This window comes from Onishia niordana, from assembly GCF_004798965.1.
GTDB classification, from domain to species: Bacteria; Pseudomonadota; Gammaproteobacteria; order Pseudomonadales; family Halomonadaceae; genus Onishia; species Onishia niordana.
The window spans coordinates 1-57,671 of record NZ_SDSD01000003.1 but is presented as its reverse complement, the minus strand read 5'-3'; the positions used below and the strand labels follow the sequence as shown (position 1 = coordinate 57,671).

Below are 57,671 nucleotides of genomic sequence, written 5' to 3'. Positions count from 1 at the left end.
CCAATGAATGCCGCGCCGGTGGTTGACCCCGCCACCCCAAGAACACCGCAGTTGAGTACCACCGTAAACCAGAAATTAAGTTGGAAAGGCCGCTTGCTTGATTTATGCCGAAACACCTGTTGCGCCAGTAGCGCACCAGGCCAGCCACCTAACAATGCACAGAAATGAAGTGTATTTTCAGACGTTCGCTGAGCCTCGCGTTTCGCGGCCCATTTATCAAGGCCATACAAGACGAACGTTACCGCGCTCATTCCAGCAAAAACCCACAATAGGAATGCCGGGAACTCGCCCGCTGCAACGAACCACCACAAAACCGGAATGGCTGAGAGCGCGACGACTGAAAGGAGCACTCGCTTCGATATCAACACCCCAGAGACGGCATCAAGACCAGCGGGGCGCACATTGACGGCGCGTGCCTTACCATCTGACGCCGTGGTTACGTCATAGGAGACGTTATCACCGACTGAGGGTCGAGATGCACCACGCACCATGCCGCTGACATGAAAGAATAGCCTTTCACCACCCGAGTCGGGGTTGATGAAGCCAAACCCTCTGTCATCTTTCCAAACCGCAATGCGTCCTCGCATCAATCCTTACCCCATCTGCGCCAGGTGTCCTTGTACATCGATAATTCACCGCCGCTGAAGCCCTTATGAACTGGCGCGGCATACCGCCAGCCCTTCTTCCCGTAGATAATCGCAAAAACGCTCGACATCTACATTGCTGAAACGGCCAGAAATAAACTCACCTGGAATCAGCCCCTCGTCCCAACGCTCCGTTACCAGAATATAATCCGCCTCCTTTTCATCGCCCGGAAAGATTTCCACTACGCCAGTGGTTTGATGGACGTAGAGGTCACGAAGCTCTTTGGTACAGCCAAGGATGGGGTATTCATCGTCTATTCTGCACTGATATCCCGCCTTGGCAAAAAATTCGCTTGCGGTGGAGAACAGGGCACTAGGCTCCAAGGGCGGAGGAGGTATTTGTTCAATGTTTCTGGTGATATCACTGGCCACATTGGTGCAACCGGAGACGAGCACTGACATCAAGATGAACAACAGGTATTGCTTCTTCATGGCGGTAGTAACTCTTCACAAGAGGGGGAGAAGCAGTAAAGTAACCGGCCACGCTACCGCCCCTACCTGGGCATGTGGCGATGGCGTCCTGCCATCCATGCAGTAGTCTCGGTGTTCCGGCGATGTTGGTATTCCGCCTGATCGTCTAGGCAATCTTGAGCAGTCAAGCGTATGCGAACGTACTTATAGATCCCACCCGTCGATTAATCACGGTCGTCGCTCGCCCTGGCGTATAGGGTCTTGGGTCCGCGAGCGTCGCAACTCTTCCATATCGGGTGTGGCATACGGTGAGAGGTGATGGCGCCGCTGCAAACGAAAAGCCCCCGAGCCAGTTTTATTGGCTCAGGGCTTTATATTAATGAACATGTATTTTCCCAGGGATTTGATGCCTGGCTCAGGTTAAAGCTTGGTGACACAAAGACCTGAGTAATCGCTAACAGGGTACCCGCTTGCCAAGTGCAAGTATTTACAACATCCTGCACGAGATGATCATCTAATAGATACAACCTACTGCCCGCTTGAGAGAGATCAGAAAAAACATGAATCATGACCTGGAAAGAGCAATAGAGAGCTCTCTTCACAAGATCAGTGGCCATTTAAAAACAAGAACAAAAGTAAACGGTATATTGCCTTTACGCACCAAGCAATGGCTATCACTTTCTGTTATATAACGATGACTGAGCGCGAGTCAGCCCACGAGAACAAGTGCCTTCCAACAAGACCTAAAAAAACTAGAAAGCATAAACAAAAAGAGAAAATATTATTTTAATTTAAATTCAACAGGGTTAATCACCCAAAGAAAGTCAAGCTTCACGAAACACTATCGAGCGCACACACCCCCTGCCATCGGCTTTGGCTGCATAGAGCTGCTGATCGGCAGCATTGACCAATGCATAAGCATCATCTCCATTGATCAGCTCTACAGTGGCAACCCCAACGCTGATCGTCACGACTGGCACCAGACCTGATTTAGCATGTGGAATAGCCAGCGATCTTACTGCCCACTCCAGCTTTTTAGCCTTATCTTCACTGCCGGCCAAGTCGGTTTCTGGCAACAAACAAACGAACTCTTCTCCCCCAATACGCGCGAGCAGGTCGCCGGGACGATTAACACATCCTTTAAGCGCGGCAGCTATCGATTTTAAACAAACATCACCGTAATTATGACCATAATAATCATTGTAACGCTTGAAAAAATCGATATCGACAAAAATCACCGATAACGGCAAACGGCTGCGTTTACAGCGCTGCCACTCTTTGTTGAGCACCTCGTCAAAATAACGTCGGTTTGCAACGCCGGTGAGCCCATCGGTAAGCGCCAGTTCATTCAACCGAGCCGTTTCCGCTTCACGCTGTTTGCGAACTGAAGCCGAAATCTGTAGCGCAGTGGAACGCAATAGCTCGGTACTGTCATCAAGCATGGATGGATGAAGTTGTGGCACCGTCTTGGTGCTTTGTGCGAATCGTAAAATGCAACCGCTGACACTCAGCTCTTGCGTGACTGACACCGTCTGACGGCTGTTGATGTATTCAAACGCATGGGGCTTTGAGCCACTGGCTGCCCATGACAGATCCAGCGCTCGCTCGGGTAGCAGGCAGGCGGCAAAAATATCCTGCGCGCTAATGCCCTGCACCAAGAGCGGTGCGGCATCGGCAAATTCTTCAGCAAAACCTGGCGTCCAGTCCACCAGGTATTGGTCTGCATCAAAAACCGCAAAACTCTGACTGAAAAGAGGCTGCTCACCCATCATGGCCCCCACGGTCAATATTCAGTTGTTTTGCCGCCATTGCTGTGCCCTGCACCCGGGCGCGAATTTTTGCAAAAGCCGTTTCACGCGACGTCGACATATCATCGCAAAATGGTGAGAAGCCGCAGTCATCGGTGGTGCCCAATTGTTCTATTGGAATATGCTGTGCTGCAGCGAGCACCCGGGAGCAAACCTCCTCGGCCGTTTCAATTTCAGGAGCATTGACATCAATCACCCCGATAAAAGCACGCTGCTCTGGCTTCAGGTATCGGGCGACAATTCTTAATGCACGATCAGGGTTTTTCTCAGCAGCCATCGCAATATAAAAGTTACTTACTTTTAACTCAAACAGGCTAGGTAGTAGCTCAGCATAATCAACATCAGCGCTGTGGGTAGAATCGTGATCAGCTCCTGGACAAGTATGGATGCCTATATTCTGCTGCTCAACCACGCTGAAGCGAGAAAAAACCCTATTATTTAAATCAATAAAAGAATTCAATAAACTGCCGCTTGGGTCAAGCTTTATGGCCAGCCGCCCTTCAGTGAAATCAATTTGCACCCTCTCCGCGCCGGCAGCGAAGCAACCTCGAATTTCTTTTTCCTGCTCATCCACCAAGTCATTTAAAAACTCTTCTCGACTATAACCGGGCAGATTCTCCAGGGGATAAAAGAGACTCAAGGCCGACACTGATATAATTGCCTGCTTTATTGGCATGTTCGTGAAGGCCTTGGCTATCGGCAAGGTCTCATATCCGTACGAAGTGAAGCGAAAAGGCCCAGAAGTTAAGCGCGGCAAGCGCCTTACATGCCCATCCTGAAAAGGAATCTCAAGACCATCAGGGGCAAAATTTTCGCCCCCCTCCACCGAGTAAGTCGCAAAGCTATGCGTTTTTCGCTGTTCACCATCGCTAATGATCGGCGACCCTGTCGCCTCAAGTTCTCGGATAGTTTCTTGAACTGCCTCGTCGTAACAGGCAGACATGGTTACTGAATCAAGCTCACCGCTATCAAATTGCTGCTGAGCCAGCATCAACTTCTCAGTTCTAGGAATGCTCCCAATAGCTTCTGTAGGTATAATATACATGCTGGTCAGCCTTTTTTCATTCGGGTGTTAAATTATTTTTACAGAACTTCATTTCAGGCATTCTATTTATAGATCATCATGCTTAACGACAAAAAACCTTTCACTAAATATTACTCGCCAAGCACGACTGGGCCCGCGCAGAGGACCTGCGGGTGATACATCAAAGTCCTCAGACCGATAAAACCTATGTCGACTCGATACACTGTCCTTTTGCTCCGTCAGAGCGGGCCACACCGCAAGCGGCACCTCTGCGTCCAGAACACGAACGATAGGCTCTCACTCGGCGGCACCCACGCTACCGCCCCTGCCGGTAATGGCATCCTGCCATCCATGCGGTAGTCTCTGAGCTCCTGAAGTGTAGTTATCCATGGGCCGCAAGCATCCTTGTGTAACCAACATATCCATTAGTGACTATGGATGCAAAAAGATGATGCAGCGCAAGAGTGGCTCGTCCCAGCGCCGGAATTTCAAACCCATCAAGCGACTCAACAGTACCCATACGACCCGCTAATGTTTGGACGATTGACGACCGGGGTCATTTGGCCGCCGACAAGGCCATCCAATCAGATGCGCATTGCGTCAATCACTTCCTGATAAGGCAATGGCCGAGAAAACAGATACCCTTGGGCCTGATCGCACCCGCGCTCCCTGAGCTTCTCTAATTGTTCGTCGGTTTCCACACCTTCGGCAATAACGTTCAACCCCAGACTATGCGCCATCACAATAATGGTGTTGACGATCACCTCACTGTCCGAATCTGTGTTAACTTCGGCGACAAAGGCCTTGTCGATCTTGAGGGTATGAATCGGAAAGCGCTTCAGGTAGCTCAAGCTTGAATAGCCGGTACCGAAGTCATCCAGGGAAATGTTCACTCCGAGATTGATCAACTGCGTCATCGTGGCGATGGCCGATTCCACATCGTAGATCAGTGTGCTTTCCGTGATCTCCAGTTCCAGGTTAGCCGGCAGCAAGCCGGTTTCCTCCAGGATCTGGTGGATCACGGCGACAAGGTTTTCTTGGTGGAACTGCCGGGCTGAAAGGTTCACTGCCATTTTAAGCCCAGGCGAGGCGGCACCTTTTCGGCATGCCTCACGCAGTACCCATTCGCCTATGGGCACAATCAGCCCTGTCCTCTCAGCCAGGGGTATGAAGTGATCTGGAGACACCATGCCATGTGTCGGATGATGCCAGCGCAGAAGAGCTTCCAGACCCACTACCTCGCGAGAGGCGATATCGATCTGAGGCTGGTAGTAAAGCTGAAACTGTTCCTGGCTTAAGGCATGCCGCAATGAGGTTTCAAACGCGAGACCGTCATAAGGCAGCCCTCTACTATCGGGCACAAAATGCCGATAGTCGTTGCCTCCATATTCCTTAATGCCGGTCATCGCGTCTCTGGCATTATTGATCAGTGAATCAGTGTCTCCGCCATCAGGCGAGTGCTCAGCAATGCCGATGCTGCACGAGACGAACAATTCCCGACCATCGTCAAGAACCATAAGCGAATGTAGTGCGGAAGTGATGGTATTAGCGACCTCGGCGGCATCAGCGATACTGTGTTCGGGGAGCAGGACGATGAATTCATCCCCCCCCCAGCGGGATACCGTGTCGGCCTTGGTCACACAGGACCTGATCCGCTGTGCTACCTGACGGAGTACATCGTCACCGCCAGTGTGACCGAGACTATCATTGACCTGTTTGAACCGGTCGATGTCCAGGTACAGAATGCTGACCATGCTTTGGTAACTGTCTGCCTGTAATATCGCCTGTTGAAGCCGGTCGGTCAGCAACAGACGATTCGGCAACGCTGTGACGTTATCAAAGTGCGTCAGATACTCGAGCTGCTGACTCCTGGCCAAGTTCTCGATCGCGAACGAGATGTCGCCAGCCACTTCCTGTAGCAGTGTCATTTCGGACTGATCGAAGGAAAACGGCTCGCGCCGATAAATCAAAAAAGCGGCTTCCAGACGGTGATCAAGCGAGGCCAGAGGAAAGGCTGCCAAAGCCCCTATTCCCACCTCGGCCAGATTCAGCGAATCGTCATTGGCTTTTTGGTCTGCAAGATCGTTGCGAACTACCGCGCTTTTTCGCTCCAGGCATTGTCTGAGGGCGTCTATTTCAACGTCAGACAAGTGCCGAGTATCAAGCCGGCTATCCATTGAGTAAGCATGCAGCGTCTCGTAACGACCCGACTCGCTGTCGTACTGCACGACTAACGCAGCGGGTAGCTCGCCTTCTTCGACCGTAATACGCGTGGCCTCATCGCACAGCAACTCACTTGTTTGGGCTCGCACGATCAGCGTATTGATACCACTCAACACTTTATGAATGCGGCTGAGGCGCATAATTTTTTGCTCTGACTCTACCCGCTCGGTGATATCCACGATCGCCGCCATGACATAGTTCGTATCGGCCGTTCTCACCGGATTCAAGGCAATTTCAGCCCGGAATTCGGTGCCATCATGTCGCATGGCAAAGAGCTCTCGCCCTGCCCCCATGATCCTCTGCTCAGGGTGGAACATGTACTCATTCCGATAGCCCGCATGATGTGAGCGGAATCTGCTGGGTATCAGGCGCTCCACCGGCAGCCCCACCAAGTGACCATCCGGGTAACGAAATACCGTGTTCGCGAGACGATTGGCCATACGGATGATGCCATCCTCATCGACCATGATCGTCGCCACAGGGCTGGAGTCTATGGTCGAGCGAAAACGTTCTTCTTCACGGTTAAGCGCATCGGCTCCTACCCAACCGACAAAACCCAATACCAAAATGCTGGAGAGGCTACTCAATACGAAACCAAAGGCCTCTGTATAGAGGCCAGCTGTTACGCCCTGCAGGCTCAGCCACCCTGTGACAACTGGCGTGATACAGATGAACGGTAGCCAGCGTCTCAAGGTACGGCCACCCACATACGGACTCGTGGCTGAGCGCATCAGCCCATCTTCAGGGTGCACCAACAGCATTCCCGCCCCACACAGCACGAACAGAGCCGCCGTATGTAGCGCCATGGTAGAAAAAATAAACAGACTGAAATGCTGGATACCGAAGACATAACCGATTAATGCCACGCAGCTGATCATGATCACGGCAAGGGCGAGGAGTTGCGTGGCCAGGATTGAGAGACGCCAAGATAACAAGCTCGCCAGCCAGCCGGCGCCGAGCATGATGAAGCACAATGCGGTACCAACCGACATTCGCCCTGGCCAATGACTCGCTAGCGTAGTCTCGTCTCTCACCACAAGATTATCGATACCGAGTCGCCATCCAAAGGCGTACTCGACAAGGGTTAGCCCCGATACCACGAGAACAAAGCACGCGAGCCCCCCTGAGATAGCAAGGCTAACCGGCGCCGTCACGAACGGCGATTTACACTTCAACATAAGGCCACAGGCAATAAAGCACAGGGCAGTGTTGAGCTTCATCGACTCGAAGTTAGGCAGTACACGCTTTCCTGACTCAAAATCAAAGAGCCAAGACAGCAAAACCAGAGCGCCGCTCACGATCACCACCCAGCCGATCTGATTGGCCATAGCGGTGTAACTTCTCTGCACATACTTCGCTACGCCAATGTGTCGAGCGCCTGCCTCCTGAAATGGCATCCTCTGCTCCCTCCCTGGGTTGAGTGGCATACGACTCAAAGGCTCTTATGATCATCGACCGATAGCCTTAAAGCTTTAAGATCCCCCTGCGCTGGCGGATCCAGGCTATGAGTGGAACAGCGTCAATCGATAGATGATGGACCTTCTTGATATTTTTGTTGACATCCCTCTGCTACAGACCATGAAGGCACAAGTAGATGATTCCGCCTATTTATTGGGTGAGCTTGCAGCCTAGCCATTTCACTCCACTGGACTTAGGTCATCCTTTTGCGTGCTCCAAGAAGCATCTGGTTGAGAGAAGACTTGACTATCCACGCTGAAGTCGCGCTAACGCTTTGGATCTTTGTCAAGATCCAATAGCCACTTGTGAGTTCCACATGGGGTCCGACGGCAGAAACGTTGCCCTTGGCGTGGATCGTGGCCGTGCTTTCGATGCTGATAGGAATGTGACATGAATACAATACATAACCTAAAAGATCAGATATTGCATCTCAAATTCTGTGTTCAGGCCTGAGCCCGCTCGCACTTGAGTGCGTCAACCGCACCAAAGAATGTAAGGATATGTAAGATAAATGAACGTTGTCCATCATTTCCCCGCCCGCTGCAAGACCTGCCTTAAGGTCTTGGCAAGGGCAACTGCCGTTTTTCTTAAATGAAAAAGCCCCCTCGCCAGGTAATGAACTGACCCCCAATAGTTGGACGGTTCATTTAGCCGGCAAGGGGGCTTTCCAGCGTGTGTTATAAAAAAGGGGCTAACGGCTCACTGCTGACCGGCCAGGGCCGCACGATGCGCGTGCAGCTTCTTGTAACTCTCGATCAGTCGGTGATGTTTTTCCAGCCCCTCGAGCTGCATGCTGGTCGGCGTCAGACCGTAGAACCGGACATCGCCATTCACCGAGTCGACCACCGCCTCCATCGTGGTCTCTCCAAACATGCGCGTGAAGTTATAGAGGTAGTCCTCAAGCTCAAGCTCATCGTCGAGCGCAATGTCGAGTACGGCATTCAGCGCCTGGAAGAACAGCCCACGCTCGACGGTGTTGTCGTTGAACTGAAGGAACATCTGGATCCGGTCCTGAGCATCTTCGAGCTGCCCAAGTGCCAGATTGATCAACAGCTTGAGCTCGAGGATGGTGAGCTGGCCCCAGACCGTATTCTCATCAAACTCGACACCGATCAGGGTAATGATGTCCTCCTGATCATCGATCTGGGTCTCTTCCAGACGCTCGAGCAGGTCAGCCAGTTGATCGTCATCCAGGCTGTGAATGTTGAGGATATCTTCACGGAACAACAGCGCCTTGTTGGTGTTGTCCCATACCAGATCCTCGACCGGATAGACCTCGGAATACCCCGGCACCAGGATTCGGCACACCGGTGCGCCCAGGTCTTGATGGACGGCCACGTAAACCTCTTTGCCCATTTCCTCGAGCATGCCGAACAGGCAGGCAGCCTCTTCCTCGGTTGTGCCCGAGAAATCCCACTCACAGAAATCGAGATCGGCCTTGGAGCTGAAGAAGCGCCAGGAAAGCAGCCCCGACGAGTCGATGAAGTGCTCGACGAAGTTATTCGGCTCGGTAACGGCCAGCGAGTTGAACGTCGGTGGCATGAAATCGTTCAGGCCTTCGAAGCTGCGGCCCTGCATCAGCTCGGTCAGGCTGCGTTCAAGCGCCACCTGGAAGCTCGGATGCGCGCCGAAGGAAGCGAAGACACCACCGGTTTTGGGGTTCATCAGCGTCACACAGGCCACGGGGAAGCGACCGCCCAGCGAAGCATCCTTGACCAGCACCGGGAAGCCCTGAGCCTCCAGCGCCTCGACCCCCTCCAGGATATCCGGGTATTTCTTCAGCACCTCCATCGGTACGTCCGGCAGCGTGATCTCCTGTTCAATGATCTCGCGCTTCACTGCCCGCTCGAAGATTTCCGACAGGCACTGCACTTCGGCTTCCTGCAGCGTATTGCCGGCACTCATGCCATTGCTGAGAAAGAGATTCTCGATCAGATTCGAGGGGAAGTAGATCGTCTCGCCATCCGACTGGCGCACAAAGGGCAGCGAGACGATGCCGCGTTCCACCTTGCCCGAGTTGGTATCGATCAGGTTGGAACCGCACAGCTCGTCATCCGGGTTATAGATTTCGAGGCAGTGCTCGTCGAGGATGCCGTCGGGTAGTTCGTCATTGGGCCCCGGCTGGAACCACTTCTCATTCGGATAATGCACAAATTCGCTGTTGGCGATCTCTTCACCGAAGAACTGATCGTTATAGAAGAAGTTGCAGCTCAAGCGCTCGATGAACTCACCAAGCGCCGAGGCCAGCGCGCTCTCCTTGGTGGCTCCCTTGCCGTTGGTGAAGCACGCCGGGGATGCTGCATCACGAATATGCAGCGACCAGACATGCGGTACGATATTGCGCCATGACGCGATCTCGACCTTCATGCCGAGGTTTTCGAAGAGGCGGGTCATGTTGGCGATGGTCTGCTCAAGTGGCAGGTCCTTGCCCTCGATCCAGGTGCTGACACCCTCTTTTGGCTCTGCCATCAACAGCGCCTGGGCATCCTCGTCCAGATTCTCGACCGTCTCGATCTGGAACTCGGGGCCGTTCTGGACCACTTTCTTTACCGTGCAGCGATCAATGGAGCGCAGGATCCCCTGACGATCCTTGTCGGAGAGATCGTCCGGTAACTCCACCTGAATCTTGAAGATATGGTTGTAGCGATCTTCCGGGTCGACGATGTTGTTCTGCGAGAGGCGAATATTCTCGGTGGGGATATTGCGCGCATTGCAGTACACCTTGACGAAATACGCCGCGCACATGGCCGAGGATGCCAGGAAGTAATCGAACGGGCCTGGCGCCGAGCCATCGCCCTTGTAGCGAATGGGCTGGTCCGAGATGACGGTAAAGTCGTCGAACTTGGCCTCCAGCCGGAGGTTATCGAGATAGTTGACCTTGATTTCCATGGAACGGGCACCGGACGTGGTTGCTTCAGCGAAGCAAAGGCAGAAAACCGGCCATTATCCAGCTTTTACCGCCGAGCGTCATTGAAGGGTGACAAAAAATCACCGGCTCGGCGCTGGCCAGCAGCAAACGGCGCTCTTGATGGCTCGTATCCCCAGGTAGCAAAGCCCCAAAAGCCGAGGGCCGCAGTCAGCGGATTTTCGATGCACATGATTCATGAGGGATAGACTCGCCGTCATTCTCAATATCATGATGCCGGCCGGCGCTTAAGGCTGATACGCCGCTCGTGATAAGCGATCGCCAAGCCGCTGGCGATGATGATCATGGTGCCGACATAGACCCATAGATCGGGCATCTCACCCCACAACCACCAGCCGAGTAGAACCGCCCAGACCATGCCGGTGTAGTCGAAGGGGGCGACCAGCGCCGCCGGGGCATGGCGAAAGGCCAGGGTAATACAGGCCATCGCACCGATACCGAAAACACCCGCCCCCATAAACCCTAACCAGTGCAGCGGCCAAGGTGTCTGCCAAACCCAGGGCAGCATGGCGCCGGTAACCAACAGCGGCACCAGCGTGACATAGAAGACCATCGCCCACAGGTATTCACGTACCCCGTAACGCCGTGCCGTGATCATCACCAGTGCGTAGAAAAGCGCGGCACCCACTACCACCAAAGCGCCAAGCTGGAATCCTGCCGTCCCCGGACGCACGACCACCAGCACCCCCAGGAAACCGACCACGGCGGCGATCAGCGGCAATCTTTCTACGCGCTCGCCCAGTAATGGCACCGAGAGGAGGGTCACAAACATGGGGGCGGCGAAGGCAATCGCCGTGGTTTCTGCCAGCGGCAGTACTGTCAGTCCAAACACGAAACACAGCATCGTGCCGGTCGCCAGCAGGCCGCGTACCAGGTGCACGCCGGGTCGCCTGGTCGAAAGCTTGCGCAGTCCACCATTGAAGTGCGCGATCAACGCAATCAGCGGTAGCGATATCAGTGTACGAAAGAAAATGATCTGGATCGGCGAATGCACCTCACCGAGCCATTTGGAAATCGCGTCGCCCACCGAGAGACAGAACACGCCGAGACACATCCACAGAATCCCTTTCTGTGATGATGACAGTAGCGATGACGACATGCCTTCCTCCCTTGAACCATCGGACTGCACTGGAAGAGTGCAGCGCAATGCCACCTAACATACCTAAGTCAAGGAAGAAGAGCGACATAGACATAAGAAACGCAGCAAAAGCAAAAAGGCCAAGGCAATAAGCCTCGGCCTTTAATCATTAAATCTTGATAACATACACACCCACACTGTATTTATTATCGATTAAACCTGCCCTACCCCTCCTTGCTTCTGGGCCTTCCTATCAAGTTGACTAAAAAGCCCCCTCTCATCATCAAAGGCGGCCTTCACGCCGACGCCACGCTTAACGCCACCAAGGACTGGCTTCTCTGACTTGTCGCGTCGGACTGCTGCGCATCACTTTCTTACTGATGACCTTTTTATGGAGTAACGCAGAACGCTCATTCAGGTAACGGGAATCTGACGCCAGCAGCATACCAGCCTCTTGAACTGGCTGGACGCCGGCATCACCGGCTGGTTTTGCCCGATCTGCGGCCAGCGCCAAAGATGAGCCCAGTATACAAAGCACCAACGACGTCTCAATAATCATGAGTTTCATGGCACACCTCAATATCATTGAAGAAAAACACCTCCCATAAATAACTCGCCTCTCCTTGACCACCTCATGGGTAAAACCTACCAATCACCATGTTCACTCAAGCCTTAAAGAGTAAGAGAAACATAAAAAAGATGAGACCGCCTAACAGGAGAGTCTTACTTTATCGGGTTAGTCTTATAGCCGCCTGAGCGGACAATACGTTGGCCTTAACAGTATAGTGGGTCGCGGTGATGACACGCATAGAAATGCTAGAAGAAAAAATGGCACACACATGCCCATTCGGTATTTTCAGTTTCTGATTGAGCTGTTTCACCCTTGGGCAGATGCCTTAACCCCTGAATTCAAGACCGAGAGAGCCGTCGCACTCCCTGGTCATGCTCGTTCTGACTGCAGGATCTCGCCGTTGCCATCCTGGGGCTGCGTCTTGCTCCTACCCAACCTGAGCGCACACATGGACAATACCGTCTATCGATTCAAGCACACCCTGGAATCTCGCCATGGACACTTGGCAATACATCGCCATTTTCTCAACGCTGGCTCTCGCCAGTTATGTACAGACGCTCACCGGCTTTGCCTTCGGCCTGATCGTCATGGGGTTACTCGCCGCCATCGAGGTCTTGCCCATCGAGAGTGCCGCACTCTTATGCACCCTGCTGAGCCTGTTCAACAACGCCATGGCACTCAGGGGGCGCTGGCAAGAGATCGACAGCACCATGATGCGACGCCTACTGCTGCTTGGCCTGGCCGCGCTGCCGGTGGGTTACTATCTGGCAATGTGGCTGGGCGAATCTCAAGCGCCCTTACTGGGCATGCTGCTGGGAATCGTCATCTTGATCGCCTGCATTGCGCTAATGCGCTCCCCCTCGCCTCGTCAGTCACCATCACCTGTCTGGCAGTTTCACCTCGCTGGGCTTTTCTCGGGGTTGATGGGTGGGCTTTTCTCCACCAATGGCCCGCCATTGGTGATGATGCTCTACCGCCAGCCAATGACGCTGCTCGCGATTCGCTGCACCCTTCTGGGTGCCTTCCTTGTCATGGGGCTGGCTCGCATGGGGTTGGCACTGCTCTCACCCGGACGCGCCGGCGAGCATCTCTCAGAGCTGATGGTTCTGGGTACCGTGGGAGCCTGTGTCGTGGCCGCCAGCACTGAACTCGCCAGACGTTTGCCACCCCCGTTAAGCGATCAGAATTTGCGTCGCGCCGCCTATGGCATTTTGCTGCTGGCGAGCCTCAACCTGATCGGCAAGGGACTCCTGGCCTAAACGCCCCTCTCGACAACCGACCACCACTGAAAGGACCAGCCAAGGGCAATCATGCGGTATCATCGGCGCCCCATGCACGAGCCAAGGGTCCTCCATGCCGATTCTTCAAAGCATCGTCCACACCATCGACAAGGCCGGCAGCGACACCCCGGCGACCCTCACGCCGACCACCGAAGCCATGAGTGACTCACCCACCATGAGCGAGTTGCTGGCCGGCCTCAACAAGGCCTTCCACGGCAAGGCCAAGACGTGGGGCCGCTTCACCGAGGGCGATGATGCCGGCGACTTCGCCCCGCGCCTTTCGTCCTTGATGGTAGGTGATCAGGACTTCGTGACGTTCTCCCGAGAGCTCGCCGAGCGCGTCAAGGCGCTGGTTGATGACCACCTGCCGCTGGGGGGACATTTGCTCATCGCCCATGAACGCCAGGGCGACACTGAATATCTCTCGCTTGCACTTTTGCATCAGCGCCAGGGCTTTGGCCTCGATGACGACCAGAACGTCGTAACCGTCAATCAACTCAACCTGACTCAGCCCTCGCTTGCCGCACGCATTAACCTGACCCAATGGCAGGAGGACTCACCGTCGCGCCAATACCTTTCCTTCCTGCGTGATCGCGGCGGCAAGAAGCTGGCCGACGACTTCGCAGCCCTGCTCGGGGCACAGGAAGGGGTCGACGCCTCAAGCGAGACGCGCACTCTCCTCAAGGCATTCAGCGACTATGTCGAGCAGGAAGACCTTTCCGAGGAACAGAGTCGCGAGAAGACGGATGCCGTCATCGACTATGCCAGCGACCAGGCGAGCCGTGGCGAGCCCATTACCCTGGATGAGCTCTCAGAACTGGTCGACGAACAGCAACCCAAGGCCTTCTATGAACACATCCGTCAGCAGGACTACGGCCTGTCACCGGAGATCCCGCCAGACAAACGCGCCCTCAATCAGTTTCGCCGCTTCACGGGGCGCGCTGGCGGGGTATCAATAAGTTTCGACTCGCACCTGCTGGGCTCAAGCGTCGAGTACGACGCCGAGCAGGACCGCTTGATCATCAAGAAGGTACCAACGGGGCTTCGCGACCAGCTCAAGAAGAGCTAGCTGCCTGCCCGTTGTCCCGCCCACTGTTGTGCAAAGGTACTGACGCTTGCCCATGACATCGCGCCCCAACCCCCGCATTCTGCTGCGCCTGCTATCGTTGCTGCGCCCTTACCGCACCCGCTTGCTCCTGGCGGCAGCCTCGCTACTGGTGGCCTCGGGTAGCGTGCTGATGATGGGGCAGGGACTCAGGATGGTGATCGATCAGGGGTTTATCGCCGAGGATGCCGCGCGCCTCAATCAGGCCCTGCTGGGGTTGCTGGTCATCGTGGCACTGCTTGCCGGGGCATCGGCGCTTCGCTATTACTTGGTCACCTGGATCGGCGAGCGACTAGCGGGAGACCTTCGCCGTCAAGTCTTTGATCATCTACTGACCCTGGAACCCGCCTTTTTTGAGCAGGGGTCAGTCACGGCCGGGGGGGACGAGCATGGTGGTGCAGGCGAGATCCAGTCGCGGCTGACGGCTGACACCAGCGTGCTGCAGAGCCTGTTCGGCTCATCGCTATCGGTTGCATTGCGCAACCTGCTGATGCTGATCGGGGCGATCGTGATGATGGTGGCGACCCAGCCCTGGTTGTCAGCACTGGTGCTGCTGGGAATCCCCGCAACGCTATTGCCGATCCTCTGGTATGGCCGCCGCGTGCGGCGCCTGTCGCGCTCAAGCCAGGATCGGGTCGCCGAGCTTGGCCGCTATGCCGGCGAGTCGCTAAACGGCATCCGCACCCTGCAGGCATTCGGTCACGAGCCCATCGACCGGTGCAACTATGGCATTCGCGTCGAAGGCGCCTTCGACACTGCCATCGACCGTACCCGGCAGCGAGCCTGGCTGACAGGTATTGCCATGCTGGTGGTGTTCACCGCCGTGGGGTTCATGCTTTGGCAAGGGGGTCATGCCGTACTGGCCGGCGATATGAGCGCCGGTGAGCTGTCGGCATTTGTCTTCTATGCGGTGCTGGCCGCCGGTGGCGTGGCCGCACTGGCCGAGGTCGCGGGCGACGTGCAGCGAGCTGCTGGTGCCGCTGAACGACTATTGGAACTGCTCGATGCTCGCCCCGCCATTACCGCACCGGCAACCCCGCGCGCCCTGCCCCCTGAGCTCAAAGGGGCCATCGGTATCGAAGGCGTCTGTTTTGCTTACCCGAACCGCCCCGACGTGCCGGCGCTCGACGGTATCGATCTGCACATCCGCCCTGGCGAGCGAATAGCACTGGTCGGCCCCTCCGGTGCCGGCAAGAGCACGTTGCTGCACCTGCTGCTGCGTTTCTACGATCCTCAGGCAGGCCGCCTGACGCTGGATGGCATCGACCTGCGCGAACTCGATCCGCGGGCACTGCGCGCTCAGCTCGGCCTGGTCTCTCAGGAGCCGGTGCTGTTCTCCGGCTCCGCCGCCGACAACATTCGCTACGGCAACCCAGAGGCAAGCCTTGATGAGGTGCGTGAAGCCGCCAGGGATGCCAACGCCCTTCCCTTCATCGAGGCCCTGCCCCAAGGGTTCGATACGCCTCTGGGGCCCGGCGGTGTACAACTCTCAGGCGGCCAGCGTCAGCGCCTGGCGATCGCTCGCGCCCTGCTGCGTGACCCGCGCGTGCTATTGCTCGATGAAGCCACCAGTGCACTGGATGCAGAAAGTGAACGCGTGGTTCAGGAAGCACTGGATCGCCTGATGCGCGGCCGGACGAGCCTGGTCATCGCTCACCGCCTAGCCACCGTCATCGCCGCCGACCGGCTGCTGGTCTTCGACCAGGGGAAAGTGGTGGCATCAGGCCGTCATGCCGACTTGCTGAAAGAAAGCGCGCTCTATCGTCAGTTGGCGAGTCTGCAGTTCACGCCGGATGTCACTTAATCTGCCCCTCGTTCATCAAAACCACCACACCTTATGCGAAAGCATGGCTAAAGGTATGAGTATCGATGCCGATCATTTATTCATGTCGGGGCTTCCCCCTCATCGACGTCGTCCCCATTTCCGGTCAAGGACAAGCCGACACTCATGCCTACCCTGCTATTCCTGCCCTTGGTGGCCGGTCTCATTTCGGTCATCACCTGGTGGTGGGTTGAGCGAATCTATCGTCGTCCACTTAAGCGGTTGATCTCACATCTGGATGACCTCTCCATATCGGGTCAAGGCGAGCGCACGGCGGATAGCCAGATCATCAAGGGAAGACTGACGGAGCGCCTGGCCGAGCGAATCGATCTTCTTAACGACACCAACCAACAGCTACAGGAACAAGCGATCAAGGATCCGCTTACCGGCCTTGGCAATCGGCGTCTACTCGAACAGCGCCTCGACATTGCCCTACCTCTGAGCCGCCGCTGGATGCATGCCGTTTCGGCTTTGATGATCGACGTTGATCACTTCAAGGACTACAACGACCTTTACGGTCACCAGGCAGGCGACGACTGTCTGGTCGAAATTGCTAACGTGCTGCGGGATACCTTTCGACGCGACACCGATATCGTGGTGCGTCTGGGCGGTGAGGAGTTCCTGGTGGTACTGCTCGATACCGGCGAAGATGAGGCCATGCGCCTCGCCGAGGCCATGCGCGGAATGCTGCAGGCGGTAGGCATTGAGCACCAGGCCTCGGGCACCGCCGATGTGGTTACCGTCAGCATCGGCGTCGCCATCACGCCGTCGGGCGTACCGGTCAGCCTCGACGACATCATTGCCACCGCCGATGCCGGCCTTTACGCCTGCAAGGAAGCGGGCCGTAACCAAGTCCTCAGCCGTGCCGTCAGCCGGACCGATACGCTTAAGAACAGTGCAATCGCCTGACCACACATATCGGGATAAACGTTGCCGCAGTGCGTCTTGTCCACTTCAGGCTATCATGATGGCGCAGCATCGATTGCCACCCTGCTGGCCTTCCTCGCGTGCAGTCGTGACGAAAGACGCTGAGCATCTCATAATCGCAGGCAATACTTCCCTCCGCTGAGCTGGGCCAATTCCTCATGGGCAGACTCGTCGTCATCCTGATACTAGCGCTGAGCCTTGGCGCCTGCGCGGGTCAAGCACTGGAACGGCGAGACGGCTATAGCGTCGATCATCGCCACACCGCGACATCCCATTCAAGCCGGGTGCGTCATCTGGTTATTCATTACACCGATGCCGGTGAGGCCGAATCGCTCAGGGCCTTAACCGGCCCAAGGGTCAGCAGCCATTACCTGATTCCCCAACCAGAGGCCGGCGGCCTACCGCCGGTCTATCAGCTCGTCAGTGAGTCACGACGCGCCTGGCATGCGGGCGCCAGCAGTTGGAACGGACGAGAGAATATCAATGACACCTCCATTGGTATCGAAATCGTCAATACGGGTCCGAATGGCCGCTTTGCCGACCTTCAGGCTGGTAAACATCTCGCATGGGCACCCTTTCCCAGCGACCAGATCACCACCTTGATCGCCCTGATCAAGGACATCGTATCCCGCCACGACATCGCCCCTACCGCCGTGGTCAGTCATGCCGAGATCGCTCCGACCCGCAAGATCGATCCAGGGCCGGTCTTTCCCTGGCAGCGCCTTCACCGGGCAGGTATCGGTCCCTGGCCGGACGTCGATCGCGTGGCCTGCTACCGCCAGCGATTCGAGACATCCCCACCGTCGAGAGCGCATCTGAAAAAAGCACTCGCCGCCTGGGGATTTGCCACCACATCGAGCGATATCATCGATGAGACCACTCGGAGTGCACTTCGCGCTTTTCAGATGCGCTATCGCCCTTCCCACTATCCGGGCGTGCCGGACACTGAAACTGCGGCCCGTCTGTGGGCTCTGCTTGAGGAATATCGCCCCGAGCGCTGGCCCTTGATATCGTCTGAAAACGTCATCACGTCGTCACCCAAATGCAACACTGCGTTTGGCGAAGCGTGACGGGCCTGCTAGGGTCGCATCTACCTCTTCGGCCGACGAGACGACGTCTTCCATGAACGATATCACCCTGACTACTTGCCAGGGGCAAAGCATCGCGCCCTACCTTGAAGATTTGGCCCGACTGCGCATACGGGTCTTCCGTGACTTCCCGTATCTTTATGATGGCGACTTCACGTACGAAGCCGAGTACCTGTCGCGCTATGCCGAGTGTCCGCAGAGCCTGTTCGTCCTGGCCTTCGACGGTGAAGCACTCGTCGGGGCCGCCACCGCCATGCCGCTCTCGGCCGAGATGGATGAATTCCGCGCGCCATTTATTGAATCTGACTATCCACTCGACAGCATCTTCTACTATGGCGAATCGGTGCTGCTTGCCGACTACCGTGGGATGGGGATCGGCAAGGCCTTCATGGAGGCTCGCGAAGATCACGCCTTGCGCCAGGGATTCACCACGGTCGCCTTCTGCGCTGTCGAGCGCGAGGCCAACCATCCGCTTCGGCCCGCCGACTATCGTCCACTGCATGAGTTCTGGCAGGGCCGGGGCTACCAGCGGATACCCTCGCTTGCCACCACCTTCGCCTGGAAAGATATCGACGCGGCCGAAGAAACCCACAAGACCCTGGTGTTCTGGGTGAAGGAACTAGCGGCATGAGCGCGGGTTCCGCCACGGTAAACGTCGCCAGCGCTCAGTATCCCATTGATGCGTTTCATGATTTGGCTGAATTCCGCGCCAAGGCTGGGCGCTGGGTACATGACGCGGCGAGCCGTGGGGCAGAGCTGATGGTGTTTCCTGAATATGGCGGCATGGAACTGACCTCGCTGCTACCCGAAGCGATGCGAGATGACCTGGATAGCCAGCTGCATGGTTTGCAACCTCTGCGTGAGGCGGCACTGAGCACCTGGCAGGGGCTGGCACAGAGTCACGGTGTGACCCTGCTTGCACCTTCCATGCCCTGGCAGTGCGACGATGGGCGATTCGTCAATCGTGCCTGGCTGATCGGTCCTGACGGCACCATGAGTTATCAGGACAAGATGATCATGACCCGGTTCGAGAATGACCAGTGGGGCGTGTCGCCGGGAGAAGGACTCAAGGTATTCGACACACCAGCCGGTCGCCTGGGGGTGCTGATTTGTTATGACAGCGAGTTCCCGCTACTCGCCCGCAGGCTGGTCGAGGCCGGTGCCGAGTTGCTGCTGGTGCCCAGCTGCACCGACACTCAGGCGGGATATCACCGGGTTCAGCTTTCCTCCCAGGCCCGTGCCATCGAACAGCAGGTCGCGGTATTGCATGCCCCGACCATAGGTGAGGCCCTATGGTCACCCGCCGTGGACATCAATATCGGGCGCGCCGCTGTCTATACGCCTTGTGATCATGGATTCCCCGCCGATGGCGTGCTGACAAAGGCCAACGACGCCACGCCAGGCTGGCAGTTCGCTCGGCTTGATATTGCACGCATCAACGCCCTGCGCGAATCCGGCCAGGTCAATAACCATGCTGACTGGGCCCTACAGTCCTGCCCACCCGCTGCCGCTATTGAAACCGTCACGCTAGGCTAAGCGACAAGGGCGACTGCCTTTTGCCGCCACCCGGGCTTCACCGTACAATGCGGCTATACCTGCCCGCCGGCTCAACGCCGGCCGGTGCCCAGACGTTCAAGACTCGAAGGATACGCCGGACCCATGCGCGCCAGCCAACTGTTGCTCTCCACGCTCAAGGAAACACCCGCCGACGCCGATGTCATCAGCCATCAGTTGATGCTGCGCGCGGGCATGATTCGCCGCCTGACCTCGGGACTCTACACCTGGCTGCCGATCGGCCTGCGCACGCTGCGCAAGGTCGAGCGAGTGGTCCGCGAAGAGATGGATCGTTCCGCTGCCCAGGAAGTGCTGATGCCGGCAGTACAGCCTGCTGAACTGTGGCAGGAGTCCGGACGCTGGGATCAGTACGGCCCGGAACTGCTGCGCATCAAGGATCGCCACGAACGTGATTACTGTGTGGGGCCAACCCATGAAGAAGTGATTACCGATCTGGTACGCAAGGAGATCGCAAGCTACAAGCAGCTGCCCGCCAACTTCTACCAGATCCAGACCAAGTTTCGCGACGAGATCCGCCCGCGCTTCGGTGTAATGCGCTCGCGGGAGTTCATCATGAAGGATGCGTACTCCTTCCATATCGATGAGGACTCCCTCAAGGAAACCTACCAGGCAATGTATGACGCCTATGTGCGCATCTTTACCCGTCTGGGCCTGGATTTCCGCCCGGTCATCGCCGATAACGGCTCCATTGGCGGCACCGGTTCTCACGAGTTCCACGTGCTGGCCGACTCCGGCGAAGACGACATCGTTTTCTCCACCGGCTCGGATTATGCGGCCAACATCGAGAAGGCCGAGGCCCTGGCAGCGCCGCTTGGCAGTGAGGCCAAAGCTCCTGCGCCGAGTGAAGAACTACGCTTGGTAGACACCCCGGAGACCAAGACCATTGCAGCCCTGGTCCAGAAACACGGGCTTGCCATCGAGAAGACCATCAAGACACTGATGGTTCAGGCAGAGGCCGGTGGCCTGATCGCCTTGCTGGTACGGGGCGATCACGAGCTCAACGAGGTGAAGGCCGAGAACCTGGCCGAGGTCAAGACACCGCTTACCATGGCAACCGAAGATGAGATCCGCGCCGTTGTCGGTGCAGGTCCCGGTTCGCTCGGCCCGCTCAATCTCGACATGCCGGTGATCATTGATCGCAGCGTGGCCCTGATGAGCGACTTCGGCGCCGGCGCCAACACCGACGACAAGCACTACTTCGGCATCAACTGGGAACGTGATCTGGCGCTGCCCAAGGTTGCCGACATCCGCAACGTGGTCGATGGCGACCCCTCGCCGGACGGTCAGGGAGAACTGGCCATCAAGCGTGGCATTGAAGTCGGTCATGTGTTCCAGCTGGGCACCAAGTACTCCGAGGCCATGAATGCCACCGTGCTGGGTGATGATGGCCGCGCTGTCAATCCCTGGATGGGCTGCTACGGCATCGGCGTAACGCGCGTGGTAGCCGCTGCTATCGAGCAGAATCATGACGATGCCGGTATCACCTGGCCGGATGCTCTGGCGCCCTTCGAGGTCACCATGGTGCCGATGAATGCGCACAAGTCCGAGCGCGTCCGCGAAACGGCCGAACGCCTCTACCATGAGCTCAAGGCTCAAGGCATCGACGTGCTGCTCGATGACCGGGATATCCGTCCGGGCGTCAAGTTCGCCGACCAGGAGTTGATCGGCATCCCGCATCGCCTGGTGATCGGTGATCGCAGCCTCGACAAGGGCGAGCTTGAGTACAAGGGACGCCGCGATGACGAGGCCACCATGGTTCCTGCCGACACCATTATCGATTTCCTGCGTGCCCGCATCGGCTAAGCCACGCCGCCAACGCATCAGGCGATGGGCAGTACTGCCGAGCATAATGCTCGTTGGCGCGATGCTGCTGCCCACTGCCACCATGGCCCGAACCTCGCTTGGTTCGGGCTATTCAGCCCCCCTTCACCAAACCCTTGAAGGCGTGCTCGATACGCCAAGAGCTGCCATCGATTTCTGGACAGATCGCCAGTGGCGATCTGCCATGGCAGCTCCACTATCCCGCTTCGTAGATGACCCCGAACGTCGCGCCCTGCTGCTGGACACCATCCAACAGGAGGCACGACTGGCAGGGCTTGCCCCAGGCATCGTGATGGCTGTCATCCAGGTCGAAAGCGCCTTTCAGACCCATGCCGTCTCCAGCGCCGGCGCTCGGGGCCTGATGCAGGTGATGCCTTTCTGGGTCGAGGCCCTTGGCCGACCCGATGATGATTTATTTGATCCCCTTCTCAACCTCCGCTACGGGTGTACCATTCTTGCTCACTACCTGGCGGTAGAGGATGGCGACCTGACCCGCGCTCTAGCCCGCTACAATGGCAGTCGCGGCGAGACATGGTACCCCGAGCGGGTCATGCGCACCTGGCGACAGCGTTGGTGGATAGCCCCTTGATATGCCCCGTCGTTCTCAGTATTAATGCAGGAGCGCTACTAGCTACTAAACGTATTGCCACTCAAGCTAATTCGCTCATTGCCGATGGTTCATGTAATGCAATGTTCTGACTAGCGCGTGAAGCCTGCGAAATAAGGATCTCTAGTGCCCCGCCTTTCTAATGTTTTGTTATCTTCGCTAGTAGTGGCTTCTGCTCTCTTGAACAGTCATGTTGCTCAGGCCGCGCTCGTTACCGTTACCAATGCGGCAACCGGCGCTCCATTGGCTGATGCTGTCGTCGAGGTCAACGTCGCTGACGGCGCGCAGCCCGACACCCCTTCATCGGTCGAGGTATTTCAACGCAATGCAGCCTTCCACCCCCATGTCAGCGCCGTACCGGTAGGCACCAGCGTCACGTTTCCCAATCGCGACACCTCCCGTCACCATGTCTATTCCTTCTCGTCCACCGGTGTCTTCGATCTAAACCTGTACCGACAAGACACCCCCCCACCCGTACACTTCAACAAAGCCGGCGTGGCAGTGATTGGATGTAATATCCACGACGACATGCAAGCCTTCATTGTCATCAGTAACGCAGAGTACCGGGGCGTCACCGACAAGAACGGTAAGGTTAACCTTGAACAACTACCGCCTGGCGAGCACCGCTTGAGGGTATGGCATCCCCGCCTGGAAGCCTCACATCAGCGGTGGTGGGACGTCCCTGACCCGATCAGCGCCGACGATCAAAGAACGGTCTCTCTGACACTAACAGTTCCCCCAAAGCCCGCTTCCCAACCGTCATCGTTGCAGCAGCGTTTCAATCGCGCCATGAGCGAGTGAGGAAAGCATGAGCTTTCGTTCCCGACTATTGATCACCATGCTGTCGGTGGTGATTCTCGCCCAGGTAGTCACGGCCGTGGCGACCCTGAGTGCGATCCGCTCCGATATCATGGCCTCAGGCGAGCGTGATCTGGATGTCGGCCTGAGTGTGCTTCACGAGGTACTTGATGCCCGCGGGCAGCGGCTGCGAGATACTGTCGAAATTCTGACCGACGACTTTGGCTTCAAGAGCGCCGTGGCGACCCAGGACACCGCCACACTGGAATCGGTGCTGATCAACCATGGCAGCCGCGCCGAGGCGGATATGGTGCTGCTTGCCGACCCCACTGGACGCCTGCTGGCCAGCAGCCACCATGAAACCGGCAGCCAACTGCCGTTCAAAGGGTTGTGGCACGATGCTCAGAACAACCAGGGCAGCGTGGAGGTCGTGCTTCAGGACAGCGTGCCCTATCAATTCGTCCTGCTACCGGTGCGGGCTCCCAACCTGATCGGCTGGGCAGGCATGGGCTTTCGCCTGGATGACCAGCTTGCCCAAGAAATCGACAACCTCACCCAGCTGCCTGTCACCTTCATTGGCCACCCACGGGACCAAGCCAATGCCGGCTATGTCGCCACCTCTCGTACTGACCTGCCATCAGGTGAGGTCACGCAACTCCTATCGACCCTCGGCAGTATGGGCAATGTCAAAGACCTAGATGCCAGTGCCGACCACTTGACGCGCGCTCGCTTGCTGCGTCGCACCAGTGAAGATGAAGCCTTCGCTCTTATTCAAGCTTCCCGCAAGAGCTTGCTGGCGCCTTATCGTGATATTCAGTGGCAACTGCTGATTCTGTTCGCCGCTACGCTAACCCTGACGGCCCTAGTCGCGGCCTTGAGTGCGAGAAGCATCAGCAGACCGCTTCACCGACTCGCCAAAGCCGCCAGACGCATCGGCCAGGGCGAGCGCATCCCGGATCTAGACATCCATCAAGGCGGTGAAATGCGCGTGCTGGCGGATACGCTGGTGACCATGCAAGAGGATATCGCGCAGCGCGAGGAGGTCCTCCTGCATCAATCCCGCCATGACCCCTTGACTGACCTGCCCAACCGCACCTCCGCACAGCACGATGTGCAGCGCGATATTGCCGAGGCTCGCGAATTCACACTACTGCGCCTGGCGATCGCTGACTTCCGACGCATCAATGACACCTTCGGCTATGCCCTTGGCGATCAAGTGTTAGTCACGCTTTCACGACGGCTGTTGCAGTTACCCGCGCCGGCCGCCCAGGTCTATCGCATGGGGGGCGACGAATTCATGATGCGCCTGAATGCCCCCGCCTGCCCCATCGACTGGCTCGACACCATTCAGCAGGCGCTATTGGAACCGATTGATCTGGATGGTTCACCGATCATCGTACGGTTGTCGTTTGGCGAGGTTCGTTATCCTGAAGATGGCGACACCTCGCATCTGCTGCTTCGCCGTGCTGATGTGGCGCTGGACATTGCCCGCCGCCATCATCATACCCATCAGCACTATATCGCGGGTCAGGACGAGCGACATCTTCGCCAGCTGACGCTAATTCGCGACCTGCATAACGCGGTCGAGCAAGACCAACTAGCGATGGTCTATCAGCCCAAGGTCATGGCCCAGGACGGCGCCATCGTCCAGTTCGAGGCGCTGATGCGCTGGCAGCATCCCACGCTCGGTTTCATTCCACCCGACGAGTTCATCGCACTGGCCGAACGATCCGGTAATATCCGCCTGCTCAGTGCCTGGATGATCGACACCGTCTGTGCCCAACTGCAGGAGTGGCAGTCTAAGGGGCAGGACATGCGTGTTGCCATCAACCTGTCTGCTGACGACGTCATGGACGAAACTCTGGCGACCCGACTGAAAACGAGTCTGGTAAAACATGATCTGGACCCCGACCAACTGGGGCTTGAAGTCACCGAAAGCGCGATCATCAAGGACCCGGAGCTCGCCACGCGGCACCTGGAAGAACTGCGCGTTGCCGGATTGACGCTGGCCATCGACGACTTCGGTACCGGCTATTCATCACTGGCTCAGCTCAAGCGGCTGCCTGTTCAGGAGCTAAAGATCGATAAGTCCTTCATTCTGCGGCTGGACACGTCTCCTGATGACGAAGTTATCGTGCGCTCGACCATTGAACTTGGTAAGAACCTTGGCCTAAAAGTCGTCGCCGAGGGCGTCGAGACCGAGGAAAGCCGCGCCATGTTGCAAGGCTTCGGCTGCCACTACCTCCAGGGCTACCTGATCGCTCGGCCTCTGCCAGCGGCCGAGGTTCTGGCCTGGGTCGAACGCTACCGTATTCAGCAAACACAGACACAAGGAGCTCAAGGATGAGACGAGCCCGCACTCAAGCACGCTCGCGACGCTTGCCAGCTAACCAGCGGCCGCGGGCAAAGCACAGACATTTAACGCTGTCTTGTATTCCGGCGAGCCTTACGGTTTTGGTCCTTGCAGCATTGCTTAGTGCCCCCGCGGCTCAAGCCGGCAGTCGCCTGCTCGCCACTGGCGGTGTCACACAAATTGAAGGGGCCGCCGGTGGCGGACTCTCCCCCTGGGCGGTGCTTGCCGGTACCGCAAGTGATGGCGAAATCTCAACGACTGCCAGCATCACCCAGGCACAGGTCGATGACTATTCCTTGGGAATGGCCGGCGTTGCGGGCAACTTTTATAATCGCCTGGAGGTGTCGCTAGCCCGTCAGCGCTTTGATCTGGACACCCTTGGCGGTCGGCTTGAGCAGGACATCTTCGGGGCCAAGCTTCGCCTCTACGGTGACCCGCTATATAACACCTGGGGCAGCTGGAGCCTTGGGGTTCAGCGCAAGCGTATGGTCGACGGTGACCTGGCCAACGCCCTTGGCGCCAGGGATACGCAAGGCACCGACATCTATCTTGCCACCAGCAAACTCTGGTTCGCGGCGATGGGTGGTCGCAACCTGCTGACTAACCTGACCCTTCGTTCGACTCGCGCTAATCAAGGAGGACTATTAGGGTTCGGCGGCGATGAAAAATCAGCCCGCTCGCTGGTCGTGGAGGGATCGCTGGGATTGATGCTCGCCCCCAGCTGGGTCGTCGGGGTCGAGTATCGTCAGAAGCCGGATAATCTGGGTGTCGCCGCCGAAAGCCACTGGCGTGATGTCTATGTCGCGCATTTCTTCAACAAGCACGTCTCACTGACCGGAGCCTGGCTTGATCTTGGCGACATTGCTGGCCTTGCCGACCAGCAAGGCGGCTATCTCTCCCTGCAGGTGGCGTTATGACCACATCTTCTCTCATTGCACTTGGCGCTTCTCGTTGCGCCGCCTTACGCCACGCTGTCTTGCGCGGCACCTCTTATCCCGTGACGAGCAAATCGCTCGCCTTGTACATCGCCCTTGCCCTCGGGTTTTCAGTGTTAGGCGGTTGTGCCCACACTCCCCCTCCCCCCGAGGGGGATGCAGGGCAAGAGCGCGCTATCACGGCGGAGGCTGAGACTGAAATACGCCGCGCTGACACAACACTTTATACGGCCCTGGGCGGAAAGCCCGTTATCGACGACGTGGTCAATGACTTTCTCTACCGGATTGCTGATGACGAACGTATCCGTCACTTCTTCGTCAATACGGACATCGATCACTTCCAAGTCACTTTTGCCACCCAGCTGTGCGATATCAGCAACGGCCCCTGTGACTACCAGGGCCCTTCCATGGCTCGCGCGCATCAGCATATGGGACTCACCGAGGTGCATTTCAATGCCATCGTCGAACACCTGCGCGCCGCCCTGATAGAAAAGGGCGTGTCGGCCGGTCCGCGCAACCAATTGCTCGGTCGTCTCGCCCGCCTGCATGATGCGGTCATGCTGCGCCAGCCGTAAGACGAAAAACGAGCAGGCACGCGTGCTTGCTCCCGTGCATTTATCAGCTGCATGTATCAAGTCCAGGCACAAAAAAGCCGGCCCAAAGGCCGGCTACTGGAGGCAATACCTCCTTCCCCTGACGACTCATGTCGCGGCGCCCGGATTCCCTTACCGGAATCCTTGCTTCAGTGCCGATGCTTGTTCTTGCGCCGATGATCGCGAATCACAAAACCGACCCAGCCGATCATGAAGACGATCATCAGCCCAACGGTCCCCAGTCCGAAAACGACTGTTTCATCCCAGTACATGGCCCTTCTCCTGCCGCGACGTGATGGTGTCACTCTAGCGAGCCAGGACAGACAGGGGGTTGACGTAGATCAACTTTCGCCCGGCGCTCTTATGTCGCGTCATCAAGGATTGATCTACATCAGATATCGCGTGCTCAAGAGCACCAGCCGGCCCCTCGAATACTGATGCACGTTGAGCAGAGCCAGGCGTCAAAGCACTTTGCGATCCTCGACCTTGGTATGATCGGTACCTTCTGGCAGAGGATGCCCCTTGGCGAGTTCCGCTCGCGTCGCATCACGCACCGACAGCACCTCCAGCTCATAGGTGAGGGTCTCACCGGCCAGCGGGTGGTTGGTATCGACGGTCACCTGGGTAGCGCCAACCTCGAGTACGCTAACCACCTGAGGTCCATCCTCGCCCGGGGTCTGAAAGCGCATCCCAGGGGCCAGCTCGGCTACCGGGAAGGAACCGCGGCCAACCTGTTGAACCTTGGCCTCGTCGCGCTGGCCATAGGCCTCATCCGGGCCAAGGGTCACCGTCAGCGTATCGCCAGCAGCATAACCCGCTAGGGCTTGCTCTAAGCCGGGCACGATATTGACATGGCCGTGCAGGTAGTCGAGAGGCGTTTCACGGGCACGGGAGTCATCGAGAACCGTGCCAGCGGCATCCAAAAGACGATAGTGGAGGCTAATGACCCGGAGAGGGGCGATTTGCATGGGAATACTCCTTGAACGAGATGCGCCGCCCAAGCTTATTGGGGGCGACGCAGCTGGGAAATGGGGATTTCCAGGCGCTGCTGCTTGTGCAACATGTTGAGCAGCACGATGGCTCGCTCCTCGCCTTTCTGAGATTCAAAGACGGCCTTGAGATCCTGAAAGGGTCCTTCGATGATTTCTACGTTATCGCCGCCGCGAAAGTAGACATTGGCCGTTCCCTCCTCGGACGACACACTGGCATTCTGCCGCAGGATGTCGATCAGGCTATCGGCCACCGCCACCGGCTCGTCACCGAACGTCAGCAGCTTCAGCACCCCCCGGGTCGAGCGGATCGGCCGCCAGTTGCTGGCGATGCGGTCCAGACGAATGAACAGGTAATAGGGAAATAGCGGTTCGGCGACCCAGGTAAGCTTGCCGCGGCGTTTCTTCTGCACCTCGAGCACGGGATGAAAGACATCAAACGCCTGGTTGGCGAGATGTTCGGCAGCACGGAATGACTCCCCTCCCTTGCACTGGATCACATACCAGCGAGCAATGGCATCGGCTTCAGGCCCCTGCTCTTCAATGGCATCACTCATAAGCCTCCCTTCTCCTTGCACGCATCCTTGGCAGCGACTGTCGCACTTGTCACACTTGCCTGGCTCATCGCTCTCGTCACACTGGCATCCTGAGTCTGATGGACCGAGATATCGTACCCAATGGCATGATATCGCCGTCCATAGACAACGATAAGTATTTGATTTTCCATAGTGTCATACGACGTGGTTCGAGCTCATTCTAGCATCGACCTCCGACCGCGTGTACGGCCCCCCCTGATTCGGAGTGTTTCGATGCCCACGTTATCCCCACGCCGTAGCTGGCGCGACGCCTTGACGGTTTACCTGCGCGCGCCGGTCATCACCATGCTGTTCCTGGGGTTTTCCGCCGGCCTGCCATTCCTACTGGTGTTTTCTACACTGTCGGCCTGGATGCGCAGCGACGGCGTCGAGGTGGCGGCCATCGGCTTTTTCGCCTGGATCGGCATCCTCTATTCGATCAAGTTCTTCTGGGCGCCGGTGGTCGATCGTCTGGCGCTGCCGGGCCTGACCCGTTGGCTCGGCCAGCGACGCGGCTGGATGCTGCTGGCCCAGGCGATGATCGCCGCGGGGCTGGTGGGCCTTTCAAGCCTGGCCCCGCAGGAGGATCTGGTCCTGGTGGCGGCCTTCGCCCTGCTGGTGGCGTTTGGCTCGGCCACCCAGGACATCGCCATCGACGCCTTTCGCATCGAATCCGCCCCCGAGGACGTGCAGGCCGCCATGGCCTCGACCTATATCATCGGCTATCGGGGCGGGCTGATTGCCGCGGGTGCAGGCGCCCTTTACGTCGCTTCGCTCATGTCCTGGCAGATGGCCTACCTCGCCATGGCCGCACTGGTCGGTGTCGGCATGCTGACCGTGCTGGTTCGCCCGGAGCCAGAACGGTCGTCACTTTCCGTTCAACTGATCCACGAGCCGCGGGTACGGGCTTTTCTGAGGGTGACCCGCGGTCGTCCCCGTATCCTGCGCCGGCTGGGTGCCTGGGTTATCGGTGCGGTGGTCTGCCCCTTCACCGACTTCTTCTCCCGCCATGGGCGTCAGGCCCTGTGGCTGCTGGTGTTCGTCGGGGTCTTTCGGATCAGCGATCTGGCCATGGCCTCGATGGCCAATCCGCTCTACATCGATCTGGGCTTCTCTCTGGCCACCATTGCCAACGTCACCAACGTTTTCGGCATTGCGATGAGCATCGGCGGCGGGATTCTCGGTGGGCTCCTGGTGGTACGCTACGGCATCGGGCCGATCCTGGTGCTGGGCGCCGTAGCGGCGGCCGTGACCAATCTGCTGTTCGCCTCGCTGGCCCTGGCCGGTGACAGCCTGGCGATGCTGGTGGCCACCATCACCGCCGACAACCTGGCCAATGGCCTGGCCAGCGCCGTCTTCATCGCCTTCCTGTCGAGCCTGACCTCACGGGCCTACACCGCCACCCAATACGCGCTTTTCTCGTCGCTGATGACCCTGCCCGGCAAGTTTCTAAGCGGCTTCGGCGGCATGGTAGTCGCCACCGAGGGCTATCCGACCTTCTTCGTGGTGGCATCGATCCTGGGCCTTCCGGCGATCCTGCTGGCCCTGTGGATCTACCGTCGGTCATCACTGTTCACGCAGCCGATACCCAGCGGTCACTGATGCGCATCGGGCCGCGATAGGAATCGCGGCCCGATGCAGGATCAAATATGGCTAAAGACCTGTCTTGCAGACAAGGGCGCTGTGGCCCAAAGGGTCAGGCGACCAAGGGCCAGCCAAAAGACGCTGGCCTCATGACTTGCCCTCCTGCCACTGTGCCTCGAGCCATTCCAGCGCCCCTTGTGTGTTTGACCATTGGTCGCGCATCAGGGTGCGATATTGCCAGGCCTCGGCGCGACTACCCGGCTCGGGAGCATCTGCCTGGCGTCCGCGCACTTCGCGACCTTGAGGATCACAGAGCATCGCCAGCACGTGGGAATTGAGCTCGCGCACTTCCTTCAACGCCTCACTTGCCTCATCAAAGCGCTCGAGACGGTAAAGCGCCAGCACCCGGCCCATCAGCACACCCAGCAAAGGCGGCGTCTCGTTTGCCTGCAGGCTGACCTCCAGGGCCCGTTTGTTGCGGTTCTCGCGTAGCAGCTGATCAAGCACGAGCTCACGCAATCCCAGAGAATCCTGGGCGTCAAGCGTTAGTAGCCGCTCAGCGAGCTCACGGGACCGCTCACGGGCACCGCGCTCCATCCCTACCACCAGGGCGAGACCGGTACGCAACAGCACCGCATTATCGGCGGCGTCCCATTCGAAGTCGCCCTCTCCTTCGCTCTCGAGCTGGGTCAACCAGCGCTCGAGACGAACCGCCAATGGCTCGAAGAGACTCGGCGCCATCCAGGGCAGGCTGCCAAAGCGGCTGGTCAGCGCCAGGGTCAGCGACTGCACGACCTGCGGGGAATCTAGCCACTCGGGGTGCGCGCACAACTCACCAAGCCATTCACTGGCATAGGGCCAGGGGTCATCCACGAATCCCAGTGCAGCCTCTTCATCGACCAACACTTGGAAGTACTGCTGCCAGGCAGCGAACAGCGTGTCTTGACGAGCCGTTGTATGAAACTCGAGGCCGTTCTCGTTGGTCCGCTTGAACTCGAGGAGCGGGGCTGTCGGCAGCGACTCCAGCAACGCCTGAAGAGATGCCAGCGGGTCAGCCAGGTCTTCCTCGGAATTGACCATCTGCTCGGCAAGGGTAGCGCCAGGATTGTCCGCCAGATCCCCAAGGAACTCGAGCTGTTCGACATCCAGATCGCCTCGACGCGACAGACGGCGGAACCAGAAACGCGCCCGTTCGGCGGCTTCCTCCACATTACCTTCATGAAGCAGCAGCATGGCTTCGATATAGGCCAGGGTCGGCGAATCAGGAAGCGCCTGCTGAGCCCGCACGAAGGCTTCCCGAGCGCTTGCCAGGTCATCATCATCGAGATACATCAGGCATAATCGCTCAAGCGCCACGCCGCGAAGAAAGAGCGGGCCTCGGTCGAGCACGTCATCCAAGAGCGCCGTGCGCTTGCGGTGGAAACCCCGCTCCTGATAGAGATCGATCAGTAATTCAAATGCCGGTTCGGCTTGCTCAGGCAGCCGTTCCCAATCGGCCGTCTTGAACAGTGCCTCGAGAATCTGCTGCGCACGCCCTCGCTGACCACCCTCGGCGGCAATCAATCCGGCCTCAAGCAATGCCTGGGCCGGCGCACGACCTCCGTCCAGCGCCGCCTTCAGGGTGTCGCCCTTCCATTCGCGAAGCGACAACATCCACATCAGGTGATTCGGCACCGGCCCGGGAAAGCTCACGGCCCCACAGCACTGCTTGGTCTTGAGCCCAGAGTCGCACCAGCAGGGTTCATTGCGCCCCGGACGCGCCAAGGGTTCACAGGCAAAATCCAGCCGCTCCAGCGGGGTCTGCGACCACAGTTCAGGGCCTAGCGCCTGGGCCAGGGAGAGTTTGCCGCCGACCAGGGCCGGACCATCTTCGCGCACCCAGGCCATGAAGGACGGGTAATGTTCGTTGTTGCGAATCGCCGTCAGTGCGCCGGAAGCGAAGCCCAGCAATTGTTCCACCCATACCGCCAGCATGTCTTCTCCCTTCACCGAGGCTTTGCGCAGGATAGACCCGCGCTGAGAGCCAGCATGCTATCACGCCGTCCCTGGCCCCTCATCATTGTCGATCCGGCGCGCCTTTCCTGGCGCCACCCAACCGTCGCTCACGGCCCATGTTGTGTGTTTGGTTCAGAGCCGTGTCAGCGTATGCCCACGCTCGACAAGGGCATCGGCGAGACGCGCGATATGCGAAGGCCCCACCTCACAGCAGCCGCCGATGATGTCGATGCCAGCGTCGACCCAGCGAGTCGCTGTGACGGTAAAGGCATGTGGATCGAGGTCGCGGCGTGCCTCGAGAGAGCTGACGGTCCCCCCGGGGGCCAGCCCTTCGATGGAGGTGAAACCATTGGGATAGGCACCAGTCATCCCGGAGAACCCCGTGAGGACATCGAGACTGGCTTCGATGGTCTCGGGTTTGCTGCAGTTGATCAGCAGTGCCTGCACGCCGAGCGTCTCTGCAAGCGCTACCGCTTCTGACAGCGGCTCCTGGCTACGCAACCGGTCAGGCTGCGCATCGTCGAGTGTTACAGCGACCCACACCGGCAGCCCCGTCTCCGAGGCGGCCGTGGCCGCCGTGCGCATCTCATCCAATGAGGCCATCGCCTCGCAGAGCCACAGATCGACGCCCTCACCCGCCGCCACGATGCGGCGATAGCTTGCCAGTGCCGCCTCGCCTGTCGGGGACTGATCGGGACGGTAGCTGGCCACCAGCGGCGGCAAACAACCGGCAATCGCGACATCTTCACCGCAGACCGTCACGGCCTGTTGGGCGAGTTCGAGAGCCCGCCGGTGCAGCATCTCAAGCGACGATGGCTGACCGTCACGGGTCAGGCGTTCCGGCGTTGCGGTATACGTTGCAAGCGTAATCACCCGAGAACCCGCGCGGATAAAATCCTCGTGCAAGCCCTGCACCACATCGGGGAACTCGCTGAGTATATGGGTGGACCAAAGCGGGGTGGGCGGCTCGCCGGCACGACGTACGAGTTCCTGGCCCATGCCGCCGTCCAGCAACACGATCGATGACATACATTGACTCCTGACTCGCAGCTCTATTCGTATCACCTCGCGCCGCCATCCTCGGCGACAGGTCTCAGCAGCCTTTACCGCACTATCGAGGCGACAATCCTGAGCCTGGCGACGCACCAACCAGCGATAAATGGGGGAAGATGCTAACACGCTCATAGCAGGACTGTTGCGCTTGAATGCGGAGTGCTACTGTGTCGTCCGCTGACTCCCCCCGACCTTCTCGTTTGATGCCCACGAGGGCTGCCGTGTTCGTACCCATCCCCTTTCGCCGACGTCGCAAGGACACCTCGCACGAGACCTCTCAGGTCCGCCTCGAGCGCGAGGGCCGAGACGATATCGAGCGCATCACACGTGCCGTGGAGAAGGTTCCCTGGTCGGTCAGCCTGTTGCAGATCCTGTGGACTGCGGGCCCGGTCACGCTGCTCGGCGCCTGGGGCGGCTATCTGCTCGGCTACGGGCGAGCGCCTACCGCCGATAACTATATTTTCTTCATCAGCTACACGGTGATCACCGGCGCAACCGGCATCATCGCCAACCTGGTACATCAATTCACCGGGGCGCGGCGTGCCGAAAAGACGACGGCCAAGATCGAACGCGTCATCAAGGCCTTGCCGGATCTGCTGTTGACTACCCGCGACCTGATTGTCGAACGTCTCGAAGGCGATGCCCGGCGTCGCGAGGCCGCCGCCATGTTGCTGCGCAAGCAGGACCTTTCGCCGGAGGGAGTCGAATTGGCGGCCCTGGAGCTGCTGGATGATCGCGATAGTGCCCGCATCATCAGCCAGATCGACATCTATCGCCGGGTCGGCATGCATGCGCGAATACGCGACATGGTGGCGCTATATGGTGAAACGCTGGAACCGCAGTTCCAGGAACTTGCCTCGCTGGCCCCCGAGGCCACCGACCTGTTACGCGACCGCTTCACCGGCCAGGCGCCAGCGCTGAAGTACGGGGTCTCACGCGATGAGAATTTTATTGAACGCGTGCTGGCAGCCATTGAGCAGGACGATGAGCTCTTGATGACGCTGCAGGATGTCGAGGAGATGCTGATCCTGGCCTTCGAGCTGATCAGCGGTCGCCAGATTCCCATGCTGACCTTCGAGTACAAGGGGCGCTGGAGACTGGCCCAGGCCTTTGATGCCTTGGAGCAGGCCCGCGCTCGCTACCGCATCGCCCAGGCCACTGGCCATTCGCGCCTCAAGGCACTGTCCGCCTATCTCGCCGAGCAGTCGGGCACGCTAGTCGAAGATTCGGCGTCCGGGTTACGCGCCGAGGTGCTGGTCGAACGCTCGCGCCACGCAATGGATGCGCTCGCCGGGGAGGTTCAGCACTTGGCCAAGGCGGTACGCAGCGGTCAGAGCCAGCACCGTCGCGTCCTGGATCATAAGGCCGAGATGCTGGCCAATGCCATACGCCTACTCAAACGGGTATCGGAAGCCTATGAGCAGGTCGGACGCCAGCATGCTCAGTTACTCAAGATGGTCGACCGCTGGGAGCAGATCAGCCATGCCAAGGACAGCGCTGGGGCACGCCTGCAACTGGGCCCGGGGCGGCGTGGCCTGCGCATCCGTGAGCATGTCATCGAACTCGATGACGAAGCCAAGGCCAAGGTCTGCAAGCGGCTCGTCAAGCACCTGGGCAGCAACGAATTCGACCAGCATCGGCGTGCGCCCCACGGTATCGAACGAGAGCGGCGCTTGTCCGTCGGTGTCGAGGTTTCTAAGCGCCTGGCAGTCGAGATCGCACTCGCCCTGGAGCCGCATATCCATTTGTCGCGCCCGGCGGTTCAGCGCGCCATCAACAGCACCAATGCGGCGGATTTCGGCCAGCTTGAACCCAATTTCTCGGCGGCATCCAAGGCCGCGATGGGCGCGGCCATGGTCAAGGAGATAGAAGTCGATCTGTCACGTCCCGCCGAGCAACTGGCGCTGGCATTGGTGCGCCACTATCACGTCGAACTTGAGCCCGAGGCCATCACCTTTCTGGTCGAGCAATATGGGGCTCGGGAGGCCACACTGAACATGCTGTCCAACTACCATGCCAATCACGGCGGCACGGATACGCCGAATGTCAGCTACCTGAGCCAGCGCCCGCCCATCGTCGGCAAGCCCGACCGGGATTGGTACCGCGCCCTGGTGAAAGCACGCCGAGCGCTGGGCATGAAAGGCGGTGAACGACGCTGAGGTAAGCGTCTTTCTATACCAAGCCTCTGTTCTTCGCCCCTAGTCTAGCCCCCTGCTCTAAGACCCCTATGCCACGACATAGGTCAGCCGTGGCGCGCCCACTTAAGCAGCGGGCGAGCTCGCTCGGCCATATTCAGCCGAGCCTGGAGCCGCACCAGATTCCAGTAATGGCCGTTAAGGGTGCGCGACAGCAACAACGTATCCGCCGGCGGCTGCAGGCGATCCATCGCCGCCCACACCCGCGGACTCAGCTCGCGCAGGCGCCGGTGCACCCGCACGTCGCCCAGGTCCTGTTCGCCTGGTGCAAACAAGGGGGCCACGGCCGCGGCGCTATCGCGATACAGGCTCAGCGGGGCCCCTTCGCCCTGGCGGCCTCCCATCGCCAGTAGTGCCGCATCCATGGCCATCGGATCCTCCTCCAGAGTGGCCTCGAGCAGCTTGAGCATCTGCCGCTGCCGCGCCTCAGGCACAGGGATCACCGCCCCCAGGTCATAGATGATCAAACGACCCTCGTCGTCTGCAGCGAAATTGCCGGCGTGAGGGTCGGCATGCAACTCGCCGAAGGTGAAGAGCTCTTCGGTGATCCAATCGGCTAAACGCACCGCCAATGCCTGGCGCCGGGCATCCTCCGCCTGATCCATTTCGCGTAATGGCGTGCCCGGCACGTAGTCCATGGCCAACACTCGGGAGGTGCATAGGGCCTCGATCGGTGCCGGAATGACAATGCCATCGTCATCCGCATAGCGCTTGCGGTAGCGCGCCAGGGACGCCGCCTCGGCTCGGTAGTCGAGCTCGCCTCGCAGACTCTCGGCCAGTTCCTCGAAGAGCGCATCCAGGCGCGCCTGGGGCACCTTGAACCAGCGGCCCAGCCGCATCAGTCTGCGTACCTGGGCCAGGTCACTTTCCAGCACATCGGCGAGGCCCGGATACTGGATCTTGAGTACGACGGTATTGCCGTCATGCGTGGTCGCCCGATGCACCTGGCCCATCGAGGCACTGGCGAAGGGGCGTTCCTCGATCTGTGAAAACGTCGCCTTAAGATCACCATATTCGTCTTCAAGCGTGGTGCGGATCTTCTCCCAGGGCATCGGCTCGGCCTGGCGCTGCAGCCGAGCCAGTTCATCGGCCAGATCCGCAGGAAGCAGGTCGTCCCACTGAGACACAACCTGAGCAAGCTTCATCGCCGGCCCCTTGAGCTCGGAAAGGCCTTCAAAGAGCGCTTCGCCGAGCGAGCGCCAGTCGGTTTCACCACCTAGACGCGTCTTGAGCATCGCGCCCCCGGTTCGAGCGCCGAGGCCAAGAAGACGTCGTGTTCTGCCACGCTCACGCATAATGATACAAACCTTGTACGAATTTCGTGTCAGGTTACACCTAGCGGGCGAGACTGGATACTGGAAGAATGTCCATTACTTTGGCAGTGCGACACGGTGCCATTACCTCCATTCGCCACGCTCACGAGACCCCTATGCGCCTGATCATCGCGGAGAAACCCAGCCTAGCCCGCGCCATCGCCGAGGCCCTGCCCGGCTCGGCTCGGCGCAGCGATGGCGCCCTGACGGTCGGTGATACCACGGTGACCTGGTGTCTGGGGCACCTGCTCGAGCAGGCGCCACCGGATGCCTATGACCCGGCCCTCAAGCAATGGCGACTCGATCACCTGCCCATCCTTCCCGACCCCTGGCGTCTGATGCCCCGCCCCAAGGCGCGTGGCCAACTCGCGGTGGTTCGCCGGCTGCTCAAGGAGGCCGATAGCGTGGTGCATGCGGGCGACCCGGACCGCGAAGGACAGCTGTTGGTCCAGGAGGTACTCGACTATTTGAAATGGCGGGGACCGGTATCACGGCTCTTGGTCAACGACCTCAACCGCCCGGCGGTGGTCAAAGCACTCGAACAACTCGCCGACAACGCCGACTTCCAGGCCCTCTACAGGGCCGCCGAGACCCGTTCGCGAGCCGACTGGCTTTACGGTATCAACCTGACCCGCGCCTGGACCCTGACCGGGCGCCAGGCGGGCCACGATGGCGTGCTGTCGGTGGGGCGGGTACAAACGCCGGTGCTGGGGCTGGTGGTTCGCCGCGACGCCGAGATCGCCGCTTTCACACCGCGGCCTTTCCATGTGCTGTGGGTCGACCTAGCCGTCGAGCACGGCAATCTGCGGGCCTGGTGGCAACCAGGCGAGCATCACCCGCTGGATGATCAGGGACGCCTGCTCGAGCGCCCCCCCGCCGAGGCACTGGCGGCGCGTCTGCCCGACAGCCAGGGCACGCTCACCTCGCTGACGGCCAAGAAGAGCCGCCAGGCCGCCCCGCTGCCCTACTCCCTGTCGGCGCTGCAGGTCGACGCGGCGCGTCGCTACAAGCTCTCGGCCAAGGCGGTGCTCGATACCTGCCAGAGCCTATACGAGCGCCATAAGCTGATCACCTACCCGCGCTCGGACTGCCGCTACCTGCCCGCCGCGCACCATGGCCCATCGCGACAGTCGCTGACCAGCGCCTGTCAGGGCGATGCCACCCTGGGGCCCTGGCTCGCCGGCGCCGATTTTTCCCTGCGCTCCAAGGCCTACAACGACGCCAAGGTCAGCGCCCATCACGCCCTGGCACCCACCGGCACCCGCCCCGACTTCTCGCGGCTATCCGCGACCGAAGCCAACGTCTTTCGGCTGATCGCCCGCAACGTGCTGGCGCAGTTCTATCCGCCGCTCGAAACCCGTGAGGTCAAGGCCGAGTTCACCATCCTCGAGGAGCGCTTTCGCGCCCAGGGCCGGGAGATCCTCGCCCCGGGCTGGAAGCCGCTGTTCACCACTCGCGACGAGGCACCGCCGCTGCCGCCCTTGCGGGAAGGCGAGTCAGCCCGGGTACAGGAGGTCGGCGTCGAGGATCGTGAGACTCGCCCACCCGAGCCCTTCAACGATGCCAGCCTGATCAAGGCGATGATGAACATCGCCCGCTACGTCGAGGACCCGGCGGTCAAGCGCACCCTGCGCGACTCCGATGGCCTGGGCACCGAGGCGACGCGCGCCGGCATTATCGAGACCCTGCTCGATCGTGGCTATCTGGTGCGAAAGCAACAGGCCTTGCGCGCCACCCAGACGGGGCATGCTTTGATCAACGCGCTGCCCGAAGCGGTCAGCCGCGCTGAGCGAACTGCCCTCTGGGAACAGCGTCTGACCGATATCGCCGAGGCCGGAAGCGATCCATCACCGTTTCTCGCCGGTCTGGTCGAAGACCTGCGCGGGCTGCTCGGTGCGGCCGATGCCGGGCGTATGCGCCAGGCCCTGAGTGACTCACGCGGCGTGGCCCCCGCCGCACCGAGCGCGACCACGTCGCGGCGCAAGCCACGCGGGCAAGGCGCGAGCAAAGGCTCCACCACCAAGCGCGCCTCGGCCAAGCGCACATCGGCCAAGGGCGCATCAACCAGAAGCGCCTCCAGCAAGCCGACCGGCAGCACTGGCGCCGCGAGCAAGACCAGCCGCTCGACGCGACGCGGCAAGAAGACGGACGACGCATGAGCCCGATAACGCAAAACCCCTCTCACCAGCGCCTCGCCCACGCGCCAGGACGGCCAGCGCACGGTCACTGGATCCTCGGCCCGGGTGCCGTGGGTCGACTCTTGGCCATGCGACTGGCAGATTCGGTGCCGGTGACCCTGATCGGGCGACGCCCGCCGCCGGTTCGTCTGACCCTGACCACCCCCGAAGGCGAACGCGAGACCCGGGAGCTGCCGGGCGCCACCCTCGAGAGCCTGCCACCGACACCGCCCACGATGCTCCACCTGACCACCAAGGCATACGGCGTCGAGGCGGCCATCGCAGCACTGGCCGACCGGCTGCCGGCCGAGACGCCACTGGTGCTGTGGCAAAACGGCTTCAGCGTTCAGGAGGCCCTGACTCGAACCTGGCCTGGGCCGGTGCTCTGTGCCAGCACCACCGAGGGCGCCTTCGTGGACGATACGCCGGCAGATGCTGGCGATAGGGCTGGAGATAGGGTTGGTGATAGGGATCAGGGCATCATCCACGCCGGCCACGGCCGTACCGTTATCGGTCACCTCGAAGGCGCCTACCCGGCGCTTGCCACGACGCTGGCCGGCATTCTGAGTGCGGCGGAACTGCCCTGCGAGGCGGTCGAGGACATCCGCGTCAGGCTGTGGCACAAGCTTGCGGTCAATGCCGCCATCAATCCGCTGGTAGCACGCTTTCGGATCCGCAACGGCCAGCTCAGGGATCGTCCCTTCCAACCGATGGTCGAGGCGCTGGTGGCGGAGCTTGCCGCGATCATGGCCGCCGAGAACATCCCCTCGCCCGCCGGCGGCTGGTCGGATCGGGTATGGGACGTGGTGGAAAACACTGCCAACAATCGCGCCTCGATGTTGCAAGACGTGCTCGCAGGGCGACCCACCGAGATTGATGCCATCCTCGGGCCGTTGATCGAGGCTGCTCGACGGCATGGGCTGGCCGTCCCGGCCCTGGCGTCGAACTATCGCGCCATGTGCCCTCCCGCCTCATGAGCGGTGACAACAGGCGGTGAGGGAAGCGCACGTCTCACTTCAGGCCCAGCGCCACCCCAAGCAATGCCAGCGTGCAAAGCAGGGCCGCCACATTGACGCCCAGCACCCTGGAAAGAGTCGCTGAGTCACCAAGGGCTGCAGGCAATCGCCTCGCCACCCATAAGGCGGCAGGCAACGGCAGCATCGCCAGCCAGGCGCTACCAGGCAACCAGCTCATCAGGACGCCCAGTGCCAGCAGCATATAGGCGCCTACCAGCAACCCAGCCACCCACTGGGCCGCCGCGGCAAGCCCCAGCGCGATAGGCAGATGGCGGCGCCCGACCCGGCGGTCCGCCTCCACATCGGGCAACTGGTTAATCAAAAGCAGTTCACTGACCAGCAGCAAGACAATGGTCGCCGCCACCAGCGCCGTCGCATCCACGACGCCGCCCAGCGCCAGCAAGGACCCCAGCACCATCAGCGGCCCAAAACCGAGCCCCGGTGCCAGCAGGCACCACCAGGGAAAACGAGTAATCCAGCGGGTATAGCCGATCACCAGCGACAGCCCGGCCACACCGATGACCAGGATCGGCCAGCCCCTTTGCCACAGGAAGTAGGTCCCGATCATCACCATCCCGAACAAGGCGACCATGGCCCACCAAGCCACCAGAGGCGCCGCACCGGGCTCAGCCGGCAGCGCCCCGCTACCACCCGAGAACGGCGTGCGGGTGGTGATCAGGTCGAGGCCTGAGCGGAAATCGTCGAATTCGTTGAGCAAGTTTACCCCTGCATGAGCCAGCAGGCCCCCGAGCACCACTAGGCCAACCTCATGACGCTGCACTCCCCCTTGTTGCTGCCAAGCCATGGCAATGCCCAGCAGGACGCACAAGGGGGCTAGTACCAGGAAGTTAGGCCGTGAGGCACGGATAATGGCACGGCTGAACGACATCTACCCTCTCCAGTTGGAATCGATGGTTACGCAGGGCCGCGGCGCCATGTTTTATTCGCGCCGGGCCCTGAATGTCACTTGCCCTGCCCCAGTTTCGCCGACAATCCCGGGTATTCGCATGCCATTTCAGGCCGAGCCAGTAAATTCCCCCTCTCTTCTTGCGCTGGATCAAAGCCAGTTTCTCCGATCGCATCTAGCCTTCCGTCATCAAGGTCAACGACATACGGGGCAGGAGACATGGGCCACAGGACGATTTCCTCTGCAGCTGTCGGCAGGTGGCGTGGGAGTCGCTGGCATGGATCGCCCAGGGCAACGGTACGATCGGGAATAAACCATAACGCAACAACGTCATGTCAGATGAGTTGATCATGACTGACAGAACGGCGATGTGGCCCCCAGCCATATTATTTAACTTGACCCTTGGGTAAGACATCGGCATTACGCTATTAGGACTAACCAAGTGAATCAGCGAGAAGGGCTATCGCCCTGGTTATGAACAACCGCCCCATCACCCCGAGAGGCCATGTCGCCATGCAAGCTCAAGTGAAAGTACTTTATCTCGCCGGCAGCCTTCTGCTGGGCGCTAGCACAGCGCACGCCGCCCTGCCGGATAGCGCCCGACTCTTCAAGAACCCGTCCTGTGGTTGCTGTGAAGCCTACGCCCGTCATCTAGAGGCAAGCGGCATCGATGTCGAGATCATCGACGACGAGCCCATGGGTGAGATCAAGCATGCAGCTGGCATTCCCTACGGCCAGGGATCCTGTCATACCGTCATGATCGAAGGTTACGTCATCGAAGGGCATGTTCCCGTCGCGGCACTCGAGAGGCTCTTCGAGCAACGTCCCGATATCGACGGCATAGGGCTTGCCGGCATGCCCCAGGGCACACCGGGCATGCCGGGGCCGCAGCGTGCACCCTATGAGGTGTATCAATTCACTGACGGGCAGGCTACGCCGTTTATGACCCTTTAACCGGACTCACCGTGAGTACGACGTAAACCAGCCCACCCCACCGGCGGGACAATTTCACAGTCTCGTCCCGCCAGGCCGCCTTCAGCATCCCCTCGTCGACACGCCTTGCCTTCCGGCATCACCGGCTCATGCCCATCTTTTGACTCAGGGCTTTCTTGCTAAAGAAGCCTTGAAGCGTGACGGCCGTCGTCCAACGGGCAGAGCACAAGGCCGGGACGTCCAACTCCGCCGAGAGTCAAGATTGACAGCGGGGCTTAAGAAAGCCTTAAGATAGTTATTGTAAGCTAGCTAACTTAATAGCCCCGTTGCTCATTGCCTTGAGCACCGATTTCAAAGAAAGGAGCGCCCTCATGCCGGATATGTCGCACCCAACACTGTCGCTTGAGTCTCTCGCCGGTGACCTACCGATTGCCGATCCCGCGGTGCCACTGTCGCACCTGACAATAGATAGTCCAGCCAGCTCACTGCTCACCGACTTCACCCAAGTTCGGGCACGCACGATCGGCACGGAGACACCCGCCGAAGAGGCCCGCCTGATCATGCAGGCTAGCGGCGTGCGCCTACTGCTAGTGGCCGATGCCGATGGACGCTGCCAAGGGATCGTCACTGCCAAGGAACTGCTCGGCGGACGCCGGACGACCCAGGCCATGCAGACTCACCAGATTGCCCGCGCCGACGTAACCGTGGGCATGGTGCAGTCTTCCTGCTCGACGCTTCATGCGCTGCCGCTGTCACGCCTGTCACATTTGACTATCGGCAAGCTAGTCCAGGCATTGCAGGCTCATGGCGACCAGCACTTGCTGATCGTCGACCATGACGAACAGCAGCAACCCCGCCTGCGCGGCCTGATCTCGGCCTCAGACGCTGGACGTGCCTTAGGCATCGAACTGGGACAACTGCTCAGAGAACCGCATAGTTTCGCCGATATCTGTCGCGTCATGCTCGGTCATGAGCTGTAAAGCGCCAACACTGAAGGGGTTCATAGCCTGATAGACCGTGATAGCCTAATGGACATTGACACATTCCGGCCCCGAGCCGGAAAGGCCACACCACACAAGGCGCTTCATGGCACACGATCATGCTCATGGCCATCACCATGGTCATCATCACAGCGATAGCGATAGCGAATCCAGGCTCCTATGGGCGCTAGTGTTGACCGGCACTTTCATGATCGCCGAAGTGATCGGCGGAGTACTCTCGGGTTCGCTGGCACTGTTGGCGGATGCTGCCCATATGCTGACCGACAGTGCCGCTTTGGGGCTGGCATGGTTTGCCTCCCGATTGAGCAAACGTCCCTCTGACAGACGCCGCACCTTTGGCTACCATCGCGTGCAGGTGCTTGCTGCCTTCGTCAACGGCCTGGCGCTGATTGGTCTAGTGATCTGGATCGGGGTTGAGGCTGTCGGCCGACTAGTCAACCCGATGGATATTCAGGCCAATACCATGATGGTGGTCGCAGCCCTCGGCTTGGCGGTCAATTTGGTGGTATTCGCCATCCTCCATCTTGGTGATCGCGACAATCTCAATGTCCGTGGGGCGGCCCTACATGTGCTAGGGGATCTGCTCGGCTCCGTGGCCGCCATCATCGCCGGCGCCGTGATCATGGCCACCGGATGGATGCCGATAGATCCCCTGCTGTCTGTGTTGATTGCGGCACTGATACTTCGCAGCGCCTGGACACTAACGCGAGAATCCGCTCATATACTGCTCGAAGGCACGCCGGAAGGCCTAGACGTGGATCAGCTCGAGCAGGATATCCCGCATCAGGTCATGGCGATCTCCGAGGTACACCATGTACATGCCTGGTCGCTCACCCCGGCCAGACCGATGGTCTCGCTGCACGCCACCCTGGTTGACGGCATGGATAGACAAACGGCCCTGATTGCCATCAAGGCGCGGCTGCATGAGCACTTCGGTATCAGCCATGCCACCATACAACTTGAGGCACCAGACCACTGCCTGGACGCGCAGGGTAATGACGGCTGCGGGGAAGCGGAAACATCGGCGCATCAACAGCCAGCCCGTTGCCATGCGGACCCACACACGCACGAATAACGCAGGCCTGGCGTCACAGCGATGCAACTCAACCGAGCCTCTTAAAACAGTGCACAAGGATTACCATGTGGCTCTCGATTCTCGCCGTTAGCGGCGGAGCGGTACTGGGCGCCAACGCCCGCTGGCTGCTGGGATTATGGCTTAATCATTATTACCCGGCCCTTCCGCTGGGCACCCTGGCGGCCAACACGCTCGGCGGCTACCTGATTGGCCTCTTCGTGGCGTTATTCAGCGAACATCCCCAGCTTTCACCGGAGTGGCGACTCTTTCTCGTCACCGGCCTGTTCGGAGCCCTGACCACCTTTTCTTCCTTTACCGCAGAAATACTGGCCAACCTTCAGGCGGGTCGTCAGGGCCTGGCACTGGCTGGCATCGCCCTTCATCTCGGTGGCTCGCTGATTTTCGCCTGGCTAGGCATGTTGAGCGTCACCCTGGCGCGCAACCTGATAGGGGCCATGCCCTGACGGGAAACGGGAGCCATCAGATCCTCCGCTCCGGCCTGTCGCTTGATTGCGACTCCCGGCACACGGTTGTGGCTGGTAGGATTGAGCCTTGCTCCAACTGAACCGGTCCCTTTATGAGCTCCGAACGGCCCTCAATGGAGAAGCCTGCTACTGAGGCTTCTTCCGAGCCGAATACAGCAGAACCATCAGCGCAAATACCGCATGCCGAGGCCCACGCGCCAGCCCAACAGCACACGGCAAGCTCACGGCTGGTTGACGGTCAAGCGCGTATCACGGCCCTCAGCCAACGCCTGAGGCCCTATGTCTGGCTCTGGCCGCCCATTGCGTTCAGTGCCGGTGTCGCCAGTTTCTTCCTGGTGGACCGCCAGCAATGGCTAGGCGCTGCATTGGCGCTGGCGATGCTGATGGCCTGGCTACTGCTGCTTTCGGAAAGCCTGATACAGAGACGATTGGCCAACCACGGTTATCCTCATCTTCCGCGGGGCGTGACTACCTTCATCGCTCAGATGATTCACCAGGAGACGCTGTTCTTTAGCCTGCCATTCCTGTTGGCGACAACCGTCTGGTCCAGCGGACAGGCCGTATTCACGGTGCTCTTCATGGCGCTTGCCCTGCTATCGGTGCTTGACCCACTTTACTTCCGTCTCGCGGAACGGCACCGCTGGTTATATTTCGCCTTCCACGCACTGTGTGTGTTCGTGGTGATGTTGGTCACCTTGCCGATAATGCTGCACCTGACGACCGGCGAGAGCCTGGCTATCGCACTGGCCGTGATGGTGATATTCGCTGTGCCGAGCCTGGTGAATCTATTACGCCCGAAGCGAGTCAGCAGCTGGATGGCGATGATCGGCCTAGCGATGCTGCTGGCGGGTGCCGGCTGGGCCGTGCGGGGCTGGATTCCCCCGGCCAACCTCTGGTTGAGCGGCTACGCCCTTTCACCCGGGTTCGTGGTATCAAGCCGGAGCCCCAGCGGCGAGATGGCCTTGACCAACGAGGCAGTGACATCACGCGGGCTCTACGCCTATACCGCCATTCGCGCGCCACGCGGCCTGAGTGAGACGGTCTATCACGAATGGCGACATGACGGCGAGCTGATCGACCGAATTCCGCTGGAGATACGAGGCGGACGTGCCCAGGGGTATCGAGCCTGGACACATAAACAGAATTTTCCAGAAAATCCCGCAGGCCACTGGCGGGTAGATGTCATGACGCCATCCGGTCAACGGATTGGTATCGTGCGTTTCACTGTGGGCGAAGCACCTGATGATGTGCAGGTAGTCGATGGTACTATTCACATACCGCGAGGGTTGCCCGGCCTCGACTGGCGCCAACTGATCCCCGACCAGAAAAGCGAGACTGATGGCTCCCTGCTCGAAGACAAGTGATCAATTTTTCACCAGCCAAGGGGTTGCATTGCCCAGAACAAGCTCGGACAATGAAACTATTAGCTGGCGAACATAGGGCTACAATGGAAAAAAATATTGGATTCAAGCTGGCACGCCTACCAAGACTCTGGCGAGCCATACTCGACCAGCGACTGGCGCCACTTGGGCTAACACAGACCCGCTGGGTCACTCTTTATCACCTTTGGCGGCTGGGCGATGGACAGCCGCAATGCGACCTCGCACGGGCAATTGGCGTAGAAGCCCCCTCGTTGGTGCGCACCCTGGATCAGCTTGCCCAACAAGGCCTGATTGAGCGCTGCCCCTGTGATCATGATCGCCGCGCCAAACGTATTTTCCTGACGAAAGATGCCGCCCCTCTCCTCGAGGAGATCGACAGCGTCGTGGAAAAGGCACGGGTCGAGATGCTTGACGGGTTGAGTCATGAGGACATCGAACAATTCGATGCCCTACTGTCGCGCATCGAAGATAACGGGCTGAGGATTCAGTCTCGGGATGAAGTCACGGCCTAAGCCAGATCTGCCCTCTGAATGATAGCGTCATCGACGCGCCTGATCTCGCATTTCACGAACGCCAAGCTTGCGGGGCGCCGGTTCATCCGGTCGCCCGGCAAGGTGCTGTTGAAGGCTCGACAGATTTTCGCGGTGGTGCTCGAAGGCATCTGCACCGAGCGACTCCCCCCACCACAAGGTCAGCGCATCGCGGCTCGACTCCACGACTTGAGCATCCACCGGCAATTCGCCAAGGGCTAGCTCAAGCATTGCCAAGGCTTCACCAGGCAGAGGCCGAAGCGGCTCGATGCGCCAGCGCCAGCCATGCATGAAAGGCTTGAGGGCATCGCTTGCCACCGCTTCACGCACCAGCACGAAGCGTGGCCCAGGGTACTCGCCGGGATACATCCAGCGATAGCTCGCCATCCGCCCACCCTCGTGCAGCGGCGAATCGCCCAGCTTCACCTTGACCCCGGCGTTGGTCACCGCCTGCCGCAAGCGGCCCATGCGTTTCTGCTGGGAACTAGGTCGCAACCACATCATTGGTGACAGCATCAGCCCTATCACCAGGGCAATAATCAACCACACCATGTCTACCTCTATCTATGCAGGAAGCGACCAAGCCCGAACGACGAAACGCCGAGCGATGAGATGAAATAACCACCAAAGGAGCATCTCGATCGACCCAAATTGATTCACTTAAATGTGCTAAAAGATTGATATAAATCGTTGTATCGAGCCAGAGCCACGCCTAGAGTTGGGGTAGGCCCATCTACTTTCCACCGGGAGGCTCACATGAGCAACGAGTATCGTCATATCCTGGTCGCCGTTGATCTGACCAAAGATTCTCACAAGGTACTGGAACGAGCGCTGCCAATTGCTGATCGCAACAAGGCCAAGCTGTCTATCATGCATACCCTAGAGCCGCTGGGCTTCGCTTACGGCGGTGATATTCCGATGGACCTGACCAGTATTCAGGACCAGCTAGACGAACACGCCAAACAGCGCCTGGCCGAAATTGCCGATCCGAAAGAGGTCGCCAAGGAGGACCAGCACGTGGTGGTCGGCATGCCCGACACTGAAATTCATCGCTTTGCCGAGGAGCATGATGTCGACCTGATCGTTGTAGGCTCACACGGTCGACATGGCTTCGCGCTTCTGCTGGGCTCAACGTCCACTGGCGTTCTGCACGGTGCAAAATGTGATGTGCTGGCAGTGCGCGTTGGCGAAGATGACAGCAAGGAATAACGCTTCAGTGCCGCGTGACTGACAGCTCACATTCCTTAGATCCAAACGCAATAGCGGCGCCTAATTAGGCGCCGCTATTGCGTCGGCCTATGCTCAGGCCTCGCCAGCCGCCATCGCCTCGAGTTCCATCCAGCGCTCCATGGCCTCATCAAGCTCACGCTGCTTGGTGGAAAGCGCGTCCAGTGTCGTGGTGACCTGCGCCGCGTCCTGCTGATAGAAGCTCGGATCGCCGGTTCTGGCTTCGAATTCCGCGACCTCACTCTCCAGGCGTTCGATCAATGCCGGCAGTTGATCCAGCTCTCGCTGCAACTTATAGGAGAGCTTGACCCGCTTGGTATCGGCGGGTTTAGTGTTCGCCTCATTGGCAGAAGGTGCCGGCTCGCCACGCGCTGCCTTGGCCTCGCTGGGCGATTCGACCTTCGCCCGGCCTGCTGCATTGGCCGCATCAAAGTCCCATGGCGCGGGGGGAAGTTTACCGCCCTGGCGTACCCAGTCGCTGTAGCCGCCAACGTACTCGCGCACGATGCCGTCACCTTCGAACGCCAACACGCCGGTGACGACGTTATCCATGAAGGCCCTGTCGTGAGACACGAGCAACAGGGTGCCATCGAAGTCGAGCAATAATTCTTCGAGCAGCTCCAGGGTCTCGACATCCAGGTCGTTGGTCGGCTCATCGAGTACCAGTACGTTAGCAGGCTGAGTGAACAGCTTGGCAAGCAACAGGCGGTTCGATTCGCCGCCCGATAGGGCCTTGACCGGCTGGCGGGCACGCTCCGGGGTAAATAGGAAGTCCTGGAGATAGCTGATCACGTGACGATCCTTGCCACCTACAGAGACCCTATCGCTGCCCTGAGCCACGTTGTCGTAGACGGTCTTTTCCAGCTCGAGACCGGCACGCAACTGGTCAAAGTAGGCCACCTGCATCTTGGTGCCCAACTTGACCTTGCCTTCCTGGGGCTCAAGCTCACCCAGCAAAATCTTGAGCAGCGTGGTCTTGCCTGCACCGTTACGACCAATCAAGCCAATCCGGTCGCCGCGCTGGATCTCGAGGCTCAGGTCGCGAACCACGTAGTCACTGCCGAAGGCCTGACTAACGCCCTTGAGCTCCACCACCTGCTTACCACTGCGCTCGCCGGTGTCGACCGAGAGATTCGCCTTGCCCTGACGCTCGCGGCGCTGGCCGCGTTCGCGACGCATCTGTTCAAGCGCTCTGACACGCCCCTCGTTGCGCGTACGACGTGCCTTGATGCCCTGGCGGATCCAGGACTCTTCCTGGGCAAGCTTCTTGTCGAATTCGGCGTTTTCGCGAGCTTCGACTTCCAGCTCATGCGTCTTCTGTTCCTGATACTTGGCGTAGTCTCCCGGGTAACGCCCCAGGCGCCCACGATCCAGCTCGAGAATATTGGTGGCCAGGCGCGACAGGAAGGCGCGGTCATGGGTAATGAACAGCACGGCGCCGTTGAAGGAAGCGAGCTGCTCCTCAAGCCAGGCGATGGTGTCCAGGTCCAGGTGGTTGGTGGGCTCGTCGAGCAGCAAGAGATCTGGCTCGGCAACCAGTGCCCGGGCCAGGGCGACACGCCGCCGCCAGCCGCCGGAGAGTGCCTCCATGGCGTCGTCGGCCGGCAGACCCAAGCGAGTCAGCACGGTATCGATCCGCTGATGGAAGGACCAGCCGTCGATCGACTCAATCTGGGTCTGCAGACGCTCCATGCGCGTCATATCGGGGTCCGCATCCATGATCAGGTGATGATACTCGGCGAGCAGCGAGCCGGCTTCTGGCAGGCCCTGGGCGACGACATCGAAGATGGTCTCGCCCGACGCATTCGGCAGGTCCTGCTCAAGCACGCCGATCTTCAGTCCCGGCGCTCGCCAAAGGCTGCCGCCGTCGGCCAATACCTCGCCCGAGATCAGCTTGAGCAGCGTCGACTTGCCGGTGCCGTTACGGCCCACCAACGCCAGACGCTCACCGCGCTCCAGCACCAGATCGGCGCCATTGAGAAGGACCTGAGGCCCGTAGGCCAGTTGCAGCTGTTCTAGACGTAGCAGGGTCACGCACTTACCTCTTGGTGTTCGTCATTCGGCATGCCGCGTAAGCACGCACTAGTATCCCTAGTGTACCGCGGACGGTACCCATTCGTCGGCCCTTGCATCGCCCCTTGCATCGCCCCTGCCATGAGACTCACCGGCATCGCGTGTCATACGTGACCATGTTGGCACCGGGCGGGTACAATGCTTGCCCATTTTTCGATAGGAAATACCCCTTGGCCGACTCCACCGCCACCTTCGACGACGTATTGCCCGAGGCACTGCGCTTTCGCTCCCCGGCCCCGCTAGTGGACATCGGCGCCAACCTCACTCATGAAAGCTTCGGTCGCGACCTCGACGCGGTGATTCATCGCGCGCGAGCCGCCCATGTCGACACCCTGATTCTCACCGGCACTGACCGCGAGCATGCCGAGCAAGCCGTGGCACTTGCCCGCCAGTATCCGGGACTCTATGCCACCGCCGGCATCCATCCGCACGATGCCAGTAGCTGGAGTCCCGAGCTTGCGCGCGCCATGGCAGCGCTGCACCAAGAGCCAGAGGTGGTCGCGGTCGGCGAATGCGGCCTCGACTTCAACCGCAACTTCTCCACTCCTGCTGATCAGGAGCGCGCCTTCGAGGCGCAACTGGGGCTCGCTGCCCAATCCGGCTTGCCGCTTTTCGTCCACGAGCGCGATGCCGGCCGGCGCATGCAGGAGATACTTCATGCCTGGCGCGATGATCTCAGCCAAATAGTGGTGCACTGCTTCACCGGCGAGCGCGAGACACTCTATGGCTATCGCGACCTGGATCTTCACATCGGCCTCACGGGCTGGCTATGCGATGAGCGGCGTGGCCATCACCTGCGCGATTTGGTACGCGAGATTCCGCTCGATCGACTGATGGTCGAGACCGACTGCCCCTATCTCGTGCCGCGCAATCTACCGGCCAAGCTCAAGGGGCGTCGTCACGAGCCGGCCCTGCTGCCGTGGATTGTGCGCGAGATTGCCCACTGGCGCGGCATCGATGAACAAACACTGGCCGAGGCAACGACCGCCACGGCCCGCACCTTCTTCCGACTACCTGCTGACAAGGATTCCTGACATGGCCGATGTTCCGGGCTTTATTGCCGTCGAGACCGGCGAAGAAGGCGGTCTGCCGCTGGCGATCGCGTGGTCACTGAGCGACGGACGTATCAAACACACCCTGATCCAGCCCGATAGCGACTGGCTTGATGACGACATGGTCGCGCTTGGCGACTATAGCCAGGAAGAGCTTGAGAGCCTGGGGGTCAGTGCACTTGATGTGATCCGCGAGCTTGAAACCGATCATTTCAATGCCACGCTCTATACAGCAGGTGTCAGCGATGACGAAGCGGCGCTGTCGCGGTTATTCGAGACCTTCGGCCTAGATCCCTTCGTCGAAATGGCACCCGCCGAGTCGCTCTACCCAGACCTTTCGCCCGGCGAATGGTCACGTACCCGTGGAGAGCTATTCGCCCAACTGGGCCTGGAGCCAATGAGGCCTGAGCAGGAAGTCGAAGTCATGTTGATGCTGCATCGCCGGCTTGTACTGGGTGAAGACACTGAATTCGGCCATGACGGCAGTCACGACATCGACCTGGAAGATTAGCCGGAGGCACAAGAGCCTGAATAGCCAACAACCCCAAACAGCAATAGGCCGAGGGGGCATTCAGGCCGTGTCGTGCTCACACAGCTTCGCGAGCCTGCGGCGTCCAAGGGTGATCGCCGCGGGCAGTGACTGGCCTTCCAGATAGAAGGCTTGCAGAGCGTCACGAAACGCCCGAGCGCGCTCAGGCAGCCCTTGGGCATCGACTCGGGTCGCCCGCGCCTCCACCCGAGTTCGGAATCCCTCCCGGTCAACCGTCACGTCCCCCAGATTGTCGACGCTCACGTTGAAAGGCAGTCCACAGGCCCGTGAGAACAACAGTTCCAATGCCTGAGGGGCCACTTCCACTGCCTCAAAGGCTTGCTGTTGCATGGAATCGCGGCCGTCCGGCAAGTACCAGTAGCCATAGTCCTCAAGCTTGCGGCGCTGTGCACCCGCAATGCACCAGTGGCTAACCTCGTGAAGCACGCTTGCAAAGAAGCCTCGCGCGAATATCACGCGATGATGCTCGCAGTCGGCATCCGCAGGCAGGTAAAGCGGCTCATCGCCGCCACGCACTAGGCGGGTCTGGTAGCTGGGGTAAAAGAGGCCATCGAACAGGGCGATGACGTCCTCTAGGCGATGGGGCACAGCAACTCCGGGTGGCGAAACGACGAAGCGCAGTATAAGGGCCTGGTGGCCAAGCGAAAACCACTGCCGATTGCTAGACTACGGTTCCGCCCCAGGAAGGGGCTAACAGCCATGATTGAAAAGGAGTTGTCGTTGTCCTCTCCCACCTCGCTGTCCCGGTGGTATACACAGACCCGCTTGCTGATGGGGCTGGCCTTGCCCATCTGTGGTGCGCAACTCGCCCAGGCTGGCATGAGCACCGTCGATGTCATCATGACAGGTCGGCTCAGTGCGACCGACCTGGCCGCCGTCTCGGTGGGCTCTAGCCTCTGGCTACCGCTGATGCTGTTCATGGCCGGTACGCTGATGGGGCTGACGCCCATCGTTGCTCAGCTACTTGGTGCAGAACGCACCGAGACCATCCGTTCCCGTGTCCACCAAGGGCTATGGATCGCACTGGCGATGGGACTGATCGTTGCCGTATTACTGCATCAGGCGGTGATGCCGATTTTCACCTGGATGAGTGTGCCGCCGGCTGTCGCCGAACGCTCCTCGGCCTACCTGGCTGCCGTGGCCTTCGGCATGCCCGGCTCGGCACTCTTCATGGCGCTGCGGGCCTTCTCCGATGGCATGAATCATACCCGCCCGGCACTTTGGATCAGCCTTCTGGGGCTCGCCGTTAACATTCCCTTCAACTATTTGCTCATTCACGGCGGTCCCGGCCTGGTCGAGCTTTTCGGCGAGCAGTTACCAGCCACCATCAAGACTCTGCCTGCCCTAGGCGCTCTTGGTTGCGGCATCGCCACGGCGATCTCGATGTGGGCCATGGCATTGGCCATGCTGCTATATACGCGCCAAAGTCGTGCCTATGGATCGGTGGCGCTGTGGCAGTCGCTGACAAGGCCACACGTTGGCCATATCCGTGAACTGCTTTTTGTCGGCGTACCGATTGGCGTATCGATCTTTGTCGAGGTCACCCTGTTCACCTTGATCGCGCTGTTTATCGCCAGCCTCGGTGAGGTGGTCGTCTCGGCACACCAGGTTGCCCTAAACGTCACCTCGCTCCTGTTCATGCTGCCGCTGTCACTTGGCATGGCACTGACAGTTCGCGTTGGCAACACACTAGGGGCCGGCTATCTGAGCATGGCTCGCTTCGTTGCCTGGCATGGCATTGCCCTCAGCCTCTTGATCGCGCTACTCAACAACGTGATTCTGTGGCTCGCCGCAGAGCCCGTGCTGGCGCTTTATACCCACAACACAGAGGTACAAGAGGTCGCGCTCTCACTTATCGGCCTGGCCATGATCTATCAGATTTCCGACTCCTTGCAGGTGAACATGGCCGGCGCACTGCGCGGCTACAAGGACACGCGCATCATCATGATCATCACGCTGATCGCCTATTGGCTGGTCGGACTTGGTGGGGGACACTTGCTGGGTATTGGCGCACTGCCCGGTCTTGAAGCCCCGCTCGGCGTTCATGGCTACTGGATCGGCCTGGTGGCTGGCCTGACGGTGGCGGCCGTGCTACTGGGCTTGAGACTCCAGACAATCAGCAAGGCGGTGAGCAATGGAGAGCGCACGATTCAGTCAAACTAGTGATCACATAGAAAGACGTGAACCCTGGCGCTTCAGCAAGAAGCCTATAACCTGCCTTTTCATATGGCTCGGACTATTGATTGCCTTGGGGCTTTCGCTCACCGGCTGCGAGCGTGGCAAGGAGGCTGATGCGCTCTTCACAACATACCAGCAACGCCTCGCGACTGCTTTGGACGCTAGCCCCCCGACGCCGGCCTCGCCCACCAACATTCCAGCCTTTCCCGATGCTGATGACCGTCTGTTCGAGCTTCCGGACATCAGAGAGGGCATGCTCGATATGTATGCCCTTCGTGAGTGCCGAATAGGCGTGCTGGTCGCCAACCGTAACAACCAGCTCGGCAAGGTAGCCGCCCCCAGCCAGCGCTGGCTATATGAGCTCAAGCTATGGCGTCGCCTCGAGGCCTGCACTAATTCGGACGTGGCACAGCAGTTGGATGACGAAGATCGCCAGCGCTTGGAACGACTGACCCGCACCAAGGCCGAGCGTATGCCGATGGCAAGCTGGAATGCCCTCTTCTCGTCTGAGGAGTGGGTCGGCAGCTTTTCCCGAGCGAGTGGCCCACTGCCTCCGGATGCACTTGCCATCCCCACTGAAGCACTAGCGGCACTGCACTACCTGCGCACCATGACCACCCGGCAACTTGATACTGACTGGCAACCCGATTCCGCCACGCTTGAGCAACACCTAAAGACATTGCGCGAGGCTCCTCTGACTGCTCAGGTATTACGCAGCCTGCAGCTGGCAAGCCTGCGACTCGAAGAAGCGAATCGCCTGTATGCTGCCGCTGAGACAACAACCTCTTGCCCACTAGTAGATGTCAGCCGCCTGGATACCGTCAAAGACTATGTCGAAAATGAACTCCACTCCTACCTTGGTGGGCTGAGCCGGCTGGCCGGCACCTGGCTAGGTGCCGTCGAGGCCCTACTCAACGCACAGCAGGTGGACCGCGAAGCGATCACTGAATATCGCCATCGGTGGCTGTCATTGAACAATCCCACAGCTCCCTGGCAACGCTATCTCAACGCCCGGGATACCCATCGCAGGCACTGGTTACGCCTATTACGCCTCTGCAGCAATGACAAGGCGACATAAGGAAGGCTTAACTTTCATACACCGATTGTGCTAATAGTAAAGCTAGGCCAGTTAAATGCCGTGATGACGCGCTTAAGGAGGGTTGTGATGGGAATTCCGATGTCCCGCCCCGCTCAGGTCATCGACCTGGATACCATGCGAAAGCGGCAACGCGCCAAAAAACGGCTAGTCCGGTTATCTCCGGAACTGGATGGGCTGGAAATGCTCTACCAACTGGCTTCTGACCCGGATACGTTTTACAGCATGCCGCTTCTCGCTTGGGGCATGCGCGAAGACGGGGAAGTCGTAGGCCTGGTGCCATGGATGGAGGCCCTGACGCCCTGCCACCAGTTGGATGATCCCCAATGCGGTAATTTCGTTGGGTACCGAGACCCAGAAACCGACGAGGTCTTCCAAAGCGCCCCTGACCACAAGGTTTACGAACTAGAGCATGCCGCCGCCTATTTCGACTACGAAGAAACATTTGAATCGACCTTGATCCAGCAGCTTCCGGACACCTTGGGCACTCACGCCCTGTGCATGGATGACGAAAATGAACCCTGGCAACTCAAGCAGGTATTCGGCTGGCGGCTCTACAACAGTGGCGAAATCGAAGCATTACTAGTAGACGAACATCTCATAGAGTCGACCCCAGTGGTGGCAGGAGACGCCTGCCTGTATGCCGGCCATAGCCGCCACCAAGTGGTGTACTTTTTCCAGCGGGTTATCGCCAACCGGATCAAGCAAGAAGATCCAGCGACGTTGGAGGCACTGGCATTGATGGTCAGTCATTGATCGCCAATGAGGCAGATAGCGACGAGTTACACTTGGCGGTTAGCCGAGGCGAATTAGATAAAGATACGTCTGTTCGCTCTCGTGCTGATAAATAAGTTCGTGGCCCAGAAAACTGCAGAACTTCGGGATGTCCCGGGTCGTTGCCGGGTCGGTAGCGACCACCTTGAGAATCTCGCCCTGACTCATGTCACGCACCTTGTTGTGCATCATCATGATGGGCTCTGGGCAGTAAAGACCACTGGTGTCCATTTCGACGGTGTGATCAGGCAGGTTGTCAGGGTAATCGGGCATTGGCTTCTCACTTGGGGGCCAGGTGAAAGATTACGTTGAAGGAGATGGATCAGTACCATGATAAAAGTACTCATCAGGCGCCGCATCATGCCTGGACTCGAGGAAGAATACGACCTGGCGGCGCGCAGTGCCATGCGAGCTTCGATCAACGCCAACGGATTCATTGCCGGCGAAAGCCTGTGCGAACGACATTATCCCGAGCGACGCCTTCTGATTACCCAATGGCGTGATCTCGCCGCCTGGAAAACCTGGTACCGAAGCACCGAACGCGAACAGGTCATGCAATACGTCTTGCCCCTGCTCGTCGAAGACGAGGAGGTCAGCCTCTACGAGCACTGCTGAGTATTACGACTCTAGGTCACCATGCCAAGAATGGGCTCTGTACACCTTGGAGCCCATTACCATCATCGTACGCCCGCTTAGTGCTTCAGGCGCACATGGACGGTAACCTCTTCCCGGTCATGATATAAATGACGACAGCGGATATCGGCTGCTACACCGGCCTGCTTGAGCTGCTCATCCAGTCGTGACAGACACCGTGAAACTTCAGCCCAGCGTTGTTTCATCGGGAGCTTGAGATTGAACACTGCCTCGCGACACCAACGTTTAATTAGCCAGCGCTCTACCATCTGTACTACACGAATCGGCTTGTCGACGATATCGCAAACCAGCCAGTCGAGGCGATTGGGAGGTGCCCAGGTAAAGCCGTCTTCTCGGAGATGATCGACCTGACCGGTCGCCATTAGCCCCTTGTCCATTGGTCCGTTATCAATCGCGTAGACATACATGCCTTGCTGCACCAGCTGCCAAGTCCAGCCGCCCGGCGCTGCGCCGAGATCGGCGGCCTGCATGCCCTCCCCTAGTCTGATTTGCCACTCCTCACGCGGCACAAAGACATGCCAAGCCTCTTCAAGCTTGAGGGTCGAGCGGCTAGGCGCATCCTTGGGAGAGCGCAGTCGCAAGATGCCCCCCAGCCGCTCGCTGCGATTGCCCGGAAAACTCATACCTATCTGCACGCTATCGCCCGCTGTCCAATAGAGATGCAGGCGCCGTCCACCGGCCTTTCGCCGGAGAGCACCCCGCTTTTTCAAGGTAGATTCGAGCGGACGCGTGAGCGCCTTGATCAGGCCGCTCAAAGCCTTGCCATCATTGGTGTCCGGGGTTTCCTGCCACAGGCTTTCGAAGCTCCAGCCACTGGCTGCCACCTGCTCGATGATGGGCGTCAGACGGTCATCCCGGGACAGGTCCTCAAGGGGTGTAAGGGCTATCAAGCTCTGTCGAGCAAACACCAGGGACTCAAGAGGCATCTCGCGATGCAACGCATTAGCGGGTTCGTCACCAGTAAGAATAAAGCGCACGAACCCGCCGTTTGGCGTTGCCTGAGGGTAACCTGACCAGCCTAGGTGAGCCGTCTTGTGGGCAACCTCTGCGCTGAGGTCATTCTCGAATCCCGGACGGCAATAGAGCAGCAACTGCTGGGAAATCATGTAGCCTCCTATTAAGGGGCGCTAGTCTAGCCGTCGCCTGCCAAGGCCACAAGCCGATCCCCCGACATGAACTCCCGCACATCAACGATCATCAGCGCTCGATACCTTGTCGCTCAGAGGCGATTTGTGACGCTCCAGGGCTTCAATGTCCTGCAACTGCACGTTGAGAGCGTTGGTTGAAATCATTACTTCCCAGAGCGAGAAGACTAACGATACCGACAAACTGATCAGACTGATGCCAAACAGCACCATGCCGAACAACTCAAGAGACAAGAAGAGCGCAAACATCGAAAGCGTACACAGCAAGAAGCTGAACACCCCTGCCATCTGCATGCGCTTGGTCAGGGTGATGCGTTGGCGCAACAACAGAATTTGGCGCGCTGCCACCTCATGATGCGAATTCCGTTCCTGTTCTGCCAGCTTGCGAATCAGCTGGGCCAGGCTCAGGAAACGATTCGTATACGCGAGCAACAACAGGGATATAGCGGGGAACAGTAAGGCCGGAGTGGTCAACGTCAAGGTACTCTCCAAATGCGATTCTTACCAAATTCTTTCCTTGGCCACAGGCGATGCACAAGGATTTAGACTTTAGTCGCATTATACGCGAGTTAGAGATTTATTTGTCGACATAAAAAAACCCCGGCCTGTGAGGGCCGGGGTTCTTTCAGTGTAAGTGCCTGACGATGACCTACTCTCGCATGGAG

The 57,671-nt window shown here is 59.2% G+C and carries 51 protein-coding genes (1 of these 51 running past the window's edge); 30 read left to right on the top strand and 21 right to left on the bottom strand.

Annotated features, from left to right (window positions below; genetic code table 11):
- The 8 genes from ETC27_RS06895 to ETC27_RS06860 all read right to left on the bottom strand — a co-directional run.
- Positions 1-587, bottom strand: partial view of a DUF1294 domain-containing protein gene (locus ETC27_RS06895; protein ID WP_136254279.1) — the 5' portion only. 22 nt of this gene lie to the left of the window's left edge; 587 of the gene's 609 nt are visible here — the first part of the coding sequence; its start codon is at positions 585-587; its stop codon lies off the left edge, out of view.
- Between the two features lie 63 nt (positions 588-650).
- Positions 651-1,076, bottom strand: coding sequence for a hypothetical protein (locus ETC27_RS06890; RefSeq protein WP_136254278.1), 426 nt, complete (start codon positions 1,074-1,076; stop codon positions 651-653).
- 803 nt (positions 1,077-1,879) lie between these two features.
- Positions 1,880-2,827 (bottom strand): diguanylate cyclase, encoded by a 948-nt coding sequence (locus tag ETC27_RS06885; RefSeq protein ID WP_136254277.1) that lies wholly within the window; start codon positions 2,825-2,827, stop codon positions 1,880-1,882.
- Positions 2,817-3,908: a cobalamin-independent methionine synthase II family protein gene (locus ETC27_RS06880; protein ID WP_136254276.1), complete on the bottom strand. Its 1,092-nt coding sequence runs from the start codon at positions 3,906-3,908 to the stop codon at positions 2,817-2,819. The genes ETC27_RS06885 and ETC27_RS06880 overlap by 11 nt, the downstream gene beginning before the upstream one ends.
- A 563-nt stretch (positions 3,909-4,471) precedes the next feature.
- Positions 4,472-7,507, bottom strand: coding sequence for a sensor domain-containing protein (locus ETC27_RS06875; protein ID WP_136254275.1), 3,036 nt, complete (start codon positions 7,505-7,507; stop codon positions 4,472-4,474).
- A gap of 760 nt (positions 7,508-8,267) precedes the next feature.
- Positions 8,268-10,457 carry an OsmC domain/YcaO domain-containing protein gene (locus ETC27_RS06870; RefSeq protein ID WP_136254274.1) on the bottom strand — a complete coding sequence of 730 codons (2,190 nt, stop codon included), beginning with the start codon at positions 10,455-10,457 and terminating at the stop codon, positions 8,268-8,270.
- A 245-nt stretch (positions 10,458-10,702) separates the two neighbouring features.
- Positions 10,703-11,593 (bottom strand): DMT family transporter, encoded by an 891-nt coding sequence (locus ETC27_RS06865; RefSeq protein WP_240724839.1) that lies wholly within the window; start codon positions 11,591-11,593, stop codon positions 10,703-10,705.
- Positions 11,594-11,885: 292 nt separating this feature from the next.
- Positions 11,886-12,140 carry a hypothetical protein gene (locus ETC27_RS06860; RefSeq protein WP_136254273.1) on the bottom strand — a complete coding sequence of 85 codons (255 nt, stop codon included), beginning with the start codon at positions 12,138-12,140 and terminating at the stop codon, positions 11,886-11,888.
- 497 nt (positions 12,141-12,637) lie between these two features.
- On the opposite strand from ETC27_RS06860, the gene ETC27_RS06855 reads away from it, so the two are divergent.
- The 13 genes from ETC27_RS06855 (at position 12,638) to ETC27_RS06795 (ending at position 27,029) form a co-directional block, all read left to right on the top strand.
- Positions 12,638-13,402: a sulfite exporter TauE/SafE family protein gene (locus tag ETC27_RS06855; protein ID WP_136254272.1), complete on the top strand. Its 765-nt coding sequence runs from the start codon at positions 12,638-12,640 to the stop codon at positions 13,400-13,402.
- Between the two features lie 94 nt (positions 13,403-13,496).
- Positions 13,497-14,492, top strand: a complete 996-nt coding sequence (yejK, locus tag ETC27_RS06850) for a nucleoid-associated protein YejK (protein ID WP_136254271.1) — start codon at positions 13,497-13,499, stop codon at positions 14,490-14,492.
- Positions 14,493-14,544: 52 nt separating this feature from the next.
- The gene (locus ETC27_RS06845; RefSeq protein ID WP_136254270.1) at positions 14,545-16,332 is read left to right on the top strand and encodes an ABC transporter transmembrane domain-containing protein; all 1,788 of its coding nucleotides are present in this window, start codon (positions 14,545-14,547) and stop codon (positions 16,330-16,332) included.
- Between the two features lie 144 nt (positions 16,333-16,476).
- A complete protein-coding gene (locus ETC27_RS06840) occupies positions 16,477-17,259 on the top strand; it encodes a GGDEF domain-containing protein (RefSeq protein WP_136254269.1) in 783 nt (260 codons plus the stop codon).
- Between the two features lie 176 nt (positions 17,260-17,435).
- Complete coding sequence (locus ETC27_RS06835) at positions 17,436-18,347, top strand: N-acetylmuramoyl-L-alanine amidase (RefSeq protein WP_136254268.1); 912 nt, start codon at positions 17,436-17,438, stop codon at positions 18,345-18,347.
- Positions 18,348-18,399: 52 nt separating this feature from the next.
- A complete protein-coding gene (locus ETC27_RS06830; protein ID WP_136254267.1) occupies positions 18,400-18,996 on the top strand; it encodes a GNAT family N-acetyltransferase in 597 nt (198 codons plus the stop codon).
- On the top strand, positions 18,993-19,901 hold the full coding sequence (locus tag ETC27_RS06825; RefSeq protein WP_136254266.1) for a carbon-nitrogen hydrolase family protein: 909 nt from the start codon (positions 18,993-18,995) through the stop codon (positions 19,899-19,901). Before ETC27_RS06830 ends, ETC27_RS06825 begins: the two co-directional genes overlap by 4 nt.
- Before the next feature lie 123 nt (positions 19,902-20,024).
- Positions 20,025-21,743, top strand: coding sequence for a proline--tRNA ligase (locus ETC27_RS06820; protein WP_136254265.1), 1,719 nt, complete (start codon positions 20,025-20,027; stop codon positions 21,741-21,743).
- A gap of 46 nt (positions 21,744-21,789) precedes the next feature.
- Positions 21,790-22,350: a transglycosylase SLT domain-containing protein gene (locus tag ETC27_RS06815; protein WP_240724838.1), complete on the top strand. Its 561-nt coding sequence runs from the start codon at positions 21,790-21,792 to the stop codon at positions 22,348-22,350.
- 198 nt (positions 22,351-22,548) lie between these two features.
- The gene (locus ETC27_RS06810) at positions 22,549-23,169 is read left to right on the top strand and encodes a carboxypeptidase regulatory-like domain-containing protein (protein ID WP_240724837.1); all 621 of its coding nucleotides are present in this window, start codon (positions 22,549-22,551) and stop codon (positions 23,167-23,169) included.
- A 7-nt stretch (positions 23,170-23,176) separates the two neighbouring features.
- The gene (locus ETC27_RS06805) at positions 23,177-25,513 is read left to right on the top strand and encodes a bifunctional diguanylate cyclase/phosphodiesterase (RefSeq protein ID WP_136254263.1); all 2,337 of its coding nucleotides are present in this window, start codon (positions 23,177-23,179) and stop codon (positions 25,511-25,513) included.
- Positions 25,514-25,635: 122 nt separating this feature from the next.
- Positions 25,636-26,436, top strand: coding sequence for a DUF3034 family protein (locus tag ETC27_RS06800; protein ID WP_240724836.1), 801 nt, complete (start codon positions 25,636-25,638; stop codon positions 26,434-26,436).
- Complete coding sequence (locus ETC27_RS06795) at positions 26,433-27,029, top strand: group I truncated hemoglobin (protein WP_136254261.1); 597 nt, start codon at positions 26,433-26,435, stop codon at positions 27,027-27,029. The genes ETC27_RS06800 and ETC27_RS06795 overlap by 4 nt, the downstream gene beginning before the upstream one ends.
- 167 nt (positions 27,030-27,196) lie before the next feature.
- On the opposite strand, the gene ccoM is transcribed toward ETC27_RS06795, so the two are convergent.
- The 3 genes from ccoM to rfaH form a co-directional block, all read right to left on the bottom strand.
- Positions 27,197-27,319, bottom strand: a complete 123-nt coding sequence (gene ccoM / locus ETC27_RS17665) for a cytochrome c oxidase subunit CcoM (protein WP_276605688.1) — start codon at positions 27,317-27,319, stop codon at positions 27,197-27,199.
- 189 nt (positions 27,320-27,508) lie between these two features.
- Positions 27,509-28,015, bottom strand: a complete 507-nt coding sequence (locus ETC27_RS06790; protein ID WP_136254260.1) for an FKBP-type peptidyl-prolyl cis-trans isomerase — start codon at positions 28,013-28,015, stop codon at positions 27,509-27,511.
- A 35-nt stretch (positions 28,016-28,050) separates the two neighbouring features.
- Complete coding sequence (gene rfaH, locus ETC27_RS06785) at positions 28,051-28,593, bottom strand: transcription/translation regulatory transformer protein RfaH (RefSeq protein ID WP_136254259.1); 543 nt, start codon at positions 28,591-28,593, stop codon at positions 28,051-28,053.
- Between the two features lie 252 nt (positions 28,594-28,845).
- Here rfaH and ETC27_RS06780 point away from each other — a divergent pair, with 252 nt between their 5' ends.
- The gene (locus ETC27_RS06780; RefSeq protein ID WP_136254258.1) at positions 28,846-30,213 is read left to right on the top strand and encodes an AmpG family muropeptide MFS transporter; all 1,368 of its coding nucleotides are present in this window, start codon (positions 28,846-28,848) and stop codon (positions 30,211-30,213) included.
- A 129-nt stretch (positions 30,214-30,342) separates the two neighbouring features.
- Here the strand turns inward: ETC27_RS06780 and ETC27_RS06775 are convergent, their stop codons facing one another.
- Both ETC27_RS06775 and ETC27_RS06770 read right to left on the bottom strand, forming a co-directional pair.
- A complete protein-coding gene (locus ETC27_RS06775) occupies positions 30,343-32,169 on the bottom strand; it encodes an SEC-C domain-containing protein (protein WP_136254257.1) in 1,827 nt (608 codons plus the stop codon).
- A 153-nt stretch (positions 32,170-32,322) separates the two neighbouring features.
- Complete coding sequence (locus tag ETC27_RS06770; protein ID WP_136254256.1) at positions 32,323-33,219, bottom strand: homocysteine S-methyltransferase family protein; 897 nt, start codon at positions 33,217-33,219, stop codon at positions 32,323-32,325.
- Between the two features lie 245 nt (positions 33,220-33,464).
- Between ETC27_RS06770 and ETC27_RS06765 the strand changes: the two genes are divergently transcribed.
- Positions 33,465-35,402 carry a hypothetical protein gene (locus ETC27_RS06765; protein ID WP_240724835.1) on the top strand — a complete coding sequence of 646 codons (1,938 nt, stop codon included), beginning with the start codon at positions 33,465-33,467 and terminating at the stop codon, positions 35,400-35,402.
- Positions 35,403-35,485: 83 nt separating this feature from the next.
- Here ETC27_RS06765 and ETC27_RS06760 read toward each other — a convergent pair whose 3' ends face one another.
- Positions 35,486-36,733, bottom strand: coding sequence for an ABC1 kinase family protein (locus ETC27_RS06760; RefSeq protein WP_136254255.1), 1,248 nt, complete (start codon positions 36,731-36,733; stop codon positions 35,486-35,488).
- A 134-nt stretch (positions 36,734-36,867) separates the two neighbouring features.
- On the opposite strand from ETC27_RS06760, the gene ETC27_RS06755 reads away from it, so the two are divergent.
- Both ETC27_RS06755 and ETC27_RS06750 read left to right on the top strand, forming a co-directional pair.
- Positions 36,868-38,910 carry a DNA topoisomerase III gene (locus tag ETC27_RS06755; protein WP_136254628.1) on the top strand — a complete coding sequence of 681 codons (2,043 nt, stop codon included), beginning with the start codon at positions 36,868-36,870 and terminating at the stop codon, positions 38,908-38,910.
- Positions 38,907-39,905, top strand: coding sequence for a ketopantoate reductase family protein (locus ETC27_RS06750; RefSeq protein ID WP_136254254.1), 999 nt, complete (start codon positions 38,907-38,909; stop codon positions 39,903-39,905). The genes ETC27_RS06755 and ETC27_RS06750 overlap by 4 nt, the downstream gene beginning before the upstream one ends.
- Positions 39,906-39,939: 34 nt before the next feature.
- Here the strand turns inward: ETC27_RS06750 and ETC27_RS06745 are convergent, their stop codons facing one another.
- Positions 39,940-40,833, bottom strand: coding sequence for a prenyltransferase (locus tag ETC27_RS06745; protein WP_136254253.1), 894 nt, complete (start codon positions 40,831-40,833; stop codon positions 39,940-39,942).
- A 531-nt stretch (positions 40,834-41,364) separates the two neighbouring features.
- Between ETC27_RS06745 and ETC27_RS06740 the strand changes: the two genes are divergently transcribed.
- From ETC27_RS06740 to slyA, 6 genes are all read left to right on the top strand, one after another.
- A complete protein-coding gene (locus ETC27_RS06740) occupies positions 41,365-41,805 on the top strand; it encodes a DUF411 domain-containing protein (protein ID WP_136254252.1) in 441 nt (146 codons plus the stop codon).
- Between the two features lie 350 nt (positions 41,806-42,155).
- Entirely contained in the window at positions 42,156-42,764 is a 609-nt protein-coding gene (locus ETC27_RS06735) for a CBS domain-containing protein (protein WP_136254251.1), read from the top strand.
- Between the two features lie 106 nt (positions 42,765-42,870).
- Positions 42,871-43,860, top strand: coding sequence for a cation diffusion facilitator family transporter (locus ETC27_RS06730; RefSeq protein WP_136254250.1), 990 nt, complete (start codon positions 42,871-42,873; stop codon positions 43,858-43,860).
- 65 nt (positions 43,861-43,925) lie between these two features.
- Positions 43,926-44,324 carry a fluoride efflux transporter CrcB gene (crcB, locus tag ETC27_RS06725; RefSeq protein WP_136254249.1) on the top strand — a complete coding sequence of 133 codons (399 nt, stop codon included), beginning with the start codon at positions 43,926-43,928 and terminating at the stop codon, positions 44,322-44,324.
- Positions 44,325-44,458: 134 nt separating this feature from the next.
- Positions 44,459-45,709, top strand: coding sequence for a DUF5924 family protein (locus tag ETC27_RS06720; protein ID WP_136254248.1), 1,251 nt, complete (start codon positions 44,459-44,461; stop codon positions 45,707-45,709).
- An 83-nt stretch (positions 45,710-45,792) separates the two neighbouring features.
- Positions 45,793-46,239, top strand: a complete 447-nt coding sequence (gene slyA, locus ETC27_RS06715) for a transcriptional regulator SlyA (RefSeq protein ID WP_136254247.1) — start codon at positions 45,793-45,795, stop codon at positions 46,237-46,239.
- Between the two features lie 27 nt (positions 46,240-46,266).
- On the opposite strand, the gene ETC27_RS06710 is transcribed toward slyA, so the two are convergent.
- A complete protein-coding gene (locus ETC27_RS06710; protein ID WP_136254246.1) occupies positions 46,267-46,809 on the bottom strand; it encodes a preprotein translocase subunit YajC in 543 nt (180 codons plus the stop codon).
- 204 nt (positions 46,810-47,013) lie between these two features.
- On the opposite strand from ETC27_RS06710, the gene ETC27_RS06705 reads away from it, so the two are divergent.
- Complete coding sequence (locus ETC27_RS06705) at positions 47,014-47,466, top strand: universal stress protein (protein WP_136254245.1); 453 nt, start codon at positions 47,014-47,016, stop codon at positions 47,464-47,466.
- A 93-nt stretch (positions 47,467-47,559) separates the two neighbouring features.
- Here the strand turns inward: ETC27_RS06705 and ETC27_RS06700 are convergent, their stop codons facing one another.
- Positions 47,560-49,518: an ATP-binding cassette domain-containing protein gene (locus tag ETC27_RS06700; protein WP_136254244.1), complete on the bottom strand. Its 1,959-nt coding sequence runs from the start codon at positions 49,516-49,518 to the stop codon at positions 47,560-47,562.
- A gap of 209 nt (positions 49,519-49,727) precedes the next feature.
- On the opposite strand from ETC27_RS06700, the gene ETC27_RS06695 reads away from it, so the two are divergent.
- Entirely contained in the window at positions 49,728-50,591 is an 864-nt protein-coding gene (locus ETC27_RS06695; protein WP_240724834.1) for a TatD family hydrolase, read from the top strand.
- Between the two features lies 1 nt (position 50,592).
- Positions 50,593-51,120 carry a hypothetical protein gene (locus ETC27_RS06690; protein ID WP_136254243.1) on the top strand — a complete coding sequence of 176 codons (528 nt, stop codon included), beginning with the start codon at positions 50,593-50,595 and terminating at the stop codon, positions 51,118-51,120.
- 60 nt (positions 51,121-51,180) lie between these two features.
- Here the strand turns inward: ETC27_RS06690 and ETC27_RS06685 are convergent, their stop codons facing one another.
- On the bottom strand, positions 51,181-51,747 hold the full coding sequence (locus ETC27_RS06685; RefSeq protein WP_136254242.1) for an elongation factor P hydroxylase: 567 nt from the start codon (positions 51,745-51,747) through the stop codon (positions 51,181-51,183).
- Between the two features lie 111 nt (positions 51,748-51,858).
- On the opposite strand from ETC27_RS06685, the gene ETC27_RS06680 reads away from it, so the two are divergent.
- The 3 genes from ETC27_RS06680 to ETC27_RS06670 all read left to right on the top strand — a co-directional run bounded on the left by ETC27_RS06680 (position 51,859) and on the right by ETC27_RS06670 (position 55,189).
- A complete protein-coding gene (locus tag ETC27_RS06680) occupies positions 51,859-53,322 on the top strand; it encodes an MATE family efflux transporter (protein WP_136254241.1) in 1,464 nt (487 codons plus the stop codon).
- Positions 53,323-53,407: 85 nt separating this feature from the next.
- The gene (locus ETC27_RS06675; RefSeq protein ID WP_240724833.1) at positions 53,408-54,415 is read left to right on the top strand and encodes a DUF3080 family protein; all 1,008 of its coding nucleotides are present in this window, start codon (positions 53,408-53,410) and stop codon (positions 54,413-54,415) included.
- A gap of 87 nt (positions 54,416-54,502) precedes the next feature.
- The gene (locus ETC27_RS06670) at positions 54,503-55,189 is read left to right on the top strand and encodes a hypothetical protein (protein ID WP_136254239.1); all 687 of its coding nucleotides are present in this window, start codon (positions 54,503-54,505) and stop codon (positions 55,187-55,189) included.
- Positions 55,190-55,228: 39 nt separating this feature from the next.
- Here ETC27_RS06670 and tusA read toward each other — a convergent pair whose 3' ends face one another.
- The gene (tusA, locus tag ETC27_RS06665; protein ID WP_136254238.1) at positions 55,229-55,480 is read right to left on the bottom strand and encodes a sulfurtransferase TusA; all 252 of its coding nucleotides are present in this window, start codon (positions 55,478-55,480) and stop codon (positions 55,229-55,231) included.
- Positions 55,481-55,537: 57 nt separating this feature from the next.
- On the opposite strand from tusA, the gene ETC27_RS06660 reads away from it, so the two are divergent.
- Complete coding sequence (locus tag ETC27_RS06660) at positions 55,538-55,822, top strand: antibiotic biosynthesis monooxygenase family protein (protein WP_136254237.1); 285 nt, start codon at positions 55,538-55,540, stop codon at positions 55,820-55,822.
- A 77-nt stretch (positions 55,823-55,899) separates the two neighbouring features.
- On the opposite strand, the gene rlmM is transcribed toward ETC27_RS06660, so the two are convergent.
- Both rlmM and ETC27_RS06650 read right to left on the bottom strand, forming a co-directional pair.
- Positions 55,900-56,967, bottom strand: coding sequence for a 23S rRNA (cytidine(2498)-2'-O)-methyltransferase RlmM (gene rlmM / locus ETC27_RS06655; protein WP_136254236.1), 1,068 nt, complete (start codon positions 56,965-56,967; stop codon positions 55,900-55,902).
- Between the two features lie 81 nt (positions 56,968-57,048).
- On the bottom strand, positions 57,049-57,486 hold the full coding sequence (locus ETC27_RS06650; protein ID WP_136254235.1) for a DUF2721 domain-containing protein: 438 nt from the start codon (positions 57,484-57,486) through the stop codon (positions 57,049-57,051).
- Between the last annotated feature and the right edge of the window lie 185 nt (positions 57,487-57,671).

Coding starts and splice junctions, on each gene's coding strand:
- ETC27_RS06890 (WP_136254278.1), bottom strand. CDS start 1,076: ATGAAGAAGCAATACCTGTTGTTCATCTTGATGTCAGTGCTCGTCTCC.
- ETC27_RS06885 (WP_136254277.1), bottom strand. CDS start 2,827: ATGATGGGTGAGCAGCCTCTTTTCAGTCAGAGTTTTGCGGTTTTTGAT.
- ETC27_RS06880 (WP_136254276.1), bottom strand. CDS start 3,908: ATGTATATTATACCTACAGAAGCTATTGGGAGCATTCCTAGAACTGAG.
- ETC27_RS06875 (WP_136254275.1), bottom strand. CDS start 7,507: ATGCCATTTCAGGAGGCAGGCGCTCGACACATTGGCGTAGCGAAGTAT.
- ETC27_RS06870 (WP_136254274.1), bottom strand. CDS start 10,457: ATGGAAATCAAGGTCAACTATCTCGATAACCTCCGGCTGGAGGCCAAG.
- ETC27_RS06865 (WP_240724839.1), bottom strand. CDS start 11,593: ATGTCGTCATCGCTACTGTCATCATCACAGAAAGGGATTCTGTGGATG.
- ETC27_RS06860 (WP_136254273.1), bottom strand. CDS start 12,140: ATGAAACTCATGATTATTGAGACGTCGTTGGTGCTTTGTATACTGGGC.
- ETC27_RS06855 (WP_136254272.1), top strand. CDS start 12,638: ATGGACACTTGGCAATACATCGCCATTTTCTCAACGCTGGCTCTCGCC.
- yejK (WP_136254271.1), top strand. CDS start 13,497: ATGCCGATTCTTCAAAGCATCGTCCACACCATCGACAAGGCCGGCAGC.
- ETC27_RS06845 (WP_136254270.1), top strand. CDS start 14,545: ATGACATCGCGCCCCAACCCCCGCATTCTGCTGCGCCTGCTATCGTTG.
- ETC27_RS06840 (WP_136254269.1), top strand. CDS start 16,477: ATGCCTACCCTGCTATTCCTGCCCTTGGTGGCCGGTCTCATTTCGGTC.
- ETC27_RS06835 (WP_136254268.1), top strand. CDS start 17,436: ATGGGCAGACTCGTCGTCATCCTGATACTAGCGCTGAGCCTTGGCGCC.
- ETC27_RS06830 (WP_136254267.1), top strand. CDS start 18,400: ATGAACGATATCACCCTGACTACTTGCCAGGGGCAAAGCATCGCGCCC.
- ETC27_RS06825 (WP_136254266.1), top strand. CDS start 18,993: ATGAGCGCGGGTTCCGCCACGGTAAACGTCGCCAGCGCTCAGTATCCC.
- ETC27_RS06820 (WP_136254265.1), top strand. CDS start 20,025: ATGCGCGCCAGCCAACTGTTGCTCTCCACGCTCAAGGAAACACCCGCC.
- ETC27_RS06815 (WP_240724838.1), top strand. CDS start 21,790: ATGCTCGTTGGCGCGATGCTGCTGCCCACTGCCACCATGGCCCGAACC.
- ETC27_RS06805 (WP_136254263.1), top strand. CDS start 23,177: ATGAGCTTTCGTTCCCGACTATTGATCACCATGCTGTCGGTGGTGATT.
- ETC27_RS06795 (WP_136254261.1), top strand. CDS start 26,433: ATGACCACATCTTCTCTCATTGCACTTGGCGCTTCTCGTTGCGCCGCC.
- ccoM (WP_276605688.1), bottom strand. CDS start 27,319: ATGTACTGGGATGAAACAGTCGTTTTCGGACTGGGGACCGTTGGGCTG.
- ETC27_RS06790 (WP_136254260.1), bottom strand. CDS start 28,015: ATGCAAATCGCCCCTCTCCGGGTCATTAGCCTCCACTATCGTCTTTTG.
- rfaH (WP_136254259.1), bottom strand. CDS start 28,593: ATGAGTGATGCCATTGAAGAGCAGGGGCCTGAAGCCGATGCCATTGCT.
- ETC27_RS06780 (WP_136254258.1), top strand. CDS start 28,846: ATGCCCACGTTATCCCCACGCCGTAGCTGGCGCGACGCCTTGACGGTT.
- ETC27_RS06775 (WP_136254257.1), bottom strand. CDS start 32,169: ATGCTGGCGGTATGGGTGGAACAATTGCTGGGCTTCGCTTCCGGCGCA.
- ETC27_RS06770 (WP_136254256.1), bottom strand. CDS start 33,219: ATGTCATCGATCGTGTTGCTGGACGGCGGCATGGGCCAGGAACTCGTA.
- ETC27_RS06760 (WP_136254255.1), bottom strand. CDS start 36,733: ATGCGTGAGCGTGGCAGAACACGACGTCTTCTTGGCCTCGGCGCTCGA.
- ETC27_RS06755 (WP_136254628.1), top strand. CDS start 36,868: ATGCGCCTGATCATCGCGGAGAAACCCAGCCTAGCCCGCGCCATCGCC.
- ETC27_RS06750 (WP_136254254.1), top strand. CDS start 38,907: ATGAGCCCGATAACGCAAAACCCCTCTCACCAGCGCCTCGCCCACGCG.
- ETC27_RS06745 (WP_136254253.1), bottom strand. CDS start 40,833: ATGTCGTTCAGCCGTGCCATTATCCGTGCCTCACGGCCTAACTTCCTG.
- ETC27_RS06740 (WP_136254252.1), top strand. CDS start 41,365: ATGCAAGCTCAAGTGAAAGTACTTTATCTCGCCGGCAGCCTTCTGCTG.
- ETC27_RS06735 (WP_136254251.1), top strand. CDS start 42,156: ATGCCGGATATGTCGCACCCAACACTGTCGCTTGAGTCTCTCGCCGGT.
- ETC27_RS06730 (WP_136254250.1), top strand. CDS start 42,871: ATGGCACACGATCATGCTCATGGCCATCACCATGGTCATCATCACAGC.
- crcB (WP_136254249.1), top strand. CDS start 43,926: ATGTGGCTCTCGATTCTCGCCGTTAGCGGCGGAGCGGTACTGGGCGCC.
- ETC27_RS06720 (WP_136254248.1), top strand. CDS start 44,459: ATGGAGAAGCCTGCTACTGAGGCTTCTTCCGAGCCGAATACAGCAGAA.
- slyA (WP_136254247.1), top strand. CDS start 45,793: ATGGAAAAAAATATTGGATTCAAGCTGGCACGCCTACCAAGACTCTGG.
- ETC27_RS06710 (WP_136254246.1), bottom strand. CDS start 46,809: ATGGTGTGGTTGATTATTGCCCTGGTGATAGGGCTGATGCTGTCACCA.
- ETC27_RS06705 (WP_136254245.1), top strand. CDS start 47,014: ATGAGCAACGAGTATCGTCATATCCTGGTCGCCGTTGATCTGACCAAA.
- ETC27_RS06690 (WP_136254243.1), top strand. CDS start 50,593: ATGGCCGATGTTCCGGGCTTTATTGCCGTCGAGACCGGCGAAGAAGGC.
- ETC27_RS06680 (WP_136254241.1), top strand. CDS start 51,859: ATGATTGAAAAGGAGTTGTCGTTGTCCTCTCCCACCTCGCTGTCCCGG.
- ETC27_RS06670 (WP_136254239.1), top strand. CDS start 54,503: ATGGGAATTCCGATGTCCCGCCCCGCTCAGGTCATCGACCTGGATACC.
- tusA (WP_136254238.1), bottom strand. CDS start 55,480: ATGCCCGATTACCCTGACAACCTGCCTGATCACACCGTCGAAATGGAC.
- ETC27_RS06660 (WP_136254237.1), top strand. CDS start 55,538: ATGATAAAAGTACTCATCAGGCGCCGCATCATGCCTGGACTCGAGGAA.
- rlmM (WP_136254236.1), bottom strand. CDS start 56,967: ATGATTTCCCAGCAGTTGCTGCTCTATTGCCGTCCGGGATTCGAGAAT.